General features: G+C 56.7%; 55 protein-coding genes (1 of these 55 running past the window's edge). 17 read left to right on the top strand and 38 right to left on the bottom strand.

Translation table 11 applies throughout. The features are described from left to right. The 3 genes in view from glpA to glpC are tightly spaced (each overlapping or abutting the next) and all read left to right on the top strand, a layout consistent with a single transcriptional unit that may run on beyond the window. Positions 1–374 carry the 3' portion of an anaerobic glycerol-3-phosphate dehydrogenase subunit A gene (gene glpA / locus PUZ33_RS20240; protein ID WP_252107584.1) on the top strand. It extends 1,255 nt beyond the left edge of the window, so the window shows 374 of its 1,629 coding nt (coding positions 1,256–1,629); the start codon falls outside the window, past its left edge; it ends in the stop codon at positions 372–374. Continuing rightward, entirely contained in the window at positions 364–1,581 is a 1,218-nt protein-coding gene (glpB, locus tag PUZ33_RS20235) for a glycerol-3-phosphate dehydrogenase subunit GlpB (protein WP_062676674.1), read from the top strand. The genes glpA and glpB overlap by 11 nt, the downstream gene beginning before the upstream one ends. Beyond that, a complete protein-coding gene (gene glpC, locus PUZ33_RS20230) occupies positions 1,578–2,768 on the top strand; it encodes an anaerobic glycerol-3-phosphate dehydrogenase subunit GlpC (RefSeq protein WP_020690658.1) in 1,191 nt (396 codons plus the stop codon). The genes glpB and glpC overlap by 4 nt, the downstream gene beginning before the upstream one ends. A 32-nt stretch (positions 2,769–2,800) precedes the next feature. Here glpC and PUZ33_RS20225 read toward each other — a convergent pair whose 3' ends face one another. From PUZ33_RS20225 to tctD, 4 genes are all read right to left on the bottom strand, one after another. After that, positions 2,801–4,000, bottom strand: a complete 1,200-nt coding sequence (locus PUZ33_RS20225) for a nicotinamide mononucleotide deamidase-related protein YfaY (protein ID WP_020690657.1) — start codon at positions 3,998–4,000, stop codon at positions 2,801–2,803. Positions 4,001–4,093: 93 nt separating this feature from the next. Continuing rightward, positions 4,094–4,633 (bottom strand): YfaZ family outer membrane protein, encoded by a 540-nt coding sequence (locus PUZ33_RS20220; protein WP_013098023.1) that lies wholly within the window; start codon positions 4,631–4,633, stop codon positions 4,094–4,096. Positions 4,634–4,764: 131 nt separating this feature from the next. Further along, the gene (locus PUZ33_RS20215) at positions 4,765–6,174 is read right to left on the bottom strand and encodes a sensor histidine kinase (protein WP_040022391.1); all 1,410 of its coding nucleotides are present in this window, start codon (positions 6,172–6,174) and stop codon (positions 4,765–4,767) included. Continuing rightward, positions 6,161–6,835, bottom strand: a complete 675-nt coding sequence (gene tctD, locus PUZ33_RS20210) for a transcriptional regulator TctD (RefSeq protein ID WP_058680716.1) — start codon at positions 6,833–6,835, stop codon at positions 6,161–6,163. The genes PUZ33_RS20215 and tctD overlap by 14 nt, the downstream gene beginning before the upstream one ends. Before the next feature lie 149 nt (positions 6,836–6,984). On the opposite strand from tctD, the gene PUZ33_RS20205 reads away from it, so the two are divergent. Genes PUZ33_RS20205 through PUZ33_RS20195 form a run of 3 tightly spaced genes read left to right on the top strand, consistent with a single transcriptional unit; the run spans position 6,985 to position 9,931 of the window. Beyond that, positions 6,985–7,965, top strand: coding sequence for a Bug family tripartite tricarboxylate transporter substrate binding protein (locus PUZ33_RS20205; RefSeq protein ID WP_013098088.1), 981 nt, complete (start codon positions 6,985–6,987; stop codon positions 7,963–7,965). Positions 7,966–7,976: 11 nt separating this feature from the next. Further along, positions 7,977–8,408, top strand: coding sequence for a tripartite tricarboxylate transporter TctB family protein (locus PUZ33_RS20200; protein ID WP_013098089.1), 432 nt, complete (start codon positions 7,977–7,979; stop codon positions 8,406–8,408). Between the two features lie 11 nt (positions 8,409–8,419). Continuing rightward, positions 8,420–9,931, top strand: a complete 1,512-nt coding sequence (locus PUZ33_RS20195) for a tripartite tricarboxylate transporter permease (protein ID WP_058680715.1) — start codon at positions 8,420–8,422, stop codon at positions 9,929–9,931. On the opposite strand, the gene menE is transcribed toward PUZ33_RS20195, so the two are convergent. The 8 genes from menE to PUZ33_RS20155 form a co-directional block, all read right to left on the bottom strand. Next, positions 9,932–11,293 (bottom strand): o-succinylbenzoate--CoA ligase, encoded by a 1,362-nt coding sequence (menE, locus tag PUZ33_RS20190; protein ID WP_058680714.1) that lies wholly within the window; start codon positions 11,291–11,293, stop codon positions 9,932–9,934. Continuing rightward, on the bottom strand, positions 11,290–12,255 hold the full coding sequence (menC, locus tag PUZ33_RS20185; RefSeq protein ID WP_058680713.1) for an o-succinylbenzoate synthase: 966 nt from the start codon (positions 12,253–12,255) through the stop codon (positions 11,290–11,292). The genes menE and menC overlap by 4 nt, the downstream gene beginning before the upstream one ends. Beyond that, positions 12,255–13,112 (bottom strand): 1,4-dihydroxy-2-naphthoyl-CoA synthase, encoded by an 858-nt coding sequence (menB, locus tag PUZ33_RS20180; protein ID WP_013098093.1) that lies wholly within the window; start codon positions 13,110–13,112, stop codon positions 12,255–12,257. Before menB ends, menC begins: the two co-directional genes overlap by 1 nt. Further along, positions 13,109–13,885: a 2-succinyl-6-hydroxy-2,4-cyclohexadiene-1-carboxylate synthase gene (gene menH / locus PUZ33_RS20175; protein ID WP_058680712.1), complete on the bottom strand. Its 777-nt coding sequence runs from the start codon at positions 13,883–13,885 to the stop codon at positions 13,109–13,111. Before menH ends, menB begins: the two co-directional genes overlap by 4 nt. Further along, a complete protein-coding gene (menD, locus tag PUZ33_RS20170; protein WP_058680711.1) occupies positions 13,882–15,552 on the bottom strand; it encodes a 2-succinyl-5-enolpyruvyl-6-hydroxy-3-cyclohexene-1-carboxylic-acid synthase in 1,671 nt (556 codons plus the stop codon). The genes menH and menD overlap by 4 nt, the downstream gene beginning before the upstream one ends. A gap of 88 nt (positions 15,553–15,640) precedes the next feature. Next, entirely contained in the window at positions 15,641–16,936 is a 1,296-nt protein-coding gene (gene menF, locus PUZ33_RS20165) for an isochorismate synthase MenF (protein ID WP_013098096.1), read from the bottom strand. 95 nt (positions 16,937–17,031) lie between these two features. Then, positions 17,032–17,337 (bottom strand): stress response protein ElaB, encoded by a 306-nt coding sequence (gene elaB, locus PUZ33_RS20160; protein ID WP_028028061.1) that lies wholly within the window; start codon positions 17,335–17,337, stop codon positions 17,032–17,034. Between the two features lie 53 nt (positions 17,338–17,390). Further along, complete coding sequence (locus PUZ33_RS20155; RefSeq protein WP_038983959.1) at positions 17,391–17,852, bottom strand: GNAT family N-acetyltransferase; 462 nt, start codon at positions 17,850–17,852, stop codon at positions 17,391–17,393. A 70-nt stretch (positions 17,853–17,922) separates the two neighbouring features. On the opposite strand from PUZ33_RS20155, the gene rbn reads away from it, so the two are divergent. Together rbn and PUZ33_RS20145 are read left to right on the top strand one after the other, a co-directional pair. Then, complete coding sequence (gene rbn, locus PUZ33_RS20150) at positions 17,923–18,840, top strand: ribonuclease BN (protein ID WP_058680710.1); 918 nt, start codon at positions 17,923–17,925, stop codon at positions 18,838–18,840. A 64-nt stretch (positions 18,841–18,904) separates the two neighbouring features. After that, positions 18,905–19,909 carry a chemotaxis protein gene (locus PUZ33_RS20145; protein WP_013098100.1) on the top strand — a complete coding sequence of 335 codons (1,005 nt, stop codon included), beginning with the start codon at positions 18,905–18,907 and terminating at the stop codon, positions 19,907–19,909. Positions 19,910–20,001: 92 nt separating this feature from the next. On the opposite strand, the gene nuoN is transcribed toward PUZ33_RS20145, so the two are convergent. The 14 genes from nuoN to lrhA all read right to left on the bottom strand — a co-directional run bounded on the left by nuoN (position 20,002) and on the right by lrhA (position 36,509). Further along, positions 20,002–21,459, bottom strand: a complete 1,458-nt coding sequence (gene nuoN, locus PUZ33_RS20140; protein WP_014832756.1) for an NADH-quinone oxidoreductase subunit NuoN — start codon at positions 21,457–21,459, stop codon at positions 20,002–20,004. A 6-nt stretch (positions 21,460–21,465) separates the two neighbouring features. Next, the gene (gene nuoM, locus PUZ33_RS20135; protein ID WP_013098102.1) at positions 21,466–22,995 is read right to left on the bottom strand and encodes an NADH-quinone oxidoreductase subunit M; all 1,530 of its coding nucleotides are present in this window, start codon (positions 22,993–22,995) and stop codon (positions 21,466–21,468) included. Positions 22,996–23,071: 76 nt separating this feature from the next. Then, positions 23,072–24,913, bottom strand: coding sequence for an NADH-quinone oxidoreductase subunit L (gene nuoL, locus PUZ33_RS20130; protein ID WP_058680709.1), 1,842 nt, complete (start codon positions 24,911–24,913; stop codon positions 23,072–23,074). Then, the gene (gene nuoK, locus PUZ33_RS20125) at positions 24,910–25,212 is read right to left on the bottom strand and encodes an NADH-quinone oxidoreductase subunit NuoK (RefSeq protein ID WP_003861496.1); all 303 of its coding nucleotides are present in this window, start codon (positions 25,210–25,212) and stop codon (positions 24,910–24,912) included. The genes nuoL and nuoK overlap by 4 nt, the downstream gene beginning before the upstream one ends. Beyond that, positions 25,209–25,763: an NADH-quinone oxidoreductase subunit J gene (nuoJ, locus tag PUZ33_RS20120; RefSeq protein ID WP_008500212.1), complete on the bottom strand. Its 555-nt coding sequence runs from the start codon at positions 25,761–25,763 to the stop codon at positions 25,209–25,211. The genes nuoK and nuoJ overlap by 4 nt, the downstream gene beginning before the upstream one ends. Positions 25,764–25,773: 10 nt before the next feature. Then, the gene (gene nuoI / locus PUZ33_RS20115; protein WP_003861491.1) at positions 25,774–26,316 is read right to left on the bottom strand and encodes an NADH-quinone oxidoreductase subunit NuoI; all 543 of its coding nucleotides are present in this window, start codon (positions 26,314–26,316) and stop codon (positions 25,774–25,776) included. A gap of 13 nt (positions 26,317–26,329) precedes the next feature. Then, positions 26,330–27,307, bottom strand: a complete 978-nt coding sequence (nuoH, locus tag PUZ33_RS20110; RefSeq protein ID WP_013098104.1) for an NADH-quinone oxidoreductase subunit NuoH — start codon at positions 27,305–27,307, stop codon at positions 26,330–26,332. Further along, entirely contained in the window at positions 27,304–30,027 is a 2,724-nt protein-coding gene (gene nuoG / locus PUZ33_RS20105) for an NADH-quinone oxidoreductase subunit NuoG (RefSeq protein WP_023621514.1), read from the bottom strand. Before nuoG ends, nuoH begins: the two co-directional genes overlap by 4 nt. Positions 30,028–30,081: 54 nt before the next feature. Further along, on the bottom strand, positions 30,082–31,419 hold the full coding sequence (gene nuoF, locus PUZ33_RS20100; RefSeq protein WP_003861487.1) for an NADH-quinone oxidoreductase subunit NuoF: 1,338 nt from the start codon (positions 31,417–31,419) through the stop codon (positions 30,082–30,084). Further along, positions 31,416–31,916: an NADH-quinone oxidoreductase subunit NuoE gene (nuoE, locus tag PUZ33_RS20095; RefSeq protein WP_003861486.1), complete on the bottom strand. Its 501-nt coding sequence runs from the start codon at positions 31,914–31,916 to the stop codon at positions 31,416–31,418. The genes nuoF and nuoE overlap by 4 nt, the downstream gene beginning before the upstream one ends. 2 nt (positions 31,917–31,918) lie before the next feature. Further along, positions 31,919–33,721 carry an NADH-quinone oxidoreductase subunit C/D gene (gene nuoC, locus PUZ33_RS20090; RefSeq protein WP_013098106.1) on the bottom strand — a complete coding sequence of 601 codons (1,803 nt, stop codon included), beginning with the start codon at positions 33,719–33,721 and terminating at the stop codon, positions 31,919–31,921. Positions 33,722–33,810: 89 nt separating this feature from the next. Continuing rightward, positions 33,811–34,485 carry an NADH-quinone oxidoreductase subunit NuoB gene (gene nuoB / locus PUZ33_RS20085; protein WP_003861482.1) on the bottom strand — a complete coding sequence of 225 codons (675 nt, stop codon included), beginning with the start codon at positions 34,483–34,485 and terminating at the stop codon, positions 33,811–33,813. Between the two features lie 15 nt (positions 34,486–34,500). Then, entirely contained in the window at positions 34,501–34,941 is a 441-nt protein-coding gene (gene nuoA / locus PUZ33_RS20080) for an NADH-quinone oxidoreductase subunit NuoA (RefSeq protein WP_014171000.1), read from the bottom strand. Positions 34,942–35,570: 629 nt separating this feature from the next. Beyond that, positions 35,571–36,509 carry a transcriptional regulator LrhA gene (gene lrhA, locus PUZ33_RS20075; protein WP_029881734.1) on the bottom strand — a complete coding sequence of 313 codons (939 nt, stop codon included), beginning with the start codon at positions 36,507–36,509 and terminating at the stop codon, positions 35,571–35,573. A gap of 946 nt (positions 36,510–37,455) precedes the next feature. Here lrhA and alaA point away from each other — a divergent pair. Both alaA and yfbR read left to right on the top strand, forming a co-directional pair. Further along, positions 37,456–38,670, top strand: coding sequence for an alanine transaminase AlaA (alaA, locus tag PUZ33_RS20070; protein ID WP_013098109.1), 1,215 nt, complete (start codon positions 37,456–37,458; stop codon positions 38,668–38,670). A 117-nt stretch (positions 38,671–38,787) separates the two neighbouring features. Beyond that, positions 38,788–39,387, top strand: coding sequence for a 5'-deoxynucleotidase (gene yfbR, locus PUZ33_RS20065; protein ID WP_013098110.1), 600 nt, complete (start codon positions 38,788–38,790; stop codon positions 39,385–39,387). Positions 39,388–39,440: 53 nt separating this feature from the next. Here the strand turns inward: yfbR and PUZ33_RS20060 are convergent, their stop codons facing one another. From PUZ33_RS20060 to yfbV, 4 genes are all read right to left on the bottom strand, one after another. Next, positions 39,441–41,273, bottom strand: a complete 1,833-nt coding sequence (locus tag PUZ33_RS20060; RefSeq protein WP_020690639.1) for an SLC13 family permease — start codon at positions 41,271–41,273, stop codon at positions 39,441–39,443. Positions 41,274–41,348: 75 nt separating this feature from the next. After that, positions 41,349–42,008, bottom strand: a complete 660-nt coding sequence (locus PUZ33_RS20055; RefSeq protein WP_040022372.1) for a sugar phosphatase — start codon at positions 42,006–42,008, stop codon at positions 41,349–41,351. A gap of 11 nt (positions 42,009–42,019) precedes the next feature. Then, complete coding sequence (locus PUZ33_RS20050) at positions 42,020–42,514, bottom strand: YfbU family protein (RefSeq protein WP_058680707.1); 495 nt, start codon at positions 42,512–42,514, stop codon at positions 42,020–42,022. 92 nt (positions 42,515–42,606) lie between these two features. After that, the gene (gene yfbV / locus PUZ33_RS20045) at positions 42,607–43,062 is read right to left on the bottom strand and encodes a terminus macrodomain insulation protein YfbV (RefSeq protein WP_020690637.1); all 456 of its coding nucleotides are present in this window, start codon (positions 43,060–43,062) and stop codon (positions 42,607–42,609) included. 336 nt (positions 43,063–43,398) lie between these two features. Between yfbV and ackA the strand changes: the two genes are divergently transcribed. Beyond that, positions 43,399–44,601 (top strand): acetate kinase, encoded by a 1,203-nt coding sequence (gene ackA, locus PUZ33_RS20040; protein WP_058680706.1) that lies wholly within the window; start codon positions 43,399–43,401, stop codon positions 44,599–44,601. 76 nt (positions 44,602–44,677) lie between these two features. After that, positions 44,678–46,819 (top strand): phosphate acetyltransferase, encoded by a 2,142-nt coding sequence (gene pta, locus PUZ33_RS20035; RefSeq protein WP_013098116.1) that lies wholly within the window; start codon positions 44,678–44,680, stop codon positions 46,817–46,819. 111 nt (positions 46,820–46,930) lie between these two features. Here pta and PUZ33_RS20030 read toward each other — a convergent pair whose 3' ends face one another. The 5 genes from PUZ33_RS20030 to PUZ33_RS20010 all read right to left on the bottom strand — a co-directional run bounded on the left by PUZ33_RS20030 (position 46,931) and on the right by PUZ33_RS20010 (position 50,914). Continuing rightward, the gene (locus PUZ33_RS20030) at positions 46,931–47,884 is read right to left on the bottom strand and encodes a transketolase family protein (protein ID WP_013098117.1); all 954 of its coding nucleotides are present in this window, start codon (positions 47,882–47,884) and stop codon (positions 46,931–46,933) included. Continuing rightward, on the bottom strand, positions 47,877–48,707 hold the full coding sequence (locus PUZ33_RS20025; RefSeq protein ID WP_029881737.1) for a transketolase: 831 nt from the start codon (positions 48,705–48,707) through the stop codon (positions 47,877–47,879). Before PUZ33_RS20025 ends, PUZ33_RS20030 begins: the two co-directional genes overlap by 8 nt. Then, complete coding sequence (locus PUZ33_RS20020; RefSeq protein ID WP_023622509.1) at positions 48,704–50,095, bottom strand: PTS ascorbate transporter subunit IIC; 1,392 nt, start codon at positions 50,093–50,095, stop codon at positions 48,704–48,706. Before PUZ33_RS20020 ends, PUZ33_RS20025 begins: the two co-directional genes overlap by 4 nt. A 21-nt stretch (positions 50,096–50,116) precedes the next feature. After that, positions 50,117–50,389, bottom strand: coding sequence for a PTS sugar transporter subunit IIB (locus tag PUZ33_RS20015; protein WP_013098120.1), 273 nt, complete (start codon positions 50,387–50,389; stop codon positions 50,117–50,119). Between the two features lie 81 nt (positions 50,390–50,470). Next, positions 50,471–50,914 carry a PTS sugar transporter subunit IIA gene (locus PUZ33_RS20010; protein ID WP_058680705.1) on the bottom strand — a complete coding sequence of 148 codons (444 nt, stop codon included), beginning with the start codon at positions 50,912–50,914 and terminating at the stop codon, positions 50,471–50,473. A 235-nt stretch (positions 50,915–51,149) separates the two neighbouring features. Here PUZ33_RS20010 and PUZ33_RS20005 point away from each other — a divergent pair, with 235 nt between their 5' ends. After that, positions 51,150–52,169: a LacI family DNA-binding transcriptional regulator gene (locus PUZ33_RS20005; RefSeq protein ID WP_013098122.1), complete on the top strand. Its 1,020-nt coding sequence runs from the start codon at positions 51,150–51,152 to the stop codon at positions 52,167–52,169. Between the two features lie 3 nt (positions 52,170–52,172). Here the strand turns inward: PUZ33_RS20005 and yfcD are convergent, their stop codons facing one another. The 3 genes from yfcD to yfcF are packed head-to-tail and all read right to left on the bottom strand — an operon-like array spanning position 52,173 to position 54,035. Beyond that, entirely contained in the window at positions 52,173–52,727 is a 555-nt protein-coding gene (yfcD, locus tag PUZ33_RS20000; RefSeq protein WP_013098123.1) for an NUDIX hydrolase YfcD, read from the bottom strand. Positions 52,728–52,782: 55 nt separating this feature from the next. Beyond that, positions 52,783–53,334 carry a phosphodiesterase gene (yfcE, locus tag PUZ33_RS19995; protein ID WP_058680704.1) on the bottom strand — a complete coding sequence of 184 codons (552 nt, stop codon included), beginning with the start codon at positions 53,332–53,334 and terminating at the stop codon, positions 52,783–52,785. Between the two features lie 56 nt (positions 53,335–53,390). After that, positions 53,391–54,035 carry a glutathione transferase gene (gene yfcF / locus PUZ33_RS19990; protein WP_058680703.1) on the bottom strand — a complete coding sequence of 215 codons (645 nt, stop codon included), beginning with the start codon at positions 54,033–54,035 and terminating at the stop codon, positions 53,391–53,393. A 140-nt stretch (positions 54,036–54,175) separates the two neighbouring features. On the opposite strand from yfcF, the gene yfcG reads away from it, so the two are divergent. From yfcG to PUZ33_RS19970, 4 genes are all read left to right on the top strand, one after another. Continuing rightward, positions 54,176–54,805 carry a GSH-dependent disulfide bond oxidoreductase gene (gene yfcG / locus PUZ33_RS19985; protein WP_023621684.1) on the top strand — a complete coding sequence of 210 codons (630 nt, stop codon included), beginning with the start codon at positions 54,176–54,178 and terminating at the stop codon, positions 54,803–54,805. Between the two features lie 75 nt (positions 54,806–54,880). Beyond that, positions 54,881–55,249, top strand: coding sequence for a dihydroneopterin triphosphate 2'-epimerase (gene folX, locus PUZ33_RS19980; protein WP_013098127.1), 369 nt, complete (start codon positions 54,881–54,883; stop codon positions 55,247–55,249). A gap of 13 nt (positions 55,250–55,262) precedes the next feature. Beyond that, positions 55,263–56,156: a TIGR01777 family oxidoreductase gene (locus PUZ33_RS19975; protein WP_013098128.1), complete on the top strand. Its 894-nt coding sequence runs from the start codon at positions 55,263–55,265 to the stop codon at positions 56,154–56,156. Between the two features lie 44 nt (positions 56,157–56,200). Beyond that, positions 56,201–56,710: a GNAT family N-acetyltransferase gene (locus tag PUZ33_RS19970; protein WP_058680702.1), complete on the top strand. Its 510-nt coding sequence runs from the start codon at positions 56,201–56,203 to the stop codon at positions 56,708–56,710. Positions 56,711–56,999 lie beyond the last annotated feature (289 nt).

Raw genomic sequence — 56,999 nt, 5'->3', positions numbered from 1 at the left:
CACCGGTCTGGCTGGGTGAAGGGCGGCTGAGCCGCAGTCTGGTATGCGAGTGCGAGGCCGTTACCGCCGGGGAAGTGCAATACGCGGTGGAGAATCTGACGGTGAATAGCCTGCTCGATCTCCGCCGCCGCACCCGTGTCGGGATGGGTACCTGTCAGGGGGAGCTGTGTGCCTGCCGTGCCGCCGGGCTGCTGCAGCGTTTTCATACCACCACCGCCACCCAGTCGCTCGATCAGCTCAGCGATTTTCTGAACGAGCGCTGGAAAGGCATTCAGCCTGTCGCCTGGGGCGATGCCCTGCGTGAAAGCGAATTTACCCGCTGGGTGTACCAGGGGCTTTGCGGTCTTGAGAAGGAGCAACGCGATGAAATTTGATACGGTGATCGTCGGCGGCGGGCTGGCGGGTCTGCTCTGCGGCATCAAACTCACGAAGCAGGGACTGCGCTGCGCCATTATCACCCGGGGCCAGAGCGCCCTGCACTTCTCGTCGGGCTCGCTGGATCTGGTGGACGAAACGTACCGCGAAAAACTGCCGGCAGAGCATCCTTATCACCTGACTGGCGTGCAGCACATTGACCGCTTTGCCCTGGAGACCGAAGCGCTGCTGGCTGATTGCGGCGCACGTATGCAGGGGAGCGCCAGGCAAAATCACGCGCGCGTCACGCCGCTTGGCACCCTGCGTTCCGCCTGGCTCAGCCCGGAGGAGGTGCCCGTTGCCCCGTTCAAGGCCACGCGCGTGCGGGTGGTGGGCATTAGCGGTTTTCTGGATTTTCAGCCCCATCTGGCAGCGGCCTCGCTCAGTCGCCAGGGGGTCAACGCTGAAACGGCAGAGATTGACCTTCCTGAGCTGGATGTCCTGCGCGACAACCCCAGCGAGTTCCGCGCGGTGAATATTGCCCGTTTGCTCGATAACGAAGAGAAATGGCCGCTGCTGTATGAGGCGCTCAAACCGCTTGCAGAGGGATGCGATGCGCTGTTTATGCCCGCCTGCTTTGGCTTGCAGGACAACCGGCTGTGGCGCTGGCTGTCCGACCGCCTGCCCTGCTCGCTCGGCCTGCTGCCAACGCTTCCTCCGTCGGTGCCCGGCATTCGCCTGCATACCCAGCTTCAGCGCCAGTTTGTGGCCCAGGGAGGCGTGTGGATGGGGGGTGATGAAGTGAAAAAAATCACCCTGAATGACGGCTCGGTGAGCGAAATCTGGACCCGCAACCACGACGATATTCCGCTTCGTACGCGTTACGCGGTGCTGGCAAGCGGCAGTTTCTTCAGCAACGGTCTGCTGAGCAGCCGGGACGGCATTCGCGAGGCGATTATGGGGCTGGACGTCCGCCAGAGCGCCTCTCGCGCGGACTGGTATCAGAGCGATTTCTTTGCCCCGCAGCCGTGGCAGCAGTTCGGCGTAATTGTGGATAACCAGCTGCATCCGCAACTTTCAGGAAAGTCAGTACCGAATCTCTACGCCATCGGCTCGCTTTTGGGCGGATACGATCCTATCGCCCAGGGCTGCGGCGGCGGCGTCTGCGCCATAACGGCGCTCTATGTGGCAGAGCAGATTTGCCAGCGCACGGAGGCTGAACAATGAACGATACCCGCTTTGAAAGCTGCATCAAATGCACGGTCTGCACCACCGTCTGCCCGGTCAGCGGCGTTAACCCGCGCTATCCCGGGCCGAAACAGGCCGGGCCGGACGGCGAGCGCCTTCGTCTGAAGGACGGCGCGCTGTACGATGACGCGCTGAAATACTGCATCAACTGCAAACGTTGTGAAGTCGCCTGTCCGTCGGATGTGAAAATCGGCGACATTATTCAGCGCGCCCGGGCACGCTATAGCACGCAAAAACCGTCGCTGCGCGATGCCATTCTTAGCCATACCGATCTGATGGGCAGCGTCTCCACGCCGTTTGCCCCGCTGGTGAACGCCGCGACCTCGCTGAAACCGGTGCGCCAGCTGCTGGATGCCACGCTTAAGATCGACCATCACCGCAGTTTGCCCAAATATTCCCACGGCACCTTCCGCCGCTGGTACAAATCCGTAGCGGCAGACCAGGCGCGGTATGCCGACCAGGTCGCGTTCTTCCATGGCTGCTACGTGAATTACAACCATCCGCAACTGGGTAAAGATCTGCTGAAAGTGCTGAACGCCATGGGTACAGGCGTGCAGTTACTGAACAAGGAGAAATGCTGCGGCGTGCCGCTGATCGCCAACGGGTTTACCGATAAAGCGCGCAAACAGGCCAGAAGCAACGTCTCGTCGCTGCGCGAGGCCATCGTCGATAAAGGCATTCCGGTGCTGGCCACCTCCTCGACCTGTACCTTCACGCTGCGCGATGAGTATCCGCACCTGCTGGACGTGGACAATACCGGCCTGCGCGAACATATCGAGCTGGCAACCCGTTTCCTGTGGCGCAAGCTGGACAGCGGGCAGACGCTACCGCTGAAAAATTTACCCCTGAAAGTGGTCTACCACACGCCGTGCCATATGGAAAAAATGGGCTGGGCGCTTTACACGCTGGAACTGTTGCGGTTAATTCCAGGGCTGGAGCTGACGGTGCTGGATTCGCGCTGCTGCGGCATTGCGGGGACGTACGGCTTTAAGCGTGAAAATTACGAAACATCACAGGCAATTGGCGCGCCGCTGTTCCGCCAGATTGAAGAGAGCGGCGCGGATATCGTGGTGACCGACTGCGAAACCTGCAAGTGGCAGATAGAGATGTCCACCAGCAAGCGCTGCGAGCATCCGATCACGTTGCTGGCGAAGGCCCTGGGTTAGGTATCGCCGGGGCCGCCGCCCCGGCAAACCGGTCACTCAACGAACAGCGATTCCACCACGTTGATCCAGCCGTGCTCGCTGGCTACCTCTTTACCTGCCAGCCAGCGACGCAGCATGTTCAGCGCCATCATGGCGCAGACGTCCTGACGCACCGCCAGGCTGTGGCGGGTGATACTCATTTTGACTCTTAAGGCATGCGTCCCTTCCGGCGTAGCCAGCGCAAAGTTGAGATATTCCTCATCCATACCCCCGACAAACAGCGCCAGCCCGGCAAAATGGTTGACCCGGCGTTCTGACGCCCAGCGCGCCGTCTGCGCCAGCGTCTCCTGCTGGAACGGCACCACCTCGCTGGCCAGCAGCGGAGCATTAACGCGCGACAGTTGCAGCGCCAGCAGGCCGCCGGTGAACTGCTCGCTGAGGGTGACGCTCAGCTGGCGCGACTGCAGATGCTTCGCAATCTGCGCCGGTAGCCCTTCCGTGCCCTCGAAAATCAGACTTTCGCCCGCCACGCGCTGCACTTCCGGCCAGAGCGCCAGCATCGCCGCTTTCTGCGTGGCAGGCCCGGTGAGCTTGAGTTCAATGATCGGCATGGAAGAGCGATAGCCCATGGATACCCCCGGCGGCAGCGGCAGGTGATCGAGGCTCTGCGCCAGATCGCTTTCCGAACGGCCAAAGGTGGTCAGGCGCAGGCAGACTGGCGGTTCAGGCAGGGTAAAACGTTGGCGAAGGCGCGGCAGGATCTGCTGTTCGACCATCACCTTAAATTCAGACGGGACACCCGGCGTGAAGAACATCAGGCAGCGGTTCAGTTGAACGGCGAAACCGCAGGCAGTACCCACCGGGTTATCGACCAGTTCGGCGCTGGCCGGGATTTCAGCCTGTTTGCGGTTGCTGGGTGCCATCACGCGGCCACGTTCGGAGAAGAAACGCTCCATGTGGGCCAGCCACTCCTCGTGCAACACCAGCCCTTCGCCTTTGGCGGTCGCGGCAGCCAGCGCGCTGAGATCGTCGCTGGTAGGGCCGAGCCCACCGTTCACAATCAGCACGTCGCAGTGTTCGCTACGCTCGCGCAGAACGGTCACCAGCGACTCAAGACTGTCGCCTACGGTATTGCGGCGCGTTAACGGTAATCCTTGCTCAAAGAAAAGATCGGCAAGCCAGGCAGCATTGGTATCAATAATCTGTCCATGCAGCACTTCGTCGCCGGTGGATAACATCTCCACGTTAATCATTGTGTTCTCCCGCTTATATGGTGAAAACACTATAGCGCAATCACCGGCATGGAGAGGAGAGAAACTGGCGCGACGGACGCCGCGCCGGAGGAGTTAGAAGCCTGCGCTGACGCCCACGTACGGGCCGTCAGCCAGCGCGTTGTCGCGGTTGCCGTCTTTGCCCGCCAGGTTCAGATAACGATAACCCGCTTCAATGGTAATTGGGCGCATGATGGTCCAGCGCGCACCCGCGTTGGCTTCTTCATAGCTGTCGATACCGCTGGAGAGGGAGTCCGGAGAGTAGTAGTACTCACCAAACAGGCCGAAGCTGTCGCCAATTTTCCACTGCAGACCGCCGCCCACCGCTGCCGCGTACCCTTCGTCGCCGTCGTTCGGGTTGGTGTAGATGCCTTTACCGCCGACGGTGGCCAGGAACGGGCCAAGAGGAATATTCAGACCCAGGCCGAGGCTTGCCGCATCGCCATCGTCGTCGTTATGCGTCCAGCCGCCGGTCATCGCCAGACCGGCGGTCTCGGTACCCAGGCCAAAGCCCAGATGGGTGTAATCCTGACCCGCTGAGCCGTTAAAGCTGATGGCGTTAGCCGCCGCCGAAACGAATATCAGGCCTAAGCCCATCAATGCCACTTTTTTCATTATCGTGTTCCCGCGCAATTTATAGAAAAGTCCCAAAAAAACCGCGAGATTTTAACCTGAGACGCCTGGCGATCAAGCACTCTGCGTGCGGCGGGCAAGTAGATTGTAACGATTTGAAACGCGCGGTTTTTTTACGTCAGCAACAGAAAGCGCATTTTTACGCTCAGCCCTCCCAGTGCCTCACTGCGGGAAAGCTGCAGGTGGCTTCGGTGAAGCCGGGCGATATCGCTCGCCAGCGCCAGACCGATACCCGATCCGCTGGCGTCCCCGACGTTGTCCAGCCGATGGAAAGGCAGTACTGCCTGATGAATCTGGCTGTCTTCGATGCCGGGCCCGCTATCCTCCACGCTGAGCTCAACGCCGCCCGCGTCGGTGTGCAGGAACACGGTGACGATGCCTCCTGCCGGGGTGTACTTGATCGCGTTCTCAAGCAGGTTGGCGCACAGCTCCCCCAGCAGCACCTCATCACCGTCTATCAAGACGGGTTGCTGAATGCCGTCATAACCCAAATCGATCGCCTTGCTGCGCGCCTGCGTCAGTCTGGAGAAACAGCAGTTCTGCACCACCTGAACCAGGTCCACCGGCGCAAACTGGCGATCCCCCTGCTCTTTGCGCCTCACCGTGGAGAGTTGCAGCAGCCGTTCGGTGAGGACGATGGTGTTATCCAGCGTCACGTTCATGGCGCGTAAACTCTCCTGCCACAGGGCCGGATCGTTTCGCGTCAGGGCAACGGAAACCTGGGTTTTGAGCACCGCCAGCGGCGTTTTGAGCTGATGAGACGCATCGGCGTTGAAGCGCTCCTGGCGGGAAAGCACGCCGCGTAACCTGTCGATATAACGGTTAAAAGCCACGATCAGCAGCCGCGTTTCCGACCAGGGCAGCAATTCCGGCAGCGGGGCCAGCAGCCCAGGCTCACGGCGCACCATCAGCGAGGAGAGCTGACGCATCGGGCGCAGCACGCGGCGCAGCAGCCAGGCGGTTAAGACCAGCGTCAGCAGCACCAGCAATCCCTGCGAAACGAGCGATGAAAACAGAAGCTGAGTGGCGAGATAGCGCCGCGACTGCAAGGTTTCGGCGACGTAGATCTCCGCCATACCGGAAACATTGTCTTCGTTAACTGGCTGGAGAAGCTTCGCCACGCGGATCGCCTGGCCGCGATACTCGGTATGATAAAACCAGGCCAGCGCGGGATAGTGCGTGGTGCGCGACGTGGAGGGGGGCATGTTCGGCAGATCGTCATAGCCGGAGATCACCCGCCCCTCCGGGTCAACCACCTTGTAATAGAGACGATCGTTCATGTTCAGCTCAAAGCTGTCGAGCACCACCCAGGGAACATCAACCAGCAGCTTGCCGTTGTGCACCTCCAGCCGCTCAGAGACGGTACGCGCCGAAGATAACAGCGTGCGGTCGTACGCCTGGGTCGCCGCCTGCAGGGCGCTGACGTAACTGTTAAAAGCCGATAATCCCCACAACAGCAGCAGCGGCAGGCCGAGAAAAAGCAGCAGTTGCAGATAAAGCGACTGAGGCTTAACCCACTTCATCGCCGCACTCCAGCACATAGCCCAGTCCGCGCAGGGTGGTGATCCGCACGCCGCTGCTGCTCAGCTTTTTGCGCAGGCGATGAATGTAAAGATCGAGACTCTCCGGGCTGACGTCGTCGTTCAGGCTAAACACCTGATCGAACAACTGCTGCCGGGAAACGGGGCGGGTGCGACGATGCATCAGCACCTTCAGCAGCGACAGTTCGCGCGGGGTGAGCGAGAGCGGCTCGTCGCGCAGCAGGAAAAAACCGTCGTCGTCATACTCCAGCTCCCCAAGGCGCTGGCGTTCCTGGGTTCTCCCCTCGCTTCTGCGCAGCAGGGCGCGAAGCCTGGCGTCCAGCTCCTCCAGCTCAAACGGTTTTGGCAGATAATCATCCGCCCCGGCGTTCAGGCCTTTTACCCGATCAGCCACGTTGCTGCGTGCGGTGAGAAACAGCACCGGCAAGGTCTGGCCGCGTTTACGTAAACGGTGCACCACCTCCAGGCCGTCAAAACCGGGCATACCGATGTCCAGTATCGCTACCGCGTAGTTTTCCCCCTGCAGCAGATGATCGGCCGCGCGCCCGTCAGAAACGCAGTCTACGGCAAAGCCCTCCTGCACCAGCGCTTTCTCCAGCCAGTGAGCCAGCTCACGATTATCTTCCGCCAGTAAGAGACGCATATCACATCCTGTAAAGTTGGTGTCGCGTTGAAAGGGAAATGAAAGGTTATTGTTTTAACAATCACGCAACAGAACCGCTACAAGGTGGTTCACATAATCAGAAAAAAACCCGTACCCGTACCCCCGGATCGCCGGCGTGAGAATAAACGATGAAAAAACAATTACTTTCAACGATTGCTGCAAGCGTTTTAATGTTGAGTGCCTCTGTTGTCCAGGCGCAGGACGCCCCGTCCCGCACCGAATGTATCGCTCCGGCCAAACCGGGCGGCGGTTTCGATCTCACCTGTAAGTTGATTCAGGTCAGCCTGCTGGAGACGAAGGCCATTGAAAAACCGATGCGCGTGACCTACATGCCAGGCGGCGTGGGCGCGGTGGCCTATAACGCGATTGTCGCGCAACGTCCGGCGGAAGCCGGCACGGTGGTGGCCTTCTCCGGCGGCTCGCTGCTTAACCTCTCTCAGGGCAAGTTTGGCCGCTACGGCGTGGATGACGTGCGCTGGCTGGCCACCGTCGGTACCGACTACGGCATGATTGCCGTGCGTGCAGATTCCCCGTGGAAATCCCTGAAAGATTTGCTCACCGCCATGGAAAAAGACCCCAACAGCGTGGTGATTGGCGCAGGCGCCTCCATCGGCAGCCAGGACTGGATGAAAGCCGCCCTGCTGGCGCAGCAGGCGAAAGTGGATCCGCACAAAATGCGTTACGTGGCGTTTGAGGGCGGCGGTGAACCGGTGACGGCGCTGATGGGCAACCACGTGCAGGCAGTTTCCGGTGATCTTAGTGAAATGGTGCCTTACCTGAGCGGCGATAAAATCCGCGTGCTGGCGGTCTTCTCCGAAAACCGTCTGCCGGGACAGCTGGCAAATGTGCCGACTGCAAAAGAGCAGGGTTATGACCTCGTCTGGCCGATTATCCGCGGCTTCTTTGTCGGGCCAAAAGTGACCGATGCCGAATACCAGTGGTGGGTCGACACCTTTAACAAATTGCAGCAGACAGACGAATTTAAAAAGCAACGCGATCTGCGCGGGCTGTTTGAGTTCAACCTGAACGGCAAGCAGCTGGACGAGTATGTCAAAAAACAGGTGAATGACTACCGCGAGAAAGCAAAAGCGTTTGGCCTGGCCAAATAACCGGAGGCGCTATGAGCGATCGCATTTTTGCCGGGATCTGGTTGTTGCTCTGTATTGGCGGGATGTTCGTCGCCTGGCAGATCCACAGCGAATACAGCTATGAACCCGTGGGGCCCCGCCCCTTTCCAATGGGCATTGTCGGCCTGATGCTGCTTTGCTCGGTGGCCATGCTGTTACGCCACCCGGATACCGTAGAGTGGCCGCCTAAGCGCATTTTGCAGCGGCTGCTGGTGATGGTCATTGTGCTGCTGATGTATGCCTGGGGCTTTGAATGGCTCGGCTTCCCGGTGGCGACCGCCATCCTGACGATGGTGATCGGCACGCTGTTTAACGCCAGTCTGCCTGCGGCGGGGATCTCGGGCGTGGTGATGGGCATTTTCCTGTGGTACGCCTTTGACCGCCTGCTGGATGTGACGTTGCCGCTTGGCGCCTGGCTTAATTAACGGAGCACGCTATGGATACCTGGATTTACCTCTCACAGGGGTTCGCTGTGGCGATGACCCCGGAAAACCTGGTGATCGCCCTGATCGGCTGCTTCGTCGGGACGATCGTCGGTCTGTTGCCTGGGCTTGGGCCCATCAACGGGGTCGCTATTTTGCTCCCGCTGGCGTTTGCCCTGCATCTGCCTGCGGAATCAGCGCTGATCCTGCTGGCGACGGTCTACATCGGCTGTGAATATGGCGGCCGAATCTCATCAATACTGCTCAACGTGCCCGGAGATGCGGCGGCCATTATGACCGCGCTGGATGGTTACCCGATGGCGCGGCAGGGGCGCGGCGGCGTGGCGCTGTCTATTTCCGCCGTCAGTTCGTTCTTTGGCTCGCTGATTGCCATTGGCGGCATCATTCTGTTTGCGCCTGCGCTGGCCCAGTGGTCGCTGGCGTTTGGTCCGGCAGAGTATTTTGCCCTGATGGTCTTCGCCATTGCCTGTCTCGGCAGCATGATGGCGCAAAACCCACTGAAATCGTTTTTGTCTGCGCTGATTGGCTTAGGGTTAGCCACCGTCGGCGTGGATGCCAACACCGGGGTCTATCGCTTTACCTTCGACAGCGTTCACCTGTCCGACGGCGTGCAGTTTATCGTGGTCGTGATTGGTCTGTTCTCTGTCTCTGAGATCTTACTGATGCTGGAACATACCAGCAGCGGGCAGACGCTGGTGCGTAAAACCGGCCGGATGCTCTTTAACGCCAAAGAGGGCGCGCAGTGTATCGGTGCCACGCTGCGTTCGTCGGTGATCGGTTTCTTCGTCGGTATTCTGCCGGGCGCCGGGGCGACCATCGCCAGCGCCATCACCTACATGACGGAGAAAAAAATCAGCGGGAACAGCGACAGCTTTGGTAAAGGCGATATTCGCGGCGTCGCCGCACCCGAAGCGGCCAACAATGCCTCGGCCTGTGGCTCGTTTATTCCCATGCTGACGCTCGGCGTGCCCGGCTCCGGTACCACGGCGGTGATGATGGGGGCGCTGACGCTCTATAACATCACGCCAGGACCGGCGATGTTCACCGAACAGCCGGATATCGTCTGGGGGCTGATTGCGGCACTGCTGATTGCCAACGTGATGTTGCTGGTCATGAACATCCCGCTGATTGGCCTGTTCACCCGTATGCTGACCATTCCGCTGTGGTTCCTGGTACCCGCAATCGCAGCCGTCTCGGCGGTGGGGGTGTATGCGGTACACAGCACCACCTTCGACCTGATTCTGATGGTGGTGCTGGGGGTGTTCGGCTACATCTTGCGTAAAATGCACTTCCCGATGTCGCCGCTGATTCTGGGCTTTGTGCTGGGTGAGATGCTGGAACAGAACCTGCGCCGCGCCCTGTCCATTAGCAATGGCGATGTCGCCATTCTGTGGGACAGCAATGTGACGAAGATCCTGCTGGCGCTGGCTATTGTGGTGTTGGTCGTGCCACCGGTGCTGCGCCTGCTGCGTCGTCAGCGTAAGCCGCAGCCCGATATCGGCTAATTAACCTGACAGCTGGGCATTCACCCACTGTTTTAACGCCTGGCGGGAGATCTTAATCCCGCCATTTTTTAACTCCGCAGGCAGTACCAGCCAGTGCACGGGCTGCTCAAATCGCGCCAGTTTGCCCTGTACCCATTCCGGCAAGCGGGTGATATCCGTTCCCGGTTCACACTCCACCACCGCTACCGGACGCTGACCAAATTCGGCGTCATTCAACGGAACAATGAAAACCTGGCTGATGTGCGGATGGGTCGCGATTATCCGCTCAAGACTCTCCGGCTGAATGCCCTCGCCTCCGCTGAAAAAGAGGTTATCCATCCGACCGAGGATCGTCAGGCGACCGTCATGCAGTTCGCCGCGATCGCGGGTGGCAAACCAGCCCTCTGAATTCGTGAGCGGCAGCAACGCGCCGTCGCTCCAGTAGCCTGAGGCCATGCTTTGCGCCTTGATCCACACTTCACCGTTAACGACCTGAACCTCCCTGCCCGGCAATGCGCTGCCCACGTCCGGCTCACCGTCAGCCTCTTTCGCGCAGACGGTAGAGGCAAACTCCGTCAGGCCATAGCCACAAAACGTAGAAATACCCTGCGCGCGCGCCTGTTGCGTCAACTCAACGGGGATGGCGGCCCCGCCCAGCAGTACCGCTTTCAGCGCGATCCGCTGGTGGGTATTGAGCAGACGCCAGAGCTGAGTTGGCACCAGCGAGGCATGCGTACACCCCTGCAAGGCCTGCTCCAGCGGCTGCTTCTCGCGTACGGTTAAGCGCGCGCCAGCCTGCAGCCAGCGCCATAAGATCCCCTGCCCGGAGACATGAAACAGCGGCAGCGAAAGCAGCCAGTCGTCATCCTCGCCGTAGGGCATCAGCGCGAGGACGCCCTCAGCGCTGGCAAGATGCGCCCCGCAGGTATGAACGGCCGCTTTCGGCAGCCCGGTGGAACCGGAGGTGAGCGTCATTGAGGCCAGCCGCTCAGGCTGCCATGCCACGCGGTATTCGCCGGACGGAGCATGCACGCTAAGCGCGGCGAGCCCGTCATAGTGACCGTCCAGCACCAGCGCAAAACGCAGCGTCATCTGCGGAAGCAACACCTCCAGCAGGGGATGCGGGAGCTGGGGATTAACCGGAAGAATTCGCGCGCCGCACTGGAGCAGCGCCAGCCATGCCAGCAGGGTCTGCGGGTGATTATGGGCGAGCAACAGCACGCCGTCACCCGCCTCCACGCCCTGCTGATGAAACCCTGCAGCCAGATTGTCGATGCGGGTGCAGAGCTGTTGCCAGCTCAGCACCTCGTCGTTGAGACGCAGAGCCGGTTTATCAGCACGCTGCTCGCGCCAGTGCCGCCACGGCCAGTCGCTAAAACTCATTGCAACGGCTCCAGCGCCTCAACGCCCGCGCACGGCAGCACGCTCCCCGGCCACGGGCGAATGAGCTGGGTTTGCATCAGGTTTAACGTATCCAGCCCCGGGATGGTGTCGGGCGTTAACCAGGCGGCAATGCGCGCCAGCTGTGTCAGCCCAAGGCTGGATTCGATGGAGGAGCTGATCACCGCCGTCAGCCCTGCCTCATGCGCTGCCGCCACCTGTTCGCGCACCTTCGCCAGACTGCCCGTTAGCGTCGGTTTTATGACCACGGCGCTGACGCCAGGCTCGGCGCTAAAGGCAAAGTCCGCCTCGCGCAGGCTTTCATCCCAGGCGATGGCAATGCCGGTTTCTCGGGCAAAAGCGCGTGAATCCTCACGGGTTTTGCACGGCTCTTCCAGAAAAGCGATGCGGCTGCGGTACGCCGGGTTGACGTACTTCGCGAACTGCTGCGCCTTAAGCGGCGTCCAGGCGCGATTGGCATCCAGACGCAGGCGCAGATCGGGGATCGCCTCCAGCAAGAGGTTAGCGACCATGCCGTCGCGTACCGCTTCGTAAAGACCGACTTTGATTTTCGCCACTTTCTCGCCGGGCATTGCGCTGAGCAAGGCAAACAGCTCGTCCGGATCGCCCGTGCAGAGCGGCGCGGCACGGTAATCGGCCTCATCAGGCAGGCTGCCGTCGAGCTCCGCGAGCGCGCAGCTGATGCCAAACGCAGCGGAAGGGAGATCGGGCAGCGGCGGATTCAGGCCTGTACGCCATTCATCTACCCATACCATCAGCGCAGCCTGCGCCTCCTCCAGCGACTCCAGGCTAAAGCCCGGCAGAGGCGAAATCTCGCCCCAGCCCTGCCCTTCGCCCTGCTGCAGTTGCACGAAGAAGCCATCACGGGTTTTTAACCGCCGTTCACGCAGCACCACGCCCGCGTCCATCGGTATCTGCCAGCGGTATACCTGCGCGCGACGCATTACGGGTTCCGTTTGTATTTACTGAAGTCTGGCTGGCGTTTTTCGTTAAACGCGTTGCGCCCTTCCTGACCCTCTTCGGTCATGTAGAACAGCATGGTGGCGTTACCCGCCAGCTCCTGCAGACCCGCCTGACCGTCACAGTCAGCGTTCAGAGCCGCTTTCAGGCAGCGCAGCGCCATTGGGCTGTTCTGCAGCATTTCGCGACACCAGCGAACGGTCTCTTTTTCGAGATCGGCAATCGGCACCACGGTGTTAACCAGGCCCATATCCAGCGCTTCCTGGGCGTTATACTGACGGCACAGGAACCAGATTTCGCGGGCTTTTTTCTGACCGACAATGCGCGCCATGTAAGAAGCTCCCCAGCCGCCGTCAAAGGAGCCGACTTTCGGGCCCGTCTGACCGAAGATGGCGTTCTCTGCGGCAATGGTCAGATCGCACATCATGTGCAGCACGTGGCCGCCGCCGATGGAGTAGCCTGCCACCATGGCCACCACGGGTTTTGGGCATGTACGGATTTGACGCTGGAAATCAAGCACGTTCAGGTGATGGGTACCCGCATCGTCCTGGTATCCGCCATAGTCACCGCGTACTTTCTGATCGCCACCGGAGCAGAACGCTTTTTCACCTTCCCCGGTCAGGACGATAACGCCGATGTTGTCGTCATAGCGCGCATCCGCCAGGGCCTGAATCATCTCTTTTACGGTCAGGGGACGAAAGGCGTTACGCACCTGCGGACGATTAATGGTGATTTTGGCGATACCGTCAGCCGATTTGTGGTAACGAATGTCGGTGTAACCTTCGGAGCAGTCTTGCCATTCAACCGGTGCATAGAGCATGTTTTCATCAGGATAGATCATAGAGTGTCCTTTATTCGACGACGCAGTATCTGAGCCAGACTCGCGCTAACCGCCCCGGGATTTTCCCGGTGGGCGTTGTGTCCGGCGTTTGGAATGACATGGCGAACAGCGTTCAGTTCAGCGGCCAGGGCCGCGAACTTCTCGTCACGTTCGCCATAGAGATAATCAAAAGGGAAATTTCGCGCTCTGAGGGCGGCACGCAGGTCTGGTTGCACGGCGAGCGAGGTTGCCTCAAGCATCATCGCCAGGTTTGTGCCCGCGTTGCGACAGCGCAGGGCGATGAGCGCCCTGCGCTGGCTGTCCGTCAGGGAGGCAAAGACAGGCTGTTGATACCAGTCGGCAAAGACGTTTGAGAGGGGCTGCGTGCGAAAACGCTGCGCCCACAGATGGTCGGATGCTGCTCTTGCCTCTCGTGCTGCGACCCCCTTCAGGCCCGGATGTCCGCCTTCCACCATGATGCCGCAAAGCCCCTCAGGATCCTGGCAGGCATGAAACATCGCAATGCGGCCGCCAAGGGAGTACCCCACCAGCCAGTAGTTAAGTATGTTGTAACTAACAAGGGTTCGGGTAAGCACGTCACTCATATCGTCGAACCCCGTGACGGCCATACTGGCGGACCGGCCATGCCCCGGCAGGTCGAGATAAAGCCGGGGATAATCGCTGAGCGCCTCGCCGACCGTCTGCCACTCGCGGCAATCGCCAGAAAATCCATGCAAAAAGACCAGCCAGGGGTAACCTGGCTTACCGGCCTGTTGCGCGCCTGCGAGGATCACAGGTGGCTCACCTGCGCCAGCAGACTTTGCAGCTTCTGCGCACCGTCAGCCTCGTTGACGACCAGTTCAATCAGCGTTGCACCGGGCTGTCGCCAGGCGCTGCTCAGGACTGCATCCAGCGCTTCCCAGTTTTCCGGGCGGTGGTATTTCAGGTTAAACATCGCTGCGGCATGTTCAAACTGCACGTTCTGCGGCATCAGATAGAAGCGCTCGCGTTCGCTCTGCGGTGTCGGCAGCAGGGAGAAGATCTGCCCGCCGTTATTGTTGACCACAATCAGCACAAACGGCGCCGACACCTGCCGCAGCAGCGCCAGCGCATTGAGATCGTACAGCGCCGAAAGATCGCCCACGATCGCCAGCGTGGATTTCGCGCTGGCTCGCTGCACACCCGCCGCCGTGGAGATCAGCCCGTCAATGCCGCTGGCTCCCCGGTTACTGTAGACCGGATAGCCCGCAGGCAGTTTTGAGAACGCATCAATCAGACGCACCACCAGGCTGTTGCCGACAAACAGTTGCCCCTGCTCCGGCAGATACCGGTAAATACGGTGCGCCAGCTCCGCTTCACCAATTTCTTCGCATTGTGCGTCGGTCAACTCCCACGCCTGACGCGACAGCGCTGGGATCTCAACGGCCCACGGGGCGCGCTTTTCCGCCGGGTGGAGCGCCAGCCAGGTGTCAATGTCGCTCACCAGACGACGACCGCGATGGTGCGCCGGATCGAGCCGCCCTTCCAGCGGATCCACCAGCCAGTACTCTTCCGGGCTACAGGTTGCCTGCCACTGCAGTAACCGTTTGCCGGTCAGGCTTGCGCCCAGCTGAACTACAATCTGCGCCTGCGCCAGCTCAGTCACCGCTTTCGCATTCCCGAGCCAGAGATCGGCACACGGCAGCGGCTGTCCGGTCTGGGACAGCACGTCGCCAATCAGCGGCCAGCCAAGGGTGTGTGCCCATTCGGCCACCTGCCTGCCTTCGGCGGCGCTCATGCGCCCGGCAATAACCACGCCGCGTTTTTGTCGCCAGAAAAACCAGTCACGTTGCTTTGCGCTCTCAAGGTGTGTCTGCTCGCGCAGCCACGGCTTTTCGCTCTCCCACCAGTCGCCAAGCTGCTGCTGCCAGGCAAGACCGGTGTCGTCCATTTCGCCGTACAACGGCTCGGCAAACGGACAGTTAATATGTAACGCCCCGCTGCGCAATGTCTCCATGGCATGATCGACGGTCGAGACCAGCCAGCTTGCGGGAATGTCCTGCGTGGGTCGGGGTAACGAAACCGTCTGCGAAGGATGCGAGGCAAAGAGGCCCGGCTGACGAATAGCCTGGTTCGCTCCGCAGTCAATAAGCTCGGGCGGGCGATCGGCCGTCAGTAGAACCAGTTTCTCACCGGTCAGCCCGGCTTCAATAAGGGCCGGATAGAGGTTTGCCACGGCAGTACCGGAGGTGACGATCACCGCCACCGGTTCCTTGCTGACCTTTGCCAGCCCCAGAGCCAGGTGGCCCAGGCCGCGCTCGTCAAAATGGGTGTGGTGAATAAATGCCCGGTTCTCTGCTGCCGCCAGCGTCAGCGGTGTGGAGCGTGAGCCCGGCGCAATACACACATGCCTGACGCCATGGCGAGTCAGGGCTTCAAGGATCACCGTCGCCCAGCGTCGGTTAAAAGAACTTACTGACATGAGATTGTCCGGTATCAAGAATGCGACACAGTATAAATAATAGAAAAAAATAGAATTTTGATATGAATCGGGATTGCGCGAATCAGTACTAATCCTTCAGGAGCAGAGAGCGCAAGCCTGCGGCTTTATTTTCGATCTCCTGCCATTCCTGTTCCGGATCGGAACCGCTGACGATCCCCGCCCCGGCGTAAAGACGGACGGTGGCGTCATGGACGCGCGCCGAGCGCAGGGCCACGCAGAACTCGCTTTGTTCTGGCGACAGATATCCGGCGGATCCGGCATACCATTCCCGGTCGAAAGGTTCAACGCGGTGTATGAATTCGCGTGCTGGCTGGCGCGGTAACCCGGCAACCGCAGCCGTCGGCTGCAGCACATGCAGACATTGCTCATCATCCGCATGCTTGAGCTCGGTCCAGATGCAGCGGCGAAGATGCTGCACTTTGCGCAACCGCATAACCTGTGCTGGCAGGACCTCCAGCGTCCGGGTATGGTGCTGCAGCCGCTGGCAGATATCCTCTACCACCAGCATGTTTTCACGCTGGTTTTTATCATCGTTCATCAGCCAGTCGCCCAGAAGGCGGGCCTGCTTGTCATCGGGATGGCTGGCGACGGTACCGGCCAGCGCTTCGGTACGCAGCAGGTTGCCGCGCCGCCGCCACAGGCGTTCAGGTGTGGAGCCAAGAAACGCGTTGCTGGCATCGAAAACCATGCAGAAATGATAGCAGTTCAGATTCAGGGCACGGCTGGCCGCCATCAGCGCCACGGCATTCACCGGCTGACTGAACTGCAGATCGGTTGCCCGGGCGAGCACCACCTTTTCGACTTCGCCGCGCGCAATGGTCTCTGTCGCCTGACGGATAAGGCGCAGCCATTCCGGTTTTTGCGGCTGATGGGTCTCCTGCACTACCTGGGCGGAGAGCGGGCGGATTGGGCGGGCATCGCGAAGCTGCTGTAAGAACGCCAGCGCCGCGTCGGCATCCTCCTGAAGGGAACGGTCACTCCACAGCTGCAGACGCAACGTGGCGGTCCCGGCAGAACGTCGCCACAGCAGGCGGGGTAAAAAGAGACTGCCCTGCTCCGGGGTGAAGGCATTCAGGCCGCAGATCCGCGTGTCGTTCGCTACAGGCTGTTGCTGTAAAAACTGCGAAGCCTGAGCCAGAGAGGAAAAATGGATCACGGCGCCCAGCGCAGCCAGCTCTTCATCACCGTTACGCTGCTGCCAGTAAAACTGGGGAAACAGGCACTGAGCACCAAGCCAGGCGAGAGGGTCGAAAGCGTCGTTTAACGGGAAAGAGACGTCGACGTGACGTAAGCCGGGTGTAGCGGGTAACGCTTGCGCAAGCTGAGTACGCAGACGTTCCAGCGCGTTGGAAATCGAATGCACGCGAACCTCTCCCTGTAAAAACGCTTAGTATACGGGGTACCATCAGAAATATCAGTACCCACGTATAGGGAGGGGTTAAGCGTCCGATTCAGGGGTTAACGACGGGCCAGAAGCAGCCCCAGCACCAGACCCACCGCAGCACCGACACCAATGCCTTGCCACGGTTTTTCATGGACGTAATCATCGGCGCGATACACCGCTTTTTTTGCGCGGTAGTAGTAATTGTCAGAGGCATGGCTGACGCGGGTTTTGACGTCATGTAGCGCCTGTTCGGCACGCGCCTTGAGTTCGATATATTTCTGATCGGCAGGGTCGCCGGACGAACGTAACACCTCTTCCAGCGTTTCGCTCAGTAACGTCAGGTCGTCATCGACACGGGTATCCCAGGATTGAAATGACATATTTTTCTCCATGTTAGTACACCAGTCCGCTAACTATAGCCAACGACCTGCCATTACGCCTGTTTCACTTCCCGCGCCATACCGATATGAGGAATGCCGTCTTCGTCGTACACGTCCGTGACCGGCATAAAGCCAAAGTGGCCGTAGAAAGACTGAAGGTGCGCCTGTGCGCCAAGGTATAACGCCTTGTCTGGCCACTGTTTTTGGCATGCCTCCAGCGTTTTTTCCATCAACTGATAGCCCAGTTTCTCACCGCGCGCCTTGCCGCTAATAATGACGCGACCAATAACGACAGGCTCAAAATCGTCCTCGCTTTTCAGAATCCTCGCATACGCCACCAGCTCGTTATCCCTCCAGCCGAGAATATGACGGTTCTCGCCCACCAGATCATCACCATCGATGTCCTGATACGGGCAGGTTTGTTCCACAACAAACACTTCGCAGCGCAGTTTGAGCAGGGCGTACAGTGTCTGAACGGTGAGTTCACTATGGTGTAAATCTTGCCACTGGATCATGTCGGTCTCCTTCCTGGGTTCATCACGTTATACTAAACCCTCCCCCATTCGGCAAAGGGCTGATTGCGTTATGGAACTGATTTTTCTGGGTACGTCCGCTGGCGTGCCAACACGCACACGAAACGTGACCGCGATCCTGCTGGATCTGCAGCACCCAACCCGTGGCGGACTGTGGCTGTTTGACTGTGGCGAAGGAACGCAGCATCAACTGTTACACACCGCTTATCATCCCGGTAAGCTGGATAAGATCTTTATCACGCATCTGCATGGCGATCACCTGTTTGGCCTGCCGGGCCTGCTGTGCAGCCGTTCGATGGCGGGTAATGCCAACCCGCTGACGATTTACGGGCCGGCGGGTACTGGTGAGTTTGTTGAAACCACGCTGGGCCTGAGCGGGTCGTGGACAGATTATCCGCTGGAGGTGATTGAGATAACCGAGGGGCTGGTTTTGGATGACGGGGACTATACCGTCACCGCCCGGCCGCTCAACCATCCGGTTGAGTGCTATGGCTACCGCATTGAAGCGCATGATAAGCCCGGCGCGCTCGACGCCGCTGCGCTGATTGCCGATGGTGTGAAGCCCGGACCGCTTTTCCAGCGACTGAAACAGGGCGATACCGTCACGCTTGAGGACGGCCGCACGATTAATGGCCAGGACTATCTCGCCCCACCGCAGCCAGGGAAAAAACTGGCGATTTTTGGCGATACCGCGCCCTGCCCTGCGGCCCTGCAACTGGCGCGAGAGGTGGATGTGATGGTGCACGAAGCCACGCTTGAAACGGCGATGGAAGAGAAAGCCAACAGCCGGGGTCACAGCTCAACACGTCAGGCGGCGGCGCTTGCCCGTGAAGCGAACGTCGGAAGATTGATTGTCACCCATGTCAGTTCGCGCTATGACGCCCGCGGCTGTGAAAAACTGCTGGCAGAGTGCCGCGACGTGTTCCCGGCGTGTGAGCTGGCCAACGATTTCACTAAGGTCAGCGTTTAGTCCTTCATTTTTCTCTCAGGATGCCGATAACGATTAAAAGGGCAGCATTTCACTTGAGGGTAGAATGGATAATTTCCAGAAAGATATTGATGACAGGGCAAATCTCACCCTGTCGAATCGTTTTGAGCTGTTGCTGTTCCGTCTGGGCACGTCTCTGAATGAAAATAAATCCGAACTGTTTGGCATTAACGTCTTTAAGCTGCGTGAAATTGTGCCGATGCCGGAGTTCACCAAACCCGCAGGGATGAAGTCCCCGCTGATGGGGATGGTGAATATCCGCGATCAGGTGATCCCGGTGATCGACCTGGCCGCGGTGGCGGGCTGTAAGCCGACGACGGGGCTCAACATCCTGCTGATCACCGAATATGCCCGCAGCGTGCAGGCGTTTGCGGTGGAATCGGTTGAGAACATCATGCGCCTCGACTGGAAGCAGGTTCACGCGGCGGAAACCGCCGTCAGCGGACGTTACATCACCAGTATCGCCTGTCTGGACGAAAAGACCGATACCAACGAGCTGGCGATGGTGCTGGACGTTGAGCAGATCCTGTATGACATCACGCCGGCCAACCACGATCTGCACGCCACGAATCTGCAGACCACTAAGTTCCACATCAAGCCCGGCGCTGTGGCGATTGTAGCGGAAGATTCCAAAGTCGCGCGTTCCATGCTGGAGAAGGGTCTGCAGGCTATGGAGATCCCGGCGCAGCTGCATATCACCGGTAAAGACGCATGGGAGAAAATTGGCGTGCTGGCCGCGCAGGCGCAGGCTGAAGGGGTGCCGATCACCGATAAAATTGCCCTGGTGCTGACCGACCTCGAAATGCCAGAGATGGACGGTTTCACGCTGACGCGCAAAATCAAAACCGACCCGCTGCTGAAAGATATACCTGTTGTGATCCACTCTTCGCTTTCGGGCAACGCCAACGAAGATCATATTCGTAAAGTGAAGGCCGACGGCTACGTGGCGAAGTTTGAGCTGAACGAGCTGTCGTCGGTGATTGAAGAGGTGCTGGACCGTTCGATGAAGAAGATTGACGGGCCGTTGATTAGCAGGAAACAGCTGGCTTAAGTCTGGTGCGGGCTGGTGCCCTCACCCCGTCCCTCTCCCACAGGGAGAGGGCGAAAACCATAAAAAAACCCGCCGAGGCGGGTTTTTTGCTTTTACATCAGCGGCATTGCTCGCTGCACGATATCAATCAGCGGCTGCGGATAGATACCGAAGATCAGCACCAGCAGCGCGGAGATCAGCACCACAATACCACCGGCGCTGTACTGCCAGTTGCCTGGTGCGTCGCGGTTGAGCTGCTGAGGCGCGCTCAGGTACAGGCTCACGGCCACACGCAGATAGTAGTACAGACCGATTGCCGAGCCGATAACCACGCCCGCAGTCAGCCACCACAGGTGCGCCTGCACACCGACAGCCAGCACGTAGAACTTACCGATGAAGCCCAGCGTCATTGGGATACCCGCCAGAGAGAGCATCATCACGGTCATCACCGCAGACAGGATCGGACGGTGCCAGAACAGGCCACGGTAGGAGAACAGTGAATCTGCATCCGGGCCACGGTACGGGCTGGACATCAGGCTCACCACGCCGAACGCGCCGAGGCTGCTGAACAGGTAACCGGCCAGGTAAACGCCTACGGTTTCCATCGACATCTCGCCGCTCTGCAGCGCAATCAGTGCCACCAGCAGGTAGCCCAGATGAGAGATGGAGGAGTAACCCAGCAGACGTTTAATGTTGGTCTGGCTCAGCGCCATCAGGTTACCGAAGATGATGGAGACGAACGCGATAATCCCCAGCACCGTGCGAACTGCTTCGCTGTCACCTACCGGTGCGTACAGGAACAGGCGCATGACCACACCGAAGATAGCGATTTTGCTCGCCGTCGCCAGGAAGGTAGAAACCGGCGCCGGTGCGCCCTGGTAAACATCCGGGGTCCACAGGTGGAACGGAACCAGAGAGAGTTTAAAGCCGAGGCCAACAATCATCATGCCCAGACCCGCCAGCAGCAGCGGCTCGTGCAGCATGCCGTCGCCGAGACTCTTGCCAAGCGCCATGAACGAAAGGTTACCGGTCTGCGCGTACAGCAGCGCAATACCAAACAACAGGAAGGACGAGGCAGCAGCAGACAGGATGGTGTACTTGATGCTCGCTTCCAGAGAGCGCTTCTGACGGAAGGCATAACCAATCAGGCCGAACAGCGGCAGAGAGATAAGCTCAATGCCGAGGAACAGCGCAGCCAGATGGTTTGCATTCGCCAGCAGAATGCCGCCGAGTGCGGCAATCAGTACCAGCAGGTAAAACTCTTCTTTGTTGTCGTTGTAGCCTTCGAGCCACGGATAGGCAAAGGTACAGGTCGCCAGGCTCGCCAGCAGAACCAGCCCCGTGTACAGCATGGCATAGCCGTCAACGCGCATCAGCGGGGTGACGTCCATCGCCCCGCCCTGGCCAACAAACCAAAGAGAGACTAACGCGGCGTTCAGTCCGATGACCGACAGCGTGGCATTCAGGAAGTGATTGCGTCGCCACGCAATGGAGAGCATCACAACCACCACCGTCAATCCGACGATCAGCAGCGGTAGCAGCGCGATCAGTTGTTGTGGAGTTATTGTCATGGCGAATTACGGCCTTGTAGTAGAAGCAGAATTAACAAACCACTGCTGGATATTACCCATCGCGGAGTGCGAGGTATCCAGAATCGGCTGCGGGAAGAAGCCCAGCAGCACCAGCAGTACGACCAGCAGCAGGATGATGAACAGTTCACGCAGCGACATCCCCGGCAGTTCTTGTGCAGCAATTTCGCTCTTCGCTTTACCGAAGTAAGCACGGTGCAGCATCGCCAGCGAGTAGACGGACGCGAACACCAGACCAAAGGTGGAGATGACGGTAATCATCGGTACCACTTTGAAGCTGCCGAACAGAATCATAAATTCGCCGACGAAGTTACCGGTACCTGGCATACCCAGGGTCGCCACCGCGAAGAACATAGACAGCGCCGGCAGCCACTTAATTTTACTCCACAGACCACCCATCATACGCATGTCACGGGTATGCAGACGTTCGTACAGCTGACCACAGAGGATGAAGAGACCGGCTGCGGACAGACCGTGTGCAATCATCTGGATCACCGCGCCCTGGTACGCCAGCTGGCTGCCGGTGTAGATAGCAATCAGCACGAAGCCCATGTGGGAAACGGAGGTGTACGCAATCAGACGTTTGATGTCGTACTGCGTGAACGCCATCCAGGCACCGTAGAAGATACCAATCACACCCAGCCACATGGCAATCGGTGCGAACTCAGCGGACGCGTTCGGGAACAGTGGCAGCGCGAAACGCAGCAGACCGTAGGCTGCCGTTTTCAGCAAGATGCCCGCCAGGTCAACAGAACCTGCGGTTGGCGCCTGAGAGTGCGCGTCTGGCAGCCAGCCGTGCAGTGGTACGACCGGCATTTTCACCGCGAAGGCGATGAAGAAGCCGAGCATCAGCAGGTATTCCACACCGTGAGACATCGGGGTCTTCAGCAGGTCTTCGTAGTTGAAGGTCCAGACACCGGTCGCATTGTGGTGCACAAACACCAGCGCCAGAATGGCAATCAGCATCACCAGACCACTCGCCTGGGTATAGATGAAGAACTTGGTGGCCGCCGTGATACGCGTTTTACCGTCGGACGCCTTATGGCCCCACAGCGCGATCAGGAAGTACATCGGCACCAGCATCATCTCCCAGAAGAAGAAGAACAGGAACATGTCGATGGCAAGGAACACGCCGATTACGCCGCCCAGGATCCACATCAGGTTCAGGTGGAAGAAGCCCTGGTATTTTTCGATTTCTCGCCAGGAGCAAAGTACCGCCAGAACGCCGAGCAGACCGGTCAGCACCACCATCAGCAGCGACAGACCGTCAATCGCCAGGTGGATCGTAATGCCGAAACGCGGGATCCACGGCAGGATAAACTCAGACTGCCACTGCGGAATGCCCGCAGACTGGGTCAGGGAGTAGCCACCCTGCAACCAGAGTTGCAGACCAAGCGCGAGCGTCAATCCCATGGTGATCAGCGCGATCCAGCGCGGCATCTTCACGCCAAAGCGTTCAGTCTGCCAGCACAGGAAGCCGCCGATGAAGGGAATTAATATTAGCCAGGGTAGTAACATGGCGATTTACATTCCTTTTTAAGGCCCCCAGCAGGGGCCTGATTTTCAACGAATTCGAATAAAATTCACTTTACGATCAACGCAACACCATCAGCAGCGCCAGCACGACAACCGCACCGATGCTCATGGACGCCACATACCAGCGCAGGTAACCGTTCTCGCTGTACAGCAGGCCTTTACCTGCAAAGCGGGAGAGGATCGCCGGGATATTCATCAGGCTGTTCAGTGGGTCGCGCTTCAACAGCCACGCAATGCCCAGGAACGGCTTAACGAAGATCATGTCGTACAGCCAGTCGAAGCCCCACGCGTTGTACCACCAGGTGCCCAGCAGGCGGCCTGGCGCACTGTTGGCAACGGCAGTCACCAGCGTGCGTTTGCCCAGCCACAGCCATGCAGCAATCAGAATGCCTGCGATAGCAACCACACCAGAGGTGATTTCAAGCGTCAGAACGCGACCGTGCTCAAGCTCGATGGTGTCTGGCAGTACGCCCTGCAGCGGTGGCACAATCATCGCGCCAACGAAGGTGGAGAGTACCAGCAGCACAATCAGCGGCAGGTGGTGAGTAATCCCCTTCCCTGCGTGAGCGTGAATTTGTTCTTTACCGTGGAATACGATGAAAATCATACGGAAGGTATACAGGGAGGTCATAAACGCACCGACCAGACCCGCAACCATCAGATTGATATGACCATTCGCCATGGCACCGGCAAGGATTTCGTCCTTACTGAAGAAGCCCGCGGTAATTAGCGGCAGTGCCGCCAGCGCCGCGCCGCCCACCAGGAAGCAGACATACACCAGCGGGATGGACTTACGCAGTCCGCCCATCTTGAAGATGTTCTGCTCGTGATGGCAGGCCAGGATCACGGAACCGGATGAGAGGAACAGCAGCGCTTTAAAGAACGCGTGCGTCATCAGGTGGAAAATCGCCGCGTCCCACGCCTGAACGCCCAGCGCCAGGAACATGTAGCCAATCTGGCTCATGGTGGAATAAGCAAGAACGCGTTTGATGTCGGTCTGCACCAGCGCGGCAAAGCCTGCCAGCACCAGCGTGACCGCACCGACGATACCCACCAGATGCAGAATTTCCGGGGTCATCAGGAACAAGCCATGGGTACGCGCAATCAGGTACACACCGGCGGTAACCATGGTCGCGGCGTGGATCAGCGCGGAGACAGGGGTTGGACCCGCCATCGCGTCGGCCAGCCATGTCTGCAACGGCAGCTGTGCAGATTTACCCACAGCACCACCCAGCAGCATCAGCGTTGCCCACCACAGCATGTTGTTGCCTGCTGCGAAGTGTGCAGGCGCCAGTTCCACCATTTCGCGGAAGTTCAGCGTGCCCAGTTCGTTATAGAGAATGAACAGCGCGAACGCGAGGAAGACGTCACCCACACGGGTCACGACGAACGCTTTCATGGCCGCTGCGCCATTCTTCGGATCGGTGTAGTAGAACCCGATCAGCAGGTACGAACAGAGACCCACGCCTTCCCAGCCCAGATACATCAGCAGCAGGTTATCGGCCAGCACCAGAACCACCATGCTGGCGATAAACAGGTTGGTGTAGGCGAAGAAGCGGGAGTAGCCCTCTTCACCGCGCATGTACCAGGAGGCGAACATATGGATCAGGAAGCCCACGCCGGTCACCACGGAGAGCATGGTCAGCGAGAGACCATCCAGCACCAGGTTAAAACCGATGTTGAAATCACCGACCGACATCCAGGTCCACAGCGGCACGCTGAAGGCCTGACGCCCGTTGTTGAAGAAATCGATACCCGCATACGCTGTTACCAGCGCAGCCAGACCGACAGATCCCATGCCGACGGTCGCAGACAGATTCTCAGACCAGCGGCCGCGAGAAAACGCCAGCAGCACGAAGCCAATCAGCGGAAAAATAATGGTTAAGGCAAGCATGTTCATCCACGCAACTCACTTACTGAATCGATGTTCAGGTTCTGGCGGCGACGATGGAGCTGCAGCAACAGCGCCAGGCCAATACTCGCTTCGGCAGCCGCGAGGCTGATGGCGAGAATGTACATCACCTGGCCATCGGTCTGGCCCCAGTAGCTACCGGCGACCACGAAGGCCAGCGCGGAGGCGTTAATCATGATTTCCAGACCGATCAGCATAAACAGCAGATTGCGGCGGATAACCAGACCGGTTAAGCCCAGAACGAATAAAATCGCAGCGAGGATCAGTCCATGTGTTAAGGGGATCATGCGCGTTCCTCCGTTTTTCTTTTCGCGCGGTCGTCAGTGCGGTTGCTCAGCACCTCACCAGCACGCTCTTCGCGGCCAACGTGGAAGGCAACAACCAGACCCGCCAGCAGCAGCATAGAGGCCAGTTCAACCGCCAGAACGTATGGGCCAAACAGCGTGATACCCACTTCTTTCGCGCCGATTGGCGTACCGTCGATGCCCTGGTCGTTCACGCCGAGAATGGCATAAACAATTACCACCAGCATGATGGCCGACAAAATTGCCGGGCCAATCCACACCTGCGGTTTTAACCACTGACGTTCCTGCTCAATTTCAGAGCCGCCCAGGTTCAGCATCATCACCACGAAGACGAACAGCACCATGATGGCACCGGCGTAAACGATGATTTCCAGCGCACCGGCAAAGTGCGCGCCGAGCGCAAAGAACACCCCGGAAATAGCCAGCAGCGAAATGATTAAGTACAGCAGCGCATGCACCGGATTGGTGTGCGTAATCACTCGTAGCGTAGCCAGGATGGCGATAAGGCCACAGATATAAAAAGCGAATTCCATTGCCCTCTCCTTACGGTAACAGGCTCTTGACGTCGATAGGCTTGGCTTCGTTCTCTGCTTCGCCCTTATCTTTGCCGTCGATTGCCATACCCGCCATCCGGTAGAAGTTATATTCCGGGTATTTGCCCGGACCGGAAATCAGCAGATCCTCTTTCTCGTACACCAGGTCCTGACGCTTGTACTCACCCAGTTCGAAGTCCGGGGTGAGCTGAATCGCCGTGGTTGGGCACGCTTCTTCACACAGACCACAGAAGATGCAGCGTGAGAAGTTGATGCGGAAGAACTCAGGGTACCAGCGGCCGTCTACCGTCTCTGCTTTCTGCAGAGAGATACAGCCTACCGGACACGCTACCGCACACAGGTTACAGGCAACGCAGCGCTCGGAACCGTCCGGGTCGCGCGTCAGCACGATACGGCCACGGTAGCGCGGCGGCAGATATACCGGCTCTTCCGGGTACATCCGGGTTTCGCGTTTGGCAAACGCGTGCAGGCCGATCATCCAGATACTGCGTACCTGGGTACCGAAGCCTACCAGTAATTCTTTTAAGGTCATGGTCTATAGCCCCTTATGGCTGCTGCCAGAGAATGACAGCCGCCGTTACCAACAAGTTGACGAGCGTCAGCGGCAGGCACACTTTCCAGCCGAAGGACATTACCTGGTCATAACGCGGACGCGGTAACGCTGCGCGAATCAAAATGAACATCATCATGAAGAACGCGGTTTTCAGCGCGAACCAGATGAACGGCGGTAAGAACGGGCCATGCCAGCCACCAAAGAACAGCGTTACCATCAACGCGGAAATGGTGACGATACCGATGTACTCGCCCACGAAGAACAGACCGAATTTCATACCGGAATATTCAATGTGGTAACCGTCGGCCAGTTCCTGTTCGGCTTCTGGCTGGTCAAACGGGTGACGGTGACACACCGCCACGCCCGCGATAGCAAAGGTAACAAAACCAAAGAACTGCGGGATAACGTTCCAGATGTCGGCCTGGTTGTTAACGATGTCGGTCATGTTGAATGAACCGGCCTGCGCCACCACGCCCATCAGGGAGAGCCCCAGGAACACTTCGTAGCTCAGCGTCTGCGCGGAAGCACGCATCGCACCCAGCAGCGAGTATTTGTTGTTACTGGACCACCCTGCGAACAGTACCGCGTAAACCGCGAGACCTGCCATCATCAGGAAGAACAGAATGCCGATGTTCAGGTCAGCCACCACCCAGGTCGGGCTGACAGGAACGATAGCAAACGCCAGCAGCAGCGAGGTGAAGGCGATCATCGGTGCCAGCGTAAAGATCACGCGATCCGAGAAGCGTGGGATCCAGTCCTCTTTGAAGAACATCTTGATCATGTCCGCGACCAGCTGGAGTGATCCCCCCCAGCCAACGCGGTTTGGTCCATAACGGTTCTGGAACAGACCAAGCAGACGACGTTCACCAAAGCTCATGAACGCACCACAGGTGACCACCACCAGCAGAATGACAATCGCTTTCAGAATGCTCAGCAGGATGTCGATAAGATCCGGCGTTAACCAACTCATGCTTTTGCCTCCTGCAGGTTATCAAGACGTGCACCCGCCAGTACCGGCGCGATGCCAGGCATACCCATCGGCAGACCGACCTGCCCTGCTGTCAGGCTTTCAGAGATAATCAGCGGCAGGCTGATGGTCTGGCCCTCGTAGCTAAAGGCAATGTTCGCACCCGCGTTAACGCCAAGCTTCGCGGCGTCTGCCGGGTTGAGCTTGATGTACGGCTGCGGCATACGCTGCTGGAATACCGGTGAACGCTGGGACAGCTCGTCGCTACCAAACAGATGGTAGTACGGCGCAATACGCCAGCTACCGTCCTGCGCCTGGAAGCTCGCCGGAACGGTCGTGAAGAAGTCCAGACCGGTTTCGGAGGCTTCAATCAGACGCACGCCCGGATCGCCGTGACGCAGTGAACCGCCCACTTCCGCCTGGAACTTGTTCCACGCCTGCGGGGAGTTCCAGCCCGGTGCCCATGCGAATGGGATCTGTGAACGCGGCGCAGACGGCTGGTTGTTCCCTTCCATGGAGAAGGCGAACATGGTGTCTTTATCCTGCGGCTGACGCGGTTCGTGCACGCTGATATTGGCACGCATCGCGGTACGGCCACTGTAACGGTGCGGTTCACGCGCCAGTTTCTGGCCGCGAATACGGAAGCTCGCTTCAGGCGCGGCATCTTTAATGCCCGCCAGCTGAGGCAGTTTTTCAACTACCGCATCGATAACGTGGTCGAGCTGCGTCCAGTCCACTTCACGGCTCTGCACGGTACTGTGCAGGGAGTGCAGCCAGCGCCAGCTTTCCAGCATCACGGTGTTGCTGTCGTAGTACGCCGGGTCATAAACCTGGAAGAAACGCTGTGCGCGGCCTTCGTTGTTGATAACCGTACCGTCGCTTTCTGCGAAGCTTGCCGCAGAGAGCACCAGGTGCGCTTTATCCATAATCGCGGTGCGCTGATGGTCGATTACCATCACCAGCGGTGCTTTAGAGAGCGCAGCGTCAACGCGCGCGGCAGAGGCATGGCGATGCAGGTCATTTTCCAGCACCACAACGGCGTCAGCAGCACCGGACTCCAGTTCGCTTAACGCTTCTTCCAGCGAGCCGCCGCCAATCATACCCAGACCGATGCTGTTCACCGCACGGGCAATCATGGTGACACCAACGTCCGCACCGCGGCCTTTCAGGGCTTTGGCGACGTTCGCTGCAGCCTGAATGATCTCGGCGCTACCGGCGTTAGTCCCGGAGATAATCAGTGGTTTCTTCGCCCCCGCCAGCGCCTGAACAATCACGTCGACTTTGCTTTGCAGGTCACGATCCAGTTCAACGGCCGGAGAATTGTTGTCCAGCGCATGAGCAATGGCAAAGCCAAGACGCGCCTGATCTTCAACCGGCGCGCAGTAGGTCCACGCGGCGATATCGTCCAGACGGGTGTTGTCGACGTTCGTCACAAACAGAGGATGCTTCGCGCGCTGGCCGATGTTAAGGATTGCCGCAATCTGCCAGTCAGCCACTTTCTGTGCCGCTGCCATTTCACGTGCTTTACCCTTCACCGCCTGTCGAACCGCCAGAGCCGCGCGAGCGCCTGTCTGCGTCAGATCTTCGCCCAGCACCAGAACCGCATCATACGATTCGATTTCGCGCAGCGCAGGGGTATGAATACCGCCTTCGCGCAGCACTTTCAGTACCAGCTGCAGACGTTCCTGCTCGCCCTGAGCGATACCGGTGTAGAAGTTTTCCGCCCCCACCAGCTCACGCAGCGCGAAGTTGCTTTCGATGCTGGCACGCGGGGAGCCGATACCGATCACTTTCTTCGACTGGCGCAGAATATCTGCCGCACCCTGCATCGCCTGTTCAGCGTTCAAGGTGATAAAGTCGTCGCCACGGCGCTGAACCGGCTGACGCGGACGGTCTTTCAGGTTCACATAGCCATAGCCGAAACGACCGCGGTCGCACAGGAAGTAATGGTTTACGGTACCGTTGTAACGGTTTTCGATACGACGCAGTTCGCCGTAGCGCTCACCCGGGCTGGTGTTACAGCCCAGCGAACACTGCTGGCAGATGCTTGGTGCAAACTGCATGTCCCACTTACGGTTGTAACGCTCGGAGTGAGTTTTATCGGTGAATACACCGGTCGGACAGATTTCTACCAGGTTACCGGAGAATTCGCTCTCAAGCGTACCGTCTTCCGGACGACCGAAGTAGACGTTGTCATGTGCGCCATACACGCCCAGATCCTGACCGTCTGCGTAATCTTTGTAGTAACGCACGCAGCGGTAGCAGGCGATGCAGCGGTTCATTTCGTGAGAGATGAACGGCCCCAGGTCCTGGTTACGGTGCGTACGTTTAGTAAAGCGATAGCGACGGAAACTGTGACCGGTCATTACGGTCATATCCTGAAGGTGGCAGTTGCCGCCCTCTTCACAGACCGGGCAGTCGTGCGGGTGGTTGGTCATCAACCATTCCACAACGCTTTCACGGAACTGTTTTGCTTCTTCGTCATCAATCGAAATAAAGGTGCCTTCGGTGGCTGGCGTCATACAGGACATCACCAGGCGACCACGCGTGTCTTCCGCGTTTTGATATTGCTTCACCGCACACTGGCGGCAAGCACCGACGCTGCCCAGCGCCGGATGCCAGCAAAAGTACGGAATATCGAGGCCAAGAGACAGACAAGCTTCCAGCAGGTTGTCCGCCCCGTTGACTTCGTATTCTTTGCCGTCTACATGAATCGTAGCCATTAGCATGCTTCCAGTTGTCTCGAATTGCTTCGAGCGTTAATCAAAATTCTGTTTTTACCAGCGTGCTTTCAGCAGGTTCGGCTGAATACCATTGATTGAATGGGTATTGCTGAACGGCTGCTTGATGCCTGCTTCGAATTCGTCGCGGAAATATTTAATCGCGCTCTGCAGCGGCTCGACGGCACCCGGTGCGTGGGCACAGAAGGTTTTGCCCGGCCCTAAGAATCGACACAGTTGCTCAAGTGTCTCGATATCACCAGGCTGGCCTTCGCCGCGTTCGATAGCACGCAGGATCTTCACGCTCCACGGCAGACCGTCACGGCACGGTGTACACCAGCCGCAGGACTCACGGGCGAAGAACTCTTCCAGGTTACGCACCAGCGAGACCATGCCGATCTCGTGGTCGACGGCCATCGCCAGCGCCGTACCCAGACGGCTGCCGGCTTTACCAATGCTTTCGAACTCCATCGGCAGGTCAAGGTGGGCTTCGGTCAGGAAGTCTGTCCCTGCCCCACCCGGCTGCCAGGCTTTAAATTTCAGGCCATCGCGCATGCCACCGGCGTAGTCTTCAAGAATTTCGCGGGCGGTGGTACCGAACGGCAGTTCCCAGACGCCAGGGTTTTTCACGCGGCCGGAGAAGCCCATCAGCTTGGTACCGGCATCTTTGCTTGAGGAGATGCCCTGATACCACTCCACGCCGTTGGCGAGGATAGCCGGAACGTTACACAGGGTTTCGACGTTGTTCACACAGGTCGGTTTACCCCACACGCCGGAGCTTGCCGGGAACGGCGGCTTGGAACGCGGGTTCGCACGGCGGCCTTCCAGGGAGTTAATCAGCGCGGTCTCTTCACCGCAGATATAACGCCCTGCACCGGTGTGCACGAACAGCTCGAAGTCAAACCCGGTGCCGAGAATGTTCTTGCCAAGCAGGCCCGCTTCGGTCGCTTCGGCAATCGCGCGACGCAGGTTTTCCGCCGCTTCGATGTACTCACCGCGCAGGAAGATGTAACCACGGTACGCTTTCAGCGCGAACGCGGAGATCAACATGCCTTCCACCAGCAGGTGCGGCAGTTGCTCCATCAGCAGACGGTCTTTATAGGTACCCGGCTCCATTTCATCCGCGTTACACAGCAGGTAACGGATGTTCATGGATTCATCTTTTGGCATCAGGCTCCACTTCAGACCGGTGGAGAAGCCCGCGCCGCCGCGGCCTTTCAGACCCGACTCTTTCACCGCATTAACGATGTCGTCTGGCGCCATGCCGCCCAGGGCTTTACGCGCCCCGGCATAGCCGTTTTTGCTCTGGTATTCGTCGAGCCATACCGGCTGTTTGTCATCGCGCAGACGCCAGGTCAGCGGATGCGTCTCAGCAGTACGAATTACAGTTTTCATTTGTACTGCTCCAGCAGGTCAGGAATGGCTTCCGGCGTCAGATGGCTGTGAGTATCCTCATCAATCATCATGGTCGGCCCCTTGTCGCAGTTACCCAGGCAGCAGGTTGGCAGCAGAGTAAAGCGACCATCGAACGTGGTCTGGCCCGGCTTGATATTGAGTTTTTTCTCAATCGCAGCCTGAATGCCCTGATAACCGGTAATGTGGCAGACAACGCTGTCACAGTAGCGGATCACATGGCGGCCCACCGGCTGACGGAAGATCTGGCTGTAGAACGTGGCTACGCCTTCTACGTCACTGGCCGGGATACCCAGCACTTCTGCGATCGCATAGATCGCCCCATCCGGCACCCAACCACGCTGTTTCTGTACGATTTTCAGCGCTTCAATGGACGCCGCACGCGGGTCTTCGTAGTGATGCATCTCGTGCTCAATGGCGGCACGCTCTGCTTCACTCAGCTCAAAAGCCTCGGTTTGTGGTTGTTGATTCTCGTGCATAATTAGCGGTCCACATCTGACATAACAAAATCGATACTACCCAGATACACAATCAGGTCGGAGACCAGACTGCCGCGGATGGCGGACGGGATCTGCTGCAGGTGCGCAAAGCTCGGCGTACGCACGCGGGTACGGTAGCTCATGGTGCTGCCGTCACTGGTCAGGTAGTAACTGTTAATACCCTTGGTCGCTTCGATCATCTGGAAGGATTCTTGTGCCGGCATGACCGGGCCCCAGGAAACCTGCAGGAAGTGGGTGATCAGGGTTTCGATATGCTGCAGCGTGCGCTCTTTCGGTGGCGGCGTCGTCAGCGGGTGATCCGCCTTGAACGGGCCTTCCGGCATGTTGTTGAGGCACTGCTCAAGGATGCGCAGACTCTGACGCAGCTCTTCTACTTTCAGCATCACGCGGGTATAGCAGTCGGAAACACCGCCGCCAACCGGGACTTCAAAGTCGAAGTTCTCATAGCCAGAGTAAGGACGCGCTTTACGCACGTCGAAATCAATACCGGTCGCACGCAGGCCAGCACCGGTGGTCCCCCACTCCAGCGCCTCTTTCGCGCCGTAGGCAGCAACGCCCTGGGAACGGCCTTTCAGGATGGAGTTACGCAGCGCGGCTTTCTCATACGAGGCCAGACGTTTCGGCATCCAGTCGAGGAATTCACGCAGCAGACGGTCCCAGCCGCGCGGCAGATCGTGTGCCACACCGCCGATACGGAACCAGGCCGGGTGCATACGGAAACCGGTAATCGCTTCCACCAGATCGTAAATTTTCTGACGGTCGGTAAAGGCGAAGAAGACCGGGGTCATCGCGCCAACGTCCTGAATGAACGTGGAGATGTACAGCAGATGGCTGTTAATACGGAACAGTTCTGACAGCATAACGCGAATCACGTTAACGCGATCCGGCACAGTGATGCCTGCCAGTTTCTCAACGGCCAGCACGTAAGGCATTTCGTTTACGCAGCCGCCGAGGTACTCGATACGGTCGGTATACGGAATGTAGCTGTGCCAGGACTGACGCTCGCCCATTTTCTCAGCACCACGGTGGTGGTAACCGATATCCGGAACGCAGTCGACAATCTCTTCGCCATCAAGCTGAAGAATAATACGGAATGCACCGTGCGCAGACGGGTGGTTTGGACCGAGGTTGAGGAACATGAAGTCCTCGTTTTCGGTACCACGCTTCATGCCCCAGTCTTCCGGCTTGAAGGTCAGCGCTTCCATCTCCAGATCCTGCTTGGCTTTGGTCAGCTCAAACGGATCGAATTCAGTCGCACGTGCCGGGTAGTCTTTACGCAGCGGATGGCCGGTCCAGGTCTGCGGCATCATGATGCGCGTCAGATGCGGGTGGCCGTCGAAGGTCATACCGAACATTTCCCAGGTTTCACGCTCGTACCAGTTGGCGTTCGGGAAAAGTTTTGTGAGCGTCGGCAGATGCATGTCGTTTTCAGACAATGCCACCTTGAGCATGATATCCGTATTGCGGTCTATTGAGATCAGGTGGTAGAAAACGGAAAAATCCGCAGCAGGGAGACCCTGGCGGTGCGTGCGCAGACGTTCATCCATGCCGTGTAAGTCAAACAGCATGACGTAAGGTTTTGGCAATTTCTTGAGGAAATCGACAACTTCCAGCAATTGTTCACGCTTCACCCAAACAACGGGTACCCCGGTGCGGGTCGCCTGAACAGTAAAGGCATCCGGCCCAAAACGGTTGCGCAGTTCGCCAATGACGGGGTCATCCAGATGATCCCGGGTCTGCCAGGCGGCTTCTTGCGCGGTTAAGTCGGTCATATTGTTCACCATTGCAAATGGTCCGTGGTGACTGTTAAGCCTGGCTTCGCGCTATTTGAGTAGTGATATGCGAAGGTGTTCTCCAGGCCCACAGGCGCAAATTAAATTTCGTCAGGCGTACGCAGGTTGGTGACGGCAATACGTTCACCACGTTTACGCTCGCGCTCAGACTGCATGTTCGCGCGATAGACACCCTGATCGCCAACAACCCACGACAGCGGGCGGCGTTCTTTACCGATAGACTCCTGCAGCAGCATCAGCGCTTGCATGTAAGCTTCCGGACGTGGCGGGCAACCCGGGATGTATACATCCACTGGAATAAACTTATCTACGCCCTGCACAACGGAATAAATGTCGTACATACCGCCAGAGTTTGCACATGCGCCCATGGAGATAACCCATTTTGGCTCCAGCATCTGGTCATAAAGACGCTGAATAACCGGTGCCATCTTGGTAAAGCACGTACCGGCCACCACCATCAGGTCAGCCTGACGTGGGGATGCACGCAGTACCTCTGCCCCAAAACGCGCAACGTCATGCACCGCAGTGAATGACGTCACCATTTCAACGTAGCAGCAGGAAAGGCCAAAGTTGTATGGCCAGATGGAGTTCTTACGACCCCAGTTGACCATATCGTGCATGGCATGTTCGAGCTTGCCCATGTACACGCTTTTATTGACTTCTTGCTCCAGGGGGTCGGTTACGATCTCCTGTTTTTGCAGGGGGTAACGGTCATTCTCACCGTTAGGATCTATGCGGGTGAGCGTATAATCCATCTTATTGCCTCGCTGTTACTGCTGACGATTAGAGATACTGTTTTCCGGGTTGATGTGTTCACGACGTGAACGCGCAGGCGTCCAGTCAAGCGCGCCAATACGCACCAGATAAACCAGACCGGCCAGTAGCACTAAAATGAAAATTGCGGCCTCGACAAAGCCTACCCAACCACTTTCGCGGATGGAGGTCGACCATGCGAAAAGGTAAAGCGCTTCCACGTCAAAGATGACGAAGAACATGGCTACCAAATAGAACTTGGCAGACAGGCGTAAGCGAGCGGAACCTACTGAATCAATACCTGATTCGAAAGGGGTGTTTTTGTGCCTTGCGCGGGCGCGACCGCCCAGGAACCAGCCGCCGACTAACATCAGGCAGCACAGGCCAATGGCTACAATAAGAAAGATTGCGAATGCCCAGTGATGAGCGATGACTTCTGTGGATGTTGACATACTCATTGCTTACTCATCAAAAGTGATACCAACGACACTGCTCTTGCTGGCAGATGGGCATCACATCGATTCATGGGGAGGAACAAATAACCTTACACTAACTGTCAGAAATGAGACGTAGACAGCAAAATGATGGGGTTTTTTACTCCTTTCTATAACCTATTGTCAACTTTAACAAAGGTTTCTTCACATTAAATTACATCGAGCGATTCTCATTAACATTTGGTGCCCTTTAACCCTGGTGGTTACCTGACTTTTCGTCAAATGCATGTTGTTGAATCGTGTCCGTTTTGGAAGTAAAAAAAATAACCCTCCTATTTTGACAGGATTTGCCAACGATTCCTCCCCCTAAATGGGAGTATTTTCTTGATCTGAGACACGCTTTTGTTAATTCAACCAGTAAAACGGCAACATCTTTCCTGTTTTATTAACATGCCGGGCGCGGGAAGGAAGTGAGAAAAGAATTTGTTCAGACTTTAATCAACTGTATTTTACTCATTGATAATTAAGAACTATTTTCATTTCACTCTCATTAGCGGAGAGAATTTGTGCAAAAAAAAGCCACTCCATGCGAAAATCGCACGAGTGGCATTTTTTTACACTTACATTTTGTTACCAGAATTTTGAGCTCTCGATCACTCAAAGTCACCTTCAACGATCAGGGAGTCATCCCCCCCTTCGTGGGTAACATGCTCGAACTGCCACGGGTTATGGTAGTTCTCCATTGCTTCGAACACCACTTTCGCCAGCTCGTTGTTACTGGACGTGTTGTGGCACAGCAGATACTCCGTATCCGGCAGCGGAGGGAGTCCATCGGATTTTCCCAGCACCCGCAGATCCGGGCTCATCATCTCCACCGGACGCGCCGTTACGCCAAGGCCGGCTTTGACCGCTGCGCGAACGGCAGGCAATGTGGAGGCCACATACGCCAGTCGCCACGGAATGTTGGCTTCGTTGAGCGCCGCCAGCACCATATCGCGGAATGGGCTCGGATCGTCCAGTAAGACCAGTGGAACAGGCTCGCCTTGCTGAAGCACATATTCCGCCGCGCAATACCAGTGCGTAGGAGACGTTCGCAGCGTCAGGCAATTAAATTGGCCGGGACGATGCGTGGTGACCACGAGGTCAACCTCGTTCTCTTTTAACATCTCAATCATAAAAGCATTACGCTTCACGCTAACATCCAGCGCAAGCTTCGGATAAACCGAACTGATTCGATTAAGAAGGAACGGCAATATAGTATCCGCTGACTCATCAGATGCACCTAACGTTAGCACACCCTGAAGGTTGCTAAACATTAATGACATACATGCTTCGTCATTAAAGCGAAGTATTTTCCTGGCATAACCCAGTAGCTGAATACCGTGTTCCGTTAAGAGCTTATTACGGCCATGACGGGCAAAAAGCTCTTTACCAACCAGTTGTTCCAGACGCTGCATTTGCTGACTGACGGCGGACTGGGTTCGGCAAACTGCGGCAGCAGCTGCTGCAAAAGTGTTGAGGTCTGCGACCGCAACAAACGTTCTCAGCAGATCGAGGTCGAGATTCATTATCGGACGATTTGCATTTATCATATCTATTCACTTTCAGGTTGCTCGTGCGGAGCTGCCCGGGTTGAAGCTGTGTGTAACAGTTAAGCAATTCCTTCTGGAGTTTTCCCTCGCATCCCGGCCCGGCAGACTGCCTGACAGATAGTTATTGTGCTGCTTTAGTGTATATATCAACAGTCAGAAAGCACGTTTCATGACGTTATTTTTATTCTCTTAAACGTTCAGGATATTTAGATGATCGCAGGTTAATGTAAATTACATTAAAGGTATGACACCTTTTCTGCCATCTTTATCGCAGCGCTGTCAACGTTGCAGGTTGTGCTTTGCACACGCCAGCCAGAGATAACTCCAACAATAACAATCAATTAATTCAGAAAATCAGGGCAAGATATACAAATCACATACGTCTTTCCTCTGCTTTCCTTAAAGACATCTTAACTCAAATCCACTTTATTTATAAGTCTTATCGCAATATTCAGGATTAAAGGTTGTTGTTAGGCTTCTAAACTAATTTTATTAAAATTAACTAAAGTTGCATTTTGTAGGTTAATAATAAATAAATTTTAATTTAGATTAAGGCCAATCATTAATAACACTTAACATTAATTTCACATGAGCAACTTTTAACCAAAGCCTACTATTACAGCGTGATCTATTGAAGCACTCAGATTTTACGAAAAGTCACTCAGGTAAACTTCCGCCTTAACCCTGGCCGCTATTTTATTTTTAATAGCACAATATGCAACAAAGATTAAAATTAACAGCACATTTAACCTAATAAAGTGCTTTCATGCATAACTTTAGACCAGAAAATTTCAACGCAGGCAGCGAAAGAGATTCAACAGAATTTTTTCTATTGCACAAAATCTTCTTCTGTTTACCCTTCAAAACGAAGCGAGGGGGGAGTACATTGTTCCGTGCTGACTTCCACGGCAGGGAGCGGCAATAATAGCGAAAAGGTTAAAGGTTCATGTCCCCTATCGAAAAATCCAGCAAGCTAGATAACGTCTGTTACGACATCCGTGGCCCGGTTCTCAAAGAGGCAAAACGCCTGGAAGAAGAAGGCAATAAGGTTCTGAAACTCAACATTGGTAACCCTGCGCCGTTTGGTTTTGAAGCGCCGGATGAAATCCTGGTTGATGTGATCCGCAACCTGCCTACTGCACAAGGCTATTGTGATTCAAAAGGACTCTACTCCGCACGCAAAGCCATTATGCAGCACTACCAGGCACGCGGTATGCGTGACGTTACCGTTGAGGATATTTATATCGGCAACGGCGTCTCTGAGCTGATCGTGCAGGCCATGCAGGCATTGCTGAACAGCGGCGACGAAATGCTGGTACCCGCCCCGGATTACCCGCTGTGGACGGCGGCCGTATCACTCTCAAGCGGTAAGGCGGTGCACTATCTCTGCGACGAATCCTCTGACTGGTTCCCGGACCTCGATGATATTCGTGCAAAAATCACCCCGCGTACGCGCGGCATCGTGATTATTAACCCGAACAACCCGACGGGTGCCGTCTACTCTAAAGCGCTGCTGATGGAGATCGTGGAGATCGCCCGTCAACATAACCTCATCATCTTCGCTGATGAAATTTACGACAAGATCCTGTATGACGCCGCGCAGCACCACTCTATCGCCGCGCTGGCGCCAGACCTGCTGACCGTCACCTTTAACGGCCTGTCTAAAACTTACCGTGTGGCCGGTTTCCGCCAGGGCTGGATGGTCCTGAACGGTCCGAAAAAACATGCGAAAGGTTACATTGAAGGGCTGGAGATGCTGGCTTCCATGCGTTTGTGTGCCAACGTTCCGGCCCAGCACGCGATCCAGACGGCGCTGGGCGGTTATCAGAGCATCAGCGAGTTCATCGTGCCCGGCGGCCGCCTGTACGAACAGCGTAACCGCGCCTGGGAGCTGATCAACGACATCCCTGGCGTCTCATGCGTGAAGCCTAACGGTGCGCTTTACATGTTCCCGAAAATCGACGCGAAGCGCTTCAACATTCACGATGACCAAAAAATGGTGCTTGATTTCCTGCTGCAAGAAAAAGTGCTGCTGGTTCAGGGCACGGCCTTTAACTGGCCATGGCCGGATCACGTTCGTATCGTGACGTTGCCGCGCGAAGACGACCTCGAAATGGCCATCAGCCGCTTCGGGCGGTTCCTCTCCGGCTACCACCAGTAACACAAGCATTCTGCCGGGTGGCGCTGCGCTAACCCGGCCTTCAAAATCCGCAAATTTGCATCTTCCCTCCCCTCCCCGCACAATGAAGTCTGTCGCAGTGAAGACAAAAGGTAACCTATGAGTCAGAGTCATTTTTTTGCCCACCTCTCCCGCCTGAAACTCATCAACCGCTGGCCTTTGATGCGCAATGTGCGCACCGAAAATGTCTCAGAACATAGTCTGCAGGTTGCAATGGTCGCGCATGCCCTTGCGGCCATTAAAAACCGCAAATTCAACGGTCAGGTCAATGCGGAACGTATCGCGCTGCTGGCGATGTATCACGATGCGTCAGAAGTGCTGACCGGGGATCTCCCCACGCCGGTGAAATACTTCAATTCGCAGATTGCACAGGAATATAAGGCCATTGAGAAGATTGCCCAGCAGAAACTGATTGAGATGGTCCCGGAAGAGCTACGCGACGTCTTTGAGCCGCTGATTGACGAACATCAGTATACGGAAGAGGAAAAGTCACTGGTGAAGCAGGCGGACGCGCTGTGTGCCTATCTGAAATGTCTGGAAGAGTTGTCCGCGGGGAATAACGAATTTTTACTGGCCAAAACGCGTCTGGAGAAGACGCTGGAATCCCGCCGCAGCGAAGAGATGGATTATTTTATGCAGGTGTTTGTGCCGAGCTTCCATTTATCGCTGGATGAGATCAGCCAGGATTCTCCGTTGTAATTTTTCGCCGGGTGGCGGCTTCGCCTTACCCGGCCAACGTTTCTGCGCTCACGCTAAAACGGGAATAACACCGGAATCAGCACCACACATACCAGCATCACCAGTATGGTGAACGGTACGCCAATCTTCACGAAATCGCTAAAGCGGTAATTCCCCGGCCCCAGTACCAGCGTGTTAACCGGCGAAGAGACCGGCGTCATAAACGCCGCAGAGGCCGCCATCGCCACCATCATTGCAAAGGGGTACGGCGACACGCCCATCGATTTCGCCATCGCCAGTGCAATGGGCGCCATCAGCACCGCCGTGGCGGTATTGGAAATGAACAGCCCTATCGTGGCGCACATCACGAACAGGCACACCATCATCATATACGGACCGTATCCCCCGCCGATGTCCATGAGCCCTTTAACCACTAAATCCACCCCACCGGTTTTTTGCAGGGCAAGGGCGAATGGCATCATCCCGACAATCAAAATGATGCTTGGCCAGTGAATTGCTTTATAGGCGCTCTCGGCATCAATACAGCGAAACTTGCCCATTAACAGGCAGGCAATAATCGCCGCCACCGGGTTCGGGATCTCGTCGGTGAGCATTAGTGCCACCATCAGCACCAGACAAAAAATGGCGTGAGGCGCCTGGCTGTGGGCCGGAGAGGCATCGCTCTCCTCAACGGGCATGTTGAGTACCACAAAATCGCGGCCTTTTTGGCCGAGCTGGCTGATAAGCTTCCAGTTACCCACCACGAGAAAAATATCGCCCAGCAGGATGGGCTCATCCACCACGGCCCCTTCCATCGCCACACCATCACGCTTCAGGCCGACGACATTAAGACCGTAGCGGGTACGGAACCCCATTTCACGCACGGTTTTGCCCAACAATTCCGATTCCGGGATCAGCGACACTTCCGCCATACCCACATCCAGCGCCTGGTCGGAGAAATACTCTCCGCGTAGCACCATCGGCTCCAGCAGCTGCTCGCTGCAAAACTCACGCAGATCGACCTCTGCGGTGGACATATCGATCAGCAGAACGTCACGCGCCCGGAATTCGGACACCCCGTTCACGTTGACGATGACCCGGCGAAAGCGACGCCAGCGCTCTACGCCGATCACGTTCGCGCCATACCGCTCGCGCAGCTTCAGGTCATCCAGGCGCTGGCCAACCATTGGCGAACCGGGGCGAATAGCCAGACGGCGGGCGCGGCCGGCCAGACGGTACTCTTTGATCAGATCGCGGAAGGTGCGTCGTTTCCAGCCATCTTTAGTTTTGTCCTGCTTCTCGCCTTTCAGGGCGAAGCGAGTCAGCAGCATATACACCACACCCATCAACAAAATGACCAGCCCAAGCGGGGTGACGCTGAAGAAGCTAAAGCCCTCCAGCCCTTCACGTATCAGCTCGCTGTTGACCACCAGGTTTGGCGGCGTGGCCACCAGGGTCATCATACCGCTGATGAGCCCGGCAAAGCTCAGGGGCATCATCAGGCGCGACGGTGAGGTTTGCATCCGCATGGAGACGCTCAACACCACCGGGATAAAGATGGCAACGACGCCCGTCGAGCTCATAAAGGCTCCCAGCCCGGCGACCGTAAGCATGAGGTAGATCAGCATTTTGGTTTCGCTGTTGCCGGCCACCCTCACCAGCCATGCCCCCACGAGTGTCGCCACGCCAGTGCGCACCAGCCCGTCGCCGATAATAAACAGCGCGGCAATCAGAATGACGTTGGGATCGCTAAACCCCGAGAAGGCTTCCGGCAGCGTGAGCGTACCGCTCAGCGCAAACGCAACGATAACAAACAAAGCGACGGCATCCATGCGCACTTTGCCTGTAGCAAACAGAATGATGGCGATTAAAAGCAGGCTGAGCACCCAAATCAGTTCACCGTTCACAACATGTCCTTGTCAGAGAGAGATGCGAAATTGTGCCATAAAAAAGCCCCAGCAGCGTGGGGCTAAATCATGGGATTACATTTTTAGCGAGACGGTTACAATACCGTCTGGCGCCTTAGCGATATCAAGCGCGGTCAGCGTATTGAGCACAAAGTCCGCCTCGTCCAGACGGGGAGAATCGGCCGGAACGTTGACGGCAATAACGTGGCTGCCGGCGTTCAATCCGGCCAGCACGCCCGCTGCCGCATCTTCCACCACCACGCACTCCGCCGGGGGGATGCCCAGCAGTTCTGCACCCAGCAAAAAGGCATCAGGTTCCGGTTTGCCGCGTTTTACGCGCTCAGCGGTAATGAACACGTCCGGCGTGGGTAAACCCGCCGCCTTATGACGAGCGTGAGCCACGGGAACCGAGCCGGAGGTGACAATGGCCCACGGAATTTGCGCTTCATTCAAATGCTCAAGCAGTTCACGAGCACCGGGTAACGCAGTAATGCCGTCCGTATCAGTGGCTTCAATGTGTTCCAGATATTTAAACTCTGCCTGAATTTCGTCCTCAGAGCGTCCCGCCAGAAAATGGCGGAGCGAGGTTATGGCCTGTTTGCCGTGGATAAAATTCAGCACGTCCTGATGGTCGATGCCATGTCTGTCCGCCCAATGGCACCATGAACGCTCTACAACCGGTAGCGAATCCACCAGCGTACCGTCCAGATCAAACAGAAAACCTCTACACTGCACACGCACCTCCGTCAGGCATTAATGATTTGTTGAATTTCGTTGCTGCTTAAGTGGTACTGGCGCGGGCAGGCGTGCCATGCGCTCAGCATGCGCTGGTATTTTTCCCACATAGGGGTCTGCGCGTTAAAGCCGTGGGAGCCCGCATCAAAGTGCGTATAACGCCCTTCTGTATTCACCATAAAGCGGACATAGCTCAGATAGCGCGCTTCCGTTGCGGCATCAAAGCCTAAGAAAGTGACGCGGCGCTCATCAATGGACTGCTGATCTTTCAGGTTGGTCCAGGACACGTGAAGCGCGTGGTACATCTCCATAATGTCGATCACGATGCGGCAGGTTTCTTCTTTCAGCTCGCCAAACTCGCGGTCCAGTTCACGCATCTGCAAACCAAAGCCGCGTTCGACGATAGTCTGCAGGCGGCTGTAGCGCTCAGCGTTATCGGGATCAAGCATAGTCATCATTTTGTACTGGTTGGACAAAATCAGACGTTGAGCATGGGTCATTTCCATCTTTCGACTCCTGTAGCGCATGGCACTTGAAAAAAAAGACACGGTAACGGTGTGTTACTGTGCCTTCTTTTATTAGTCGTTTCGATGATCAATCACAAATCATCGAGGAATGTTTTATCAAGTTGCTTAAAAGCTCGCTTAAGCGTGTCAGCCAGCGCCTGATAATCGGGCTTGCCTTCAACCGGAGCGAGTGCCTGACCGGCTTCTTCCAGTTTCCCGCGAACGTCATAAAACCAGTGTAAAATAGAAGGCGGCAGAGGTGTGATTGAACGCTTACCTAACCACCACAGCCCCTGCATCGGCAGGCTCAACGCAAAAAGCGCCGTCGCCACGGCAGGGCCGAGCTGTCCGCCCAGCGCAATTTGCCAGCAGAGGGTAAAAATAGCGACAGGAGGCATGAAGCGAATCGCGTAGCGCGTGGCGCGGATTGTGCGATTCTCAATGAACATGGGCGCAAGGCGTTTTTCCATCGGCCACGTCTTCGCGTAATGCTGTCCCCGACGAAACAGACTAAAAAAATTCACGGACGGGATCTCAGGTGTCGACATGGCATACCTCAACTTCACATATAAAAATTAAAATTTTCGTGCAAAACCACAACAAGCTATGACAACGTTCAAAATATTTTGTCATCACTACCCCGTATCGGGTATCCTGTGCCAGCCTGATAGGGCCGTAGACGAGAATCGTTAACTCGTCAAATTATCGCATATTATGCCATTGTCTGAAAAATGTTCAAAATGGCTTAAAATCATAGGTATTTCTTCCATCCTGCCAGAATGTTCGTTTGGCATGATGTTAATCATAAATGTCTGGGTCAGCATGCGTTACGCTTTTAGACTCTTTGACGTTTTTTTAGCCACGTATCAATTATAGGTACTTCCATGTCGAGTAAGTTAGTACTGGTTCTGAACTGCGGTAGCTCCTCACTGAAATTCGCCATCATCGATGCGCTCAACGGTGACGAGTACCTCTCTGGTTTGGCCGAATGTTTCCATCTGCCTGAAGCACGTATCAAGTGGAAGATGGACGGCAGCAAACAAGAAGCGGCTTTAGGTGCAGGCGCCGCTCACAGTGAAGCGCTGAACTTTATCGTTAACACTATTCTGGCACAAAAACCAGAACTGTCTGCTCAGCTGACTGCGATTGGTCACCGTATCGTCCATGGTGGCGAGAAATACACCAGTTCCGTCGTGATTGACGACTCTGTTATCCAGGGCATCAAAGACTCTGCATCTTTTGCACCGCTGCACAACCCGGCACACCTGATCGGTATCGCTGAAGCGCTGAAATCCTTCCCGAATCTGAAAGACAAAAACGTGGCCGTGTTTGACACCGCGTTCCATCAGACCATGCCGGAAGAGTCTTACCTCTATGCCCTGCCATACAGCCTCTACAAAGAGCACGGTGTTCGTCGCTATGGCGCGCACGGCACCAGCCACTTCTATGTGACTCAGGAAGCGGCAAAAGTGCTGAACAAACAGGTTGAAGAAGTGAACATCATCACCTGCCACCTGGGCAACGGTGGTTCCGTTTCTGCAATCCGCAACGGTAAATGTGTTGATACCTCCATGGGTCTGACCCCGCTGGAAGGTCTGGTGATGGGTACGCGTTCCGGTGACATCGACCCGGCGATCATCTTCCACCTGCACGACACCCTGGGCATGAGCGTTGACCAGATCAACAAAATGCTGACCAAAGAGTCTGGCCTGCTGGGTCTGACCGAAGTCACCAGCGACTGCCGTTACGTTGAAGACAACTACGCAGAGAAAGAAGACGCTAAACGTGCAATGGACGTTTACTGCCACCGTCTGGCGAAATACATCGGCTCTTACACTGCGCTGATGGATGGCCGTCTTGACGCTGTTGTCTTCACCGGTGGTATCGGTGAGAACGCGGCAATGGTTCGCGAACTGTCCCTGGGCAAACTGGGCGTTCTGGGCTTTGAGGTTGATCACGAGCGTAACCTGGCTGCCCGCTTCGGCAAGTCTGGCTTCATCAACAAAGAAGGCACCCGCCCTGCTCTCGTTATCCCAACAAACGAAGAGCTGGTCATCGCGCAAGACGCGCACCGTCTGACTGCTTGATTCCACACCGCCAGCTCTGCTGGCGGTGCTGTTTTGTCACCCGCCACAATCAGGCGGTAACGAAAGAGGATAAACCGTGTCCCGTACTATTATGCTGATCCCTACCGGAACCAGCGTCGGCCTGACCAGCGTCAGCCTTGGCGTGATCCGTGCTATGGAACGCAAAGGCGTTCGTCTGAGCGTCTTTAAGCCAATCGCCCAGCCACGTGCCGGTGGCGATGCGCCAGACCAGACCACCACCATCGTTCGTAAGAACTCCAATCTGCCAGCGGCCGAACCGCTGAAGATGAACCACGTTGAATCTCTGCTCTCCAGCAACCAGAAAGACGTGCTGATGGAAGAGATCATCGCCAACTACCACGCCAATACAAAAGACGCGGAAGTGGTGCTGGTTGAAGGCCTGGTTCCGACCCGCAAACACCAGTTTGCCCAGTCGCTGAACTTCGAAATTGCGAAAACCCTGAACGCCGAGATCGTCTTTGTGATGTCTCAGGGCACAGATACCCCAGAGCAGCTGAAAGAGCGTATCGAACTGACCCGCAGCAGCTTCGGTGGTACTAAAAACACCAACATCACGGGCGTAATTGTCAACAAACTGAATGCGCCTGTGGATGAGCAGGGCCGTACGCGTCCTGACCTGTCCGAGATCTTCGACGACTCTTCCAAAGCGAAAGTCATTAAAGTTGACCCGGCTAAACTGCAGGAATCCAGCCCGCTGCCGGTTCTGGGCGCGGTGCCGTGGAGCTTCGATCTGATTGCCACCCGTGCCATCGATATGGCGCGCCACCTGAACGCCACCGTGATCAACGAAGGCGACATCAATACCCGCCGCGTGAAATCCGTGACCTTCTGCGCCCGCAGCATTCCGCACATGCTGGAGCACTTCCGTGCAGGTTCCCTGCTGGTAACCTCCGCAGACCGTCCAGACGTGCTGGTTGCTGCCTGCCTGGCCGCGATGAATGGCGTAGAAATCGGCGCTATCCTGCTGACCGGTGCTTACGAGATGGATCCACGCGTCAGCAAACTGTGCGAACGCGCGTTCGCGACTGGCCTGCCGGTATTCATGGTTAATACCAACACCTGGCAGACCTCCCTGAGCCTGCAGAGCTTCAACCTGGAAGTGCCGGTTGATGACCACGAGCGTATCGAGAAAGTTCAGGAATACGTTGCAAGCTACATCAACGCAGACTGGATCGAATCCCTGACCGCGACCTCCGAGCGCAGCCGTCGTCTGTCTCCTCCGGCCTTCCGTTACCAGCTGACCGAGCTGGCGCGTAAAGCGGGCAAACGTGTTGTTCTGCCAGAAGGCGACGAACCACGTACCGTGAAAGCGGCAGCTATCTGTGCAGAGCGCGGCATCGCGACCTGTGTGCTGCTGGGTAACCCGGATGAGATTAACCGCGTTGCGGCATCCCAGGGTGTTGAGCTGGGTGCTGGCATCGAAATCGTTGATCCAGAAGTGGTTCGCGAAAGCTACGTTGCCCGTCTGGTCGAACTGCGTAAGAACAAAGGCATGACCGAAGCCGTTGCGCGTGAGCAGCTGGAAGACAACGTGGTGCTGGGTACGCTGATGCTGGAGCAGGACGAAGTTGACGGCCTGGTATCCGGTGCGGTTCACACTACCGCGAACACCATCCGTCCACCGCTGCAGCTGATCAAAACGGCTCCAGGCAGCTCTCTGGTTTCCTCCGTGTTCTTCATGCTGCTGCCTGAACAGGTTTACGTTTACGGCGACTGTGCGATCAACCCGGATCCAACCGCAGAGCAGCTGGCTGAAATCGCAATCCAGTCCGCGGACTCCGCGATTGCCTTCGGTATCGAACCACGCGTCGCGATGCTCTCCTACTCCACCGGTACCTCTGGTGCAGGTAGCGACGTAGAGAAAGTGCGTGAAGCGACCCGTATTGCACAGGAAAAACGCCCTGATCTGATGATCGACGGCCCGCTGCAGTACGATGCCGCAGTTATGGCTGACGTTGCGAAATCCAAAGCGCCAAACTCCCCGGTTGCAGGTCGCGCTACCGTGTTCATCTTCCCGGATCTGAACACCGGTAACACCACCTACAAAGCGGTACAGCGTTCAGCAGACCTGATCTCCATCGGGCCTATGCTGCAGGGTATGCGCAAACCTGTGAACGACCTGTCCCGTGGCGCGCTGGTAGACGATATCGTCTACACCATCGCACTGACGGCGATCCAGTCTTCGCAGCAGCAGTAAATAAGGTCTTGCCGGATGGCGCTTCGCTTATCCGGCCTACAGGACCGTAGGCCCGGTAAGCGCTAGCGCCACCGGGCAACAAAAAGGCGACCCCACGGTCGCCTTTTTTATTTACAGCAGCTCTCGCGCCGCTGAAACAATGTCATGCGCCGTCAGGCCATACTCCTTCTGCAGGAAGTCCTGCGTCCCTACCTGGCCGTAACGCTCCTTCACCCCCACGCGACGCATCGGCACCGGGCAGGTCTCCACCAGCACTTCCGCCACCGCCGAGCCCAGCCCGTTGTGAATGCTATGGTTTTCGCAGGTCACGATCCGCCCGGTTTTCTCGGCGTAGTTTTTCACCAGCATCCGGTCGATGGGCTTCAGGGTAAACATGTCTATCACTGCCGCGCTAACGCCCTCCTGCTCAAGCTGACGGGCCGCTTCCAGCGCTTCGGCCACCATAATGCCGTTGGCAATCAGGGTAATGTCGCTTCCTTCGCGCAGGACATTGCCTTTGCCGATGGTAAACGTTGAACCCGGGGCATACACGCTTGGCGCCTGCTTACGGATAGTACGTACCCAGTAGAACCCGTCGAGGTCGATAAGCTGGCGCAGTATGTCTTCAAACATCACCGCGTCAGTCACCTCCAGCACTACCGAATGCGCCAGACCGCGCACAATGCCCATATCCTCGAACGACATATGCGTCCCGCCGTTGTGGCAGGCCGTCACGCCCGCATCCGAGGCAATAACCTTCACGTTATTTCGCTGGTAGTCCAGGGACATAAACAGCTGGTCGAAGCAGCGACGGCTGGCAAACGCGGTAAAGGTATGAACAAACGGCTTGCGGCCGGTGAGTGACAGCCCGGCCGCGGTACCGATCACGTTGGCCTCCATAATGCCGCAGTTGATCACATGTTGCGGATAATCGCGCGCCACGCCGTCCATCGCCATTGAGCTCATCAGATCCGCTTCCAGGGCGATGATCTCGCTCCCGGCTTCAATCTGTTTTGCCACAAAGCCCGCGTAGATCTTACGCATCTCTATGGCATCTTTCTGTCCTGCAGGTGCAACCTTAATCATGAGTTACCTCCAGCTGGCGGATCGCCTCGTCGAGGGCCGCTTTGCTCTCCGGGGTCAATCGCAGATGGTGCGAGTTACCCAGCTGTTCCAGATACGCCACTCCCTGTCCTTTGATGCTGTCGAGGATCACCACCCGCGGACGCGCATCCGCTGGCGGAACCGGTGCGGTGACCTTCAGCAGTGCCGGGATGTCATCTCCTTTCACCGTCACCACGTCAAAACCAAAGGCGCGGAATTTCCCTTCCAGATCGAACGCGCAGATGATCTCATCCAGCTCGCCATCAAGCTGTTGTTTATTCCAGTCCACAAACACCGTCAGGTTGTTAAGACGATGGTGGGCAATAAACTGGAACGCTTCCCAGCACTGCCCTTCGTTCAGCTCGCCGTCACCGACGATGCAAAAGACCCGATTTGACCGCCCGGCCAGCTTGTGCGACAGCGCCATGCCGCCCGCGATGGAGATCCCCTGGCCAAGCGAACCGGTCGTGGCATCCACACCGCGTGTTTTTAGCCGGTCCGGATGGCTTGGCAGGCGTGTGCCGTTCTGGTTAAGCGTGCTCAGCTCTTCCATCGGGAAATAGCCCTTAATCGCCAGCGTACTGTACAGGGCCGGTCCCGCATGGCCCTTCGACAGGACAAAGTAGTCTCGTTCTGGCCAGTCCGGGTCTGCCGGGTCAATTTTCATTACCGCACCGTACAGTACGGCCAGCGTTTCGACGACCGACATACTGCCGCCGTAGTGACCAAATCCCAGCTGCGTCAGCGATTTCAGGGTCTCGAGTCGAATTTGACGCGCGAGTTCGGTTATCTCATTCTCGTTCATGATTTGGCTCCGGTGTTTTCCTGCGCATTACCACCCGCAGATTTGTTTTTCGCGAACACGTTGTACGCCACCAGCAGCGCGAACAACGCAACGACAAGCCCGGTGATGGCCAGTGGTGACAGGAAGCGCGCCAGGTTGCCAAGCACAATCCCGACGGCGCCGAAATCAGCGTCCGAGAAAGTGGTATTGGCAAAGCCAATGGCTCCCAGTACAGGCAGCAGCAGCACCGGCAGGAAGGTGATTAAGAGCCCGTTGGCAAAGGCGCCAATCATTGCCCCGCGACGTCCACCGGTGGCGTTACCAAACACGCCCGCGGTTGCGCCGGTGAAGAAGTGCGGCACCACGCCCGGCAGGATCAGCACCCAGTTAAACTGGCCGCAGATAATTAACCCCACAATCCCCCCGAGGAAGCTGAACAGGAAGCCAATCAGCACCGCGTTGGGCGCATACGGATAGACCACCGGGCAGTCCAGGGCCGGACGCGCATTGGGCACCAGTTTTTCTGAAAAGCCGGTAAAGGCCGGGACGATTTCTGCCAGAATCAGGCGTACACCCTGCAGGATGATGAACACCCCAGCGGCGAAGGTGATTGCCATGATAATGGCGTAGACCAGGTAGTTCTGACCGCCGCTGAAGGTCGCCTCGACGTATTCACGCCCGGCGCTCACCGCCATGATCAGGTAGATAATCATCATGGTCAGAGAGATGGAGATCGAGCTGTCACGCAGGAAGCTCAGGTTCTTCGGCAGGTTCATCTCTTCGGTTGAACGTGAACCTTTTCCGACCTTGCTGCCAATCCAGCCGGACAGCACGTAGCCCAGGGTGCCGAAATGGCCGAAAGCAATATCATCGTTGCCAGTAATGCGCTTCATGTAACGCTGCGCAATCGCCGGGAAGAAGGCCATGACCAGCCCGAGGATCAGCGACCCCGTAAAGACCAGCCCTACCCCTTCAAAGCCCGCAACCGTGAGGATCACCCCAATCATGCACGCCATGTAGAACGTGTGGTGTCCGGTCAGGAAGATATACTTCAGACGGGTAAAGCGGGCGACGAGAATATTGGCCACCATCCCAAACGCCATAATCAGCGCAGTCGAGGCCCCATATTTCTCCAGCGCAATGGAAACAATCGCTTCATTATTGGGAATAATGCCCTGAATATTAAAGGCGTGTTCAAACATACCGCCTAATGGATTTAATGACCCCACCAGCACGGTGGCGCCACCGCCCAGCACAATAAACCCGAGAATAGTTTTAATGGTCCCTTTTACAACGTCAGAAAAGGCTTTTTTCTGCGCAACGAGACCAATTAAGGCAATCAGGCCCACCAGCACGGAAGGGACTTTTAAAATATCGACAACGAAATTCAGCGTTTCAAGGATAAACATATCCACCTCGCCTTATCAGGGTTATTGTCTTTCGAACCAGGCACGCAGCTGCGCTTCAAGTTCGTTGATATCGATGATGTTGTTGATCACCACCAGCTGGTTTTCCGGCACGCTGGCGCTGGAGGCAATATCTTTCGCCATCACGAAAAGATCGGCCGCCCCGGGGGTGGCTGAAGAGAGATCGGAGTGCTCAACCTCGGCGTCAATGTCCAGCTTCTTAAGCACTTTTTTAATATTCATTTCGACCATAAAACTACTGCCCAGGCCAGAACCGCATATAGCCATGATTTTCATTGTTGTCCCCTTTTTTTGCGTAGAGTATGTCCCATCACGCTTGCGCGTAATGTGTGTGACGAGTCGGATTAAATAATTAAATCAGAAGCGGTCGATTATCGTTTTTATTTCCTCCAGGATATTCGCCTGATGTAATTCCGCCATATCCTCATCGCTTGAAAATAATTCAGCCAGCGCGGAGATCATTTCGATATGGCTGTGTTTATCCGGTGCTGCCAGCATAACGATCACATCGACGGGATCAAATTCGCCTGCACCGAATGAAACGCCCTTCCTGAGTTTTAATAACGAGAGGCCCAGTCCTTTTGCCCCCTCTTCCGGCCGCGCATGCGGCATGGCCAGCCCTGGTGCCAGCACATAATAGGGTCCTAAAATGTGGTGCTGCTCAATGATGGCCGTCACGTATTCCGGCGCAATGACCTGCAGCTCCAGCAACGGTTTCGCGCATATCTCCAGCGCCTGCGGCCAACTCTCAACGCTATCCTGCAGCGTGATGGTTGTATCATATATCCACTTTTTGAGCATTTTCCCTCCCGACATCGCGCTAAAGATGAACAAACTTTATTCAACGCATAACGAATTGGCTGCGATCGGGATCACAAAGATAGCGCTACCAAGATCTAACATTCAGAAGTGTGATAGCGCTATCAAATTAACATCCTGGCGCGAAATCACAGCAAAAAAAGGGATTTAAGGCGTATACTGCCTGTCACGTGAAGCGAAGGATGAAATGAGTGGCGTCCTGTCAGCAGGAAGGTGTATGTCTCTAACCCGAAAACGGCGCAGTACCGGTAAAGTGACACTTGCCGATGTCGCACAGCTTGCCGGTGTGGGCACAATGACCGTGTCCCGTGCTCTCCGCACGCCTGAACAGGTTTCCGATAAACTGCGAGAAAAAATAGAAGCCGCGGTACAAGAGTTAGGCTATATGCCCAATCTTGCAGCCAGTGCGCTGGCTTCGGCCTCGTCATGGACGATTGCGATGGTCGTCCCCAATCTTTCCGAAGCCGGTTGTTCCGAAATGTTCGCCGGGCTCCAGCAGGTGTTACAGCCCGCCGGCTATCAGATCATGCTGGCCGAATCCCAGCATCGTCTTGAACAGGAAGAGAAATTGCTGGAAACGCTGCTGGCGTCAAATATCGCCGCAGCGATTTTGCTCAGCGTCGAACATACTGACACCGTGCGTCACTGGCTAAAAAACGCCTCGATTCCGGTGATGGAGATGGGCGCCATGCGCGCCGATCCTATCGATATGAATATCGGGATTGATAACGTCGCGGCCATGTATGAACTTACGGAAATGGTCATCAAACGCGGCTACCAGAACATCGGCCTGCTGTGTGCCAACCAGGAGCAGTGGATTTTCCAGCAGCATTTGCAGGGCTGGTACAAAGCGATGCTGCGCCACCATATGTCGCCTAACCGGGTGATTAACGCCGCCATGCCGCCGAGCTTTTCGACGGGGGCCGCACAACTTCCTGAATTTCTGCTGGCGTGGCCGGAGCTGGATGCGCTGGTTTGCGTCTCAGATGAACTGGCCTGTGGCGCGCTGTACGAGTGCCAGCGCAGGCGGATCAAGGTGCCGGACGATTTGGCCGTGGTCGGGTTTGGCGACAGCGACGTCAGCCGTGTCTGTCAGCCGCCGCTGACGACGATGGCAGTACCCCATCGTAAGATTGGTATTGAAGCGGGACGTGCATTGCTGGAACGTCTGAATGACGGAGACTGGCGCGATCAGAAACCCATCGCATCCAGTCTGTGTCTGAGGGAGAGCTGCTAAAGCTTATTCGGCCTCTTCTTCTTTCTCAGATTTGGTCGATTCGTTTTTGGCGTTGCGGGTCATCCACAGCGCCAGCGCTTTTAACGAATCCGGCGTGAACTCGTCACAACGCGCGGTGATCTCTTCCGGCGTCATCCAGCTCACTTCGCTTACTTCTTCTTCCTGCAGGGCGAACGGCCCGTGGGAAACGCAGCTAAACAGCCCGCCCCAGACACGGCAATGTTCGTCTTCAAAATAGAACTGTCCATGCTCGGCAAACGGTACGCCCGCAATGCCTAGCTCTTCTTCCGCTTCACGGCGTGCGGAATCCAGCAGGACCTCATCCGCCTGAACGACACCGCCCGCAGTGGCATCCAGCATACCAGGGAGAAAATCTTTGGTGTCCGTGCGGCGTTGAACCAAAATTTTGCCCATGCCGTCATGAACAACAATATACGTCGCACGATGACGCAGGCGTTCAGCGCGCATTTGTTCGCGGCTGGCCTGCGCGATCACTTCATTCTCTTCGTTGACAATGTCAACCCACTCTGTACTTGCCAAATGACTCTGCTCCACCATCGGGAAACCTTCTCGTCTAAGCGCTCTTACGGCGCGTTTACAGTTGAGGTGTAACTTACGGATTAATCGCTACCTGTGCAATAACTTGCTGATCATTAAGTGCGATAACGCTTAACGTATGCTCATCAAGCATGCCATAGCTCGCCGGGTATCCGCCTTTCGGGATGCTGACCGAACCTGGGTTGAAGTGATAAATCTCCCCGCGTTTTTCTGCTACCGGAATATGAGTATGGCCGTAAACCAGGACATCGCCAGCGGCCAGCGCCGGGAGATTATCCGGGCTAAAAAGATGACCATGGGTGAGGAACAGACGGCATTTTTCCAGCAGCACCTGTTGCCACGGGGAGGTCATGGGGAAGTGCAGCAGCATCTGATCCACTTCGCTGTCGCAGTTACCGCGCACGGCGATAATGCGCGAGGCATACGGGTTGAGTTTTTCCGCCACCTGCGCAGGGGCATAGCCTTCCGGCAATGCGTTACGTGGGCCATGGTTCAACACGTCACCCAGAATAACCAGCCACTGCGCCCCACTTTGTGCGAACAGGGAAAGAACGCGCTCGGTCGCGGGCAGCGATCCATGGATATCCGACGCAAACATCAGTTTCATCAGTCACTCCTCAGAAAAACAGACTGCCCTTATCATACCTTAAGCGCCAGGGCTTATCAGCCGACGCGCTTAGCGGAGAGTGCCACATAGCGCTGCACCGACGCACGTTGCCACTGGAAAGTGGCGTAATCCACCAGCAGCTGGGGGACGTCATCGCCGTTAAGGATCAAGCGGTTCAGCATCAGCGCCAGGTCGGTATCGGCAATACACCATTCGCCAAACAGGTTCGGGTTACCGTGGGCCAGCAGCGAGGTGGCGGTGTCAATCAGCTTTTGCGCGCTCTGCGCCCCCTCAGTACTCAGGGCGGGCTTTTTCACACCCGCAAATACCGCATCCGTGGAGCGTTCAACGCGAATCGGCACCAAATCGCTGCGTAGCCACGCCTGGATTTGCCGTGCCCGGGCCCGCTTTTGCAGATCGTGAGGATAAATACGCTCCCACTCTGGTGGCGCGAACCGATCTTCCAGGTATTCATCGATCGCCGACGATTCGCTCAGGGCGAAACCATCAATGTCCAGTACCGGCACGCGCCGGGTCAGATCGTAACCCTGCCACTGCGGTTTCAGGTGTTCACCGCCGTCCAGATCAACGGTTTTCAGGCTAAATGACAGCCCTTTTTCCGCCAGCGCCACGTACACGCTCATGACATAGGGTGAAAAGAATTGGGCATCGGACCACAACGTGATTACAGGCTGGTTCATAACATCCTCATCGGCTGATCGGTATTCCCTCAACATATAGTCTCTTTACGCCGCTGTCACTTGATGAAAACTCACGATTTTGCACAACCACCTATACTGATTGGTCATGGCATTACACTTCACACTGACAGGAGTTGAGAATGATCGACCTTTATTACGCCCCTACTCCAAACGGCCATAAGATCACCCTCTTTCTTGAAGAAGCCGAGCTGGAATACAGGATCATCCGCGTGGATATCAGCAAAGGCGATCAGTTCAGGCCTCTCTTTCTGGCCATCTCACCGAACAACAAAATCCCGGCCATCATCGATAACCTGCCAGCCGATGGCGGCAAACCGTTGAGCCTGTTTGAATCCGGGGAGATTTTGCTCTATCTGGCGGAGAAGACCGGCAAACTGCTGAGCGGGGAACTGCGCGAGCGTCACCACACGCTACAGTGGCTGTTCTGGCAGACAAGCGGCCTGGGCCCGATGCTGGGGCAGAACCACCACTTTACCGCTTACGCGCCACAACCCATCCCGTATGCGATAGAGCGCTATCAGGTGGAAACGCAGCGGCTGTACGGCGTACTGAACCGTCGGCTGGAAAAATCACCGTGGCTCGGGGGCGATCATTACAGTATCGCCGATATCGCCTGCTGGCCGTGGGTGAATACCCATGAACGTCACCGTATTGATTTAGCCTCTTACCCGGCGGTTAACAACTGGTTTGAACGTATCCGCACCCGCCCGGCGACCGAGCGGGCGATGAAAAAAATCCAGGAGATTTAGGCCTGCGCCCGGTTGGGCGCGTGTCAGGCTCTCATGTATTATGGGGAGGAAATACTGACACGGAGAAGACCTGCAATGTCGCAGCATGACGCTATTATTCGTATAAAAAATTTACGCTTACGTACTTTTATCGGTATCAAAGACGAGGAGATCGCCAACCGTCAGGATATCGTGATTAATGTGGTTATCCACTATCCGGCAGACAAGGCGAGAGGCAGTGAAGATATCAATGACGCGCTGAACTATCGCACGATTACGAAAAGCATCATTCAGTACGTGGAAAATAACCGCTTCTCTCTGCTGGAAAAATTAACTCAGGATGTGCTCGACATCGCACGCGAACATCACTGGGTCACTTATGCTGAAGTAGAGATCGATAAACTTCACGCCCTGCGTTATGCCGACTCCGTCTCCATGACGTTAAGCTGGCAGCGCCGGGCGTAAACCTGGAGGTTGTATGAAGATTCTGCTGACCGGCGGTACAGGCCTGATTGGGCGTCATCTCATTGCGCGCCTGCAGGCGTTACATCACGACATTACCGTGGTAACGCGCAGCCCTGAGAAAGCGCGCCAGGTGCTGGGTGCCGGTATCGACATCTGGAAAAATCTGGCTGACCGGCAGAATCTGGACGGTTTTGACGCCGTCATCAACCTGGCCGGTGAACCTATCGCCGACAAACGCTGGACGGAAGAGCAAAAACAGCTGTTATGCAGCAGCCGCTGGAACATCACCGAAAAGCTGGTCGAGCTGATCCGTAACAGCCATACCCCGCCATCGGTACTGATTTCCGGTTCTGCGGTAGGCTATTACGGCGATCTCGGTGAGGTGGTCGTGACCGAAGAAGAGCCGCCGCACAACGAGTTTACCCATAAGCTCTGCGCCCAGTGGGAACGTATTGCCTGTGCTGCCCAGAGCGATAATACCCGCGTGTGCCTGCTGCGTACCGGCGTCGTTCTCGCGCCGAAAGGCGGCATTCTGGCGAAAATGCTTCCTCCGTTCCGGCTCGGACTGGGCGGCCCCATCGGTAATGGTCGTCAGTATCTGCCGTGGATCCACATCGACGATATGGTCAACGGTATTCTCTGGCTGCTGGATAACGATCTGCGTGGGCCGTTCAATATGGTTGCGCCGTACCCGGTGCGTAACGAGCAGTTTGCCCACGCGCTGGGCCATGCTCTGCATCGCCCGGCGATTTTGCGCGTGCCCGCAACCGTGATTCGCCTGATGATGGGTGAAGCGTCCGTGCTGGTGCTGGGCGGGCAGCGCGCGCTGCCTAAACGGCTGGAAGCGGCCGGGTTTGCGTTTCGCTGGTATGACTTAGAAGAGGCGTTGAGGGATGTGGTGGGATGAATATGTTACATTTGTACGCCATGTCCCGATGAAATGGCGTAACAATGGCAACCATCACCACACCCCGGCTTCACCTCACCCCTTTCGAACCCACTGACTGGGCCTTCTTCCGCTCGTTGCGGGAAGATCGCAATATCATGCGTTACATGGCCGCCATCGCGCCGGAAAAAGAGACCCGGCGCGTATTTGCTGCGCGCTTAACGGCGGCGCACGTTTTTGTGATTCGTTTTCATGATGATGACACGCCACTGGGCGATATCGGCCTGCATATCAGCCCAGAGAATCGTGAAGAGGCGGATATTGGCTATACGGTTGTGCCTGCTGCACAGGGGAAAGGTATCGCCAGTGAGGCGTTGCGGGCGGTATGTGAATATGCGTTTAACCAGACCGGCGTGAAAGCGATTAACGCCTACGTACTGGCGGACAACGGCGGGTCGGTGCGGGTACTGGAGAAAGCGGGGTTTGTGCGTACGCAGGTGCTGGAGAAGGCGTACGAGATTGACGGCGTACGGTATGACGACTGGGTGTATCGGCTGGAGTGCGGTACGGTCTGATGCCCTCACCCCGGCCCTCTCCCACAGGAGAGGGAGAAAACCCAGCCTGTAGGCCCGGTAAGCGAAGCGCCACCGGGCGATTGGGCTGCACCGCGGCCCTCTCCCACGGGGCTGAGGGTTCCCCACAAAATAATGCCTGCACGGAGGACCCCCTCTCCCTTGAGGGCTGAGGGTTCCCCAGAAAAATGAAAAGCACGATGAAGTGTGATCTACTGGTTGCGCTAACAAATCAGAAGAGACCTCATCGTGCCTTTACAGACAGTCTGCCAGAAATTTTTCTCCGCGTCTT

The organism is Enterobacter cloacae complex sp. 2022EL-00981 (assembly GCF_028737495.1).
GTDB lineage: Bacteria > Pseudomonadota > Gammaproteobacteria > Enterobacterales > Enterobacteriaceae > Enterobacter > Enterobacter cloacae.
Note: the sequence above shows the minus strand (reverse complement) of the source record. Positions and strands in the feature narration are given on the sequence as shown.

What these genes read in the sequence shown, in the direction of transcription:
- menB (WP_013098093.1), bottom strand. Translation starts at nt 13,112, where the DNA reads ATGATCTATCCTGATGAAAACATGCTCTATGCACCGGTTGAATGGCAA.
- nuoF (WP_003861487.1), bottom strand. Translation starts at nt 31,419, where the DNA reads ATGAAAACTGTAATTCGTACTGCTGAGACGCATCCGCTGACCTGGCGT.
- PUZ33_RS20020 (WP_023622509.1), bottom strand. Translation starts at nt 50,095, where the DNA reads ATGTTTATCCTTGAAACGCTGAATTTCGTTGTCGATATTTTAAAAGTC.
- yfcG (WP_023621684.1), top strand. Translation starts at nt 54,176, where the DNA reads ATGATCGACCTTTATTACGCCCCTACTCCAAACGGCCATAAGATCACC.
- glpC (WP_020690658.1), top strand. Translation starts at nt 1,578, where the DNA reads ATGAACGATACCCGCTTTGAAAGCTGCATCAAATGCACGGTCTGCACC.
- nuoA (WP_014171000.1), bottom strand. Translation starts at nt 34,941, where the DNA reads ATGAGTATGTCAACATCCACAGAAGTCATCGCTCATCACTGGGCATTC.
- menC (WP_058680713.1), bottom strand. Translation starts at nt 12,255, where the DNA reads ATGCGTCGCGCGCAGGTATACCGCTGGCAGATACCGATGGACGCGGGC.
- PUZ33_RS20030 (WP_013098117.1), bottom strand. Translation starts at nt 47,884, where the DNA reads ATGATTAAGGTTGCACCTGCAGGACAGAAAGATGCCATAGAGATGCGT.
- nuoK (WP_003861496.1), bottom strand. Translation starts at nt 25,212, where the DNA reads ATGATCCCCTTAACACATGGACTGATCCTCGCTGCGATTTTATTCGTT.
- yfcF (WP_058680703.1), bottom strand. Translation starts at nt 54,035, where the DNA reads ATGAACCAGCCTGTAATCACGTTGTGGTCCGATGCCCAATTCTTTTCA.
- PUZ33_RS20215 (WP_040022391.1), bottom strand. Translation starts at nt 6,174, where the DNA reads ATGAAGTGGGTTAAGCCTCAGTCGCTTTATCTGCAACTGCTGCTTTTT.
- tctD (WP_058680716.1), bottom strand. Translation starts at nt 6,835, where the DNA reads ATGCGTCTCTTACTGGCGGAAGATAATCGTGAGCTGGCTCACTGGCTG.
- PUZ33_RS20155 (WP_038983959.1), bottom strand. Translation starts at nt 17,852, where the DNA reads ATGATCCAGTGGCAAGATTTACACCATAGTGAACTCACCGTTCAGACA.
- folX (WP_013098127.1), top strand. Translation starts at nt 54,881, where the DNA reads ATGTCGCAGCATGACGCTATTATTCGTATAAAAAATTTACGCTTACGT.
- glpB (WP_062676674.1), top strand. Translation starts at nt 364, where the DNA reads ATGAAATTTGATACGGTGATCGTCGGCGGCGGGCTGGCGGGTCTGCTC.
- PUZ33_RS20200 (WP_013098089.1), top strand. Translation starts at nt 7,977, where the DNA reads ATGAGCGATCGCATTTTTGCCGGGATCTGGTTGTTGCTCTGTATTGGC.
- nuoH (WP_013098104.1), bottom strand. Translation starts at nt 27,307, where the DNA reads ATGAGTTGGTTAACGCCGGATCTTATCGACATCCTGCTGAGCATTCTG.
- nuoC (WP_013098106.1), bottom strand. Translation starts at nt 33,721, where the DNA reads ATGGTGAACAATATGACCGACTTAACCGCGCAAGAAGCCGCCTGGCAG.
- PUZ33_RS20145 (WP_013098100.1), top strand. Translation starts at nt 18,905, where the DNA reads ATGGATAATTTCCAGAAAGATATTGATGACAGGGCAAATCTCACCCTG.
- PUZ33_RS20025 (WP_029881737.1), bottom strand. Translation starts at nt 48,707, where the DNA reads ATGAACGAGAATGAGATAACCGAACTCGCGCGTCAAATTCGACTCGAG.
- nuoL (WP_058680709.1), bottom strand. Translation starts at nt 24,913, where the DNA reads ATGAACATGCTTGCCTTAACCATTATTTTTCCGCTGATTGGCTTCGTG.
- PUZ33_RS20195 (WP_058680715.1), top strand. Translation starts at nt 8,420, where the DNA reads ATGGATACCTGGATTTACCTCTCACAGGGGTTCGCTGTGGCGATGACC.
- nuoN (WP_014832756.1), bottom strand. Translation starts at nt 21,459, where the DNA reads ATGACAATAACTCCACAACAACTGATCGCGCTGCTACCGCTGCTGATC.
- PUZ33_RS20205 (WP_013098088.1), top strand. Translation starts at nt 6,985, where the DNA reads ATGAAAAAACAATTACTTTCAACGATTGCTGCAAGCGTTTTAATGTTG.
- PUZ33_RS20005 (WP_013098122.1), top strand. Translation starts at nt 51,150, where the DNA reads ATGTCTCTAACCCGAAAACGGCGCAGTACCGGTAAAGTGACACTTGCC.
- nuoM (WP_013098102.1), bottom strand. Translation starts at nt 22,995, where the DNA reads ATGTTACTACCCTGGCTAATATTAATTCCCTTCATCGGCGGCTTCCTG.
- elaB (WP_028028061.1), bottom strand. Translation starts at nt 17,337, where the DNA reads ATGTCATTTCAATCCTGGGATACCCGTGTCGATGACGACCTGACGTTA.
- yfcD (WP_013098123.1), bottom strand. Translation starts at nt 52,727, where the DNA reads ATGGTGGAGCAGAGTCATTTGGCAAGTACAGAGTGGGTTGACATTGTC.
- yfbV (WP_020690637.1), bottom strand. Translation starts at nt 43,062, where the DNA reads ATGTCGACACCTGAGATCCCGTCCGTGAATTTTTTTAGTCTGTTTCGT.
- PUZ33_RS19975 (WP_013098128.1), top strand. Translation starts at nt 55,263, where the DNA reads ATGAAGATTCTGCTGACCGGCGGTACAGGCCTGATTGGGCGTCATCTC.
- PUZ33_RS19970 (WP_058680702.1), top strand. Translation starts at nt 56,201, where the DNA reads ATGGCAACCATCACCACACCCCGGCTTCACCTCACCCCTTTCGAACCC.
- alaA (WP_013098109.1), top strand. Translation starts at nt 37,456, where the DNA reads ATGTCCCCTATCGAAAAATCCAGCAAGCTAGATAACGTCTGTTACGAC.
- PUZ33_RS20050 (WP_058680707.1), bottom strand. Translation starts at nt 42,514, where the DNA reads ATGGAAATGACCCATGCTCAACGTCTGATTTTGTCCAACCAGTACAAA.
- PUZ33_RS20220 (WP_013098023.1), bottom strand. Translation starts at nt 4,633, where the DNA reads ATGAAAAAAGTGGCATTGATGGGCTTAGGCCTGATATTCGTTTCGGCG.
- ackA (WP_058680706.1), top strand. Translation starts at nt 43,399, where the DNA reads ATGTCGAGTAAGTTAGTACTGGTTCTGAACTGCGGTAGCTCCTCACTG.
- lrhA (WP_029881734.1), bottom strand. Translation starts at nt 36,509, where the DNA reads ATGATAAATGCAAATCGTCCGATAATGAATCTCGACCTCGATCTGCTG.
- yfcE (WP_058680704.1), bottom strand. Translation starts at nt 53,334, where the DNA reads ATGAAACTGATGTTTGCGTCGGATATCCATGGATCGCTGCCCGCGACC.
- rbn (WP_058680710.1), top strand. Translation starts at nt 17,923, where the DNA reads ATGGAACTGATTTTTCTGGGTACGTCCGCTGGCGTGCCAACACGCACA.
- menD (WP_058680711.1), bottom strand. Translation starts at nt 15,552, where the DNA reads ATGTCAGTAAGTTCTTTTAACCGACGCTGGGCGACGGTGATCCTTGAA.
- nuoJ (WP_008500212.1), bottom strand. Translation starts at nt 25,763, where the DNA reads ATGGAATTCGCTTTTTATATCTGTGGCCTTATCGCCATCCTGGCTACG.
- nuoB (WP_003861482.1), bottom strand. Translation starts at nt 34,485, where the DNA reads ATGGATTATACGCTCACCCGCATAGATCCTAACGGTGAGAATGACCGT.
- nuoI (WP_003861491.1), bottom strand. Translation starts at nt 26,316, where the DNA reads ATGACCTTAAAAGAATTACTGGTAGGCTTCGGTACCCAGGTACGCAGT.
- PUZ33_RS20015 (WP_013098120.1), bottom strand. Translation starts at nt 50,389, where the DNA reads ATGAAAATCATGGCTATATGCGGTTCTGGCCTGGGCAGTAGTTTTATG.
- yfbR (WP_013098110.1), top strand. Translation starts at nt 38,788, where the DNA reads ATGAGTCAGAGTCATTTTTTTGCCCACCTCTCCCGCCTGAAACTCATC.
- menE (WP_058680714.1), bottom strand. Translation starts at nt 11,293, where the DNA reads ATGAGTTTTAGCGACTGGCCGTGGCGGCACTGGCGCGAGCAGCGTGCT.
- PUZ33_RS20225 (WP_020690657.1), bottom strand. Translation starts at nt 4,000, where the DNA reads ATGATTAACGTGGAGATGTTATCCACCGGCGACGAAGTGCTGCATGGA.
- PUZ33_RS20010 (WP_058680705.1), bottom strand. Translation starts at nt 50,914, where the DNA reads ATGCTCAAAAAGTGGATATATGATACAACCATCACGCTGCAGGATAGC.
- nuoG (WP_023621514.1), bottom strand. Translation starts at nt 30,027, where the DNA reads ATGGCTACGATTCATGTAGACGGCAAAGAATACGAAGTCAACGGGGCG.
- nuoE (WP_003861486.1), bottom strand. Translation starts at nt 31,916, where the DNA reads ATGCACGAGAATCAACAACCACAAACCGAGGCTTTTGAGCTGAGTGAA.